General features: G+C 68.9%; 38 protein-coding genes, 1 tRNA gene and 1 pseudogene. 11 read left to right on the top strand and 29 right to left on the bottom strand.

Annotated elements, in window-relative coordinates; genetic code table 11:
- A pseudogene (locus tag AB0F10_RS19625) lies at positions 1–608 on the bottom strand (hypothetical protein); the annotation flags it as partial.
- 185 nt (positions 609–793) lie between these two features.
- Here AB0F10_RS19625 and AB0F10_RS19620 point away from each other — a divergent pair.
- On the top strand, positions 794–1,150 hold the full coding sequence (locus AB0F10_RS19620; protein WP_360626553.1) for a hypothetical protein: 357 nt from the start codon (positions 794–796) through the stop codon (positions 1,148–1,150).
- Between the two features lie 44 nt (positions 1,151–1,194).
- On the opposite strand, the gene AB0F10_RS19615 is transcribed toward AB0F10_RS19620, so the two are convergent.
- From AB0F10_RS19615 to AB0F10_RS19590, 6 genes are all read right to left on the bottom strand, one after another.
- Positions 1,195–1,533: a MarR family transcriptional regulator gene (locus AB0F10_RS19615; protein ID WP_360626550.1), complete on the bottom strand. Its 339-nt coding sequence runs from the start codon at positions 1,531–1,533 to the stop codon at positions 1,195–1,197.
- A 176-nt stretch (positions 1,534–1,709) separates the two neighbouring features.
- Positions 1,710–2,384, bottom strand: a complete 675-nt coding sequence (locus AB0F10_RS19610; RefSeq protein ID WP_360626547.1) for a hypothetical protein — start codon at positions 2,382–2,384, stop codon at positions 1,710–1,712.
- Positions 2,381–2,995, bottom strand: a complete 615-nt coding sequence (locus tag AB0F10_RS19605) for a hypothetical protein (protein WP_360626544.1) — start codon at positions 2,993–2,995, stop codon at positions 2,381–2,383. Before AB0F10_RS19605 ends, AB0F10_RS19610 begins: the two co-directional genes overlap by 4 nt.
- 256 nt (positions 2,996–3,251) lie before the next feature.
- On the bottom strand, positions 3,252–3,479 hold the full coding sequence (locus AB0F10_RS19600; RefSeq protein WP_360626541.1) for a hypothetical protein: 228 nt from the start codon (positions 3,477–3,479) through the stop codon (positions 3,252–3,254).
- 83 nt (positions 3,480–3,562) lie between these two features.
- Entirely contained in the window at positions 3,563–3,898 is a 336-nt protein-coding gene (locus AB0F10_RS19595; protein ID WP_360626538.1) for a hypothetical protein, read from the bottom strand.
- Between the two features lie 619 nt (positions 3,899–4,517).
- A complete protein-coding gene (locus AB0F10_RS19590) occupies positions 4,518–4,733 on the bottom strand; it encodes a helix-turn-helix domain-containing protein (protein ID WP_360626562.1) in 216 nt (71 codons plus the stop codon).
- Between the two features lie 323 nt (positions 4,734–5,056).
- Between AB0F10_RS19590 and AB0F10_RS19585 the strand changes: the two genes are divergently transcribed.
- On the top strand, positions 5,057–5,410 hold the full coding sequence (locus AB0F10_RS19585; protein ID WP_360626535.1) for a hypothetical protein: 354 nt from the start codon (positions 5,057–5,059) through the stop codon (positions 5,408–5,410).
- A gap of 14 nt (positions 5,411–5,424) precedes the next feature.
- Here AB0F10_RS19585 and AB0F10_RS19580 read toward each other — a convergent pair whose 3' ends face one another.
- Complete coding sequence (locus tag AB0F10_RS19580; RefSeq protein WP_360626532.1) at positions 5,425–6,897, bottom strand: site-specific integrase; 1,473 nt, start codon at positions 6,895–6,897, stop codon at positions 5,425–5,427.
- A gap of 118 nt (positions 6,898–7,015) precedes the next feature.
- Here AB0F10_RS19580 and AB0F10_RS19575 point away from each other — a divergent pair.
- Positions 7,016–7,078, top strand: a tRNA-Ile gene (locus AB0F10_RS19575).
- Here AB0F10_RS19575 and AB0F10_RS19570 read toward each other — a convergent pair.
- A complete protein-coding gene (locus AB0F10_RS19570) occupies positions 7,038–8,066 on the bottom strand; it encodes a recombinase zinc beta ribbon domain-containing protein (RefSeq protein ID WP_360626559.1) in 1,029 nt (342 codons plus the stop codon). The genes AB0F10_RS19575 and AB0F10_RS19570 overlap by 41 nt on opposite strands.
- A gap of 59 nt (positions 8,067–8,125) precedes the next feature.
- Here AB0F10_RS19570 and AB0F10_RS19565 point away from each other — a divergent pair, with 59 nt between their 5' ends.
- The 4 genes from AB0F10_RS19565 (at position 8,126) to AB0F10_RS19550 (ending at position 10,807) form a co-directional block, all read left to right on the top strand.
- Entirely contained in the window at positions 8,126–8,527 is a 402-nt protein-coding gene (locus AB0F10_RS19565; RefSeq protein WP_360626529.1) for a hypothetical protein, read from the top strand.
- 133 nt (positions 8,528–8,660) lie between these two features.
- Entirely contained in the window at positions 8,661–9,230 is a 570-nt protein-coding gene (locus AB0F10_RS19560; RefSeq protein WP_360626526.1) for a hypothetical protein, read from the top strand.
- Between the two features lie 177 nt (positions 9,231–9,407).
- A complete protein-coding gene (locus AB0F10_RS19555) occupies positions 9,408–9,563 on the top strand; it encodes a hypothetical protein (protein ID WP_360626556.1) in 156 nt (51 codons plus the stop codon).
- A 68-nt stretch (positions 9,564–9,631) separates the two neighbouring features.
- Positions 9,632–10,807, top strand: a complete 1,176-nt coding sequence (locus AB0F10_RS19550) for a hypothetical protein (RefSeq protein WP_360626523.1) — start codon at positions 9,632–9,634, stop codon at positions 10,805–10,807.
- A gap of 312 nt (positions 10,808–11,119) precedes the next feature.
- Here AB0F10_RS19550 and AB0F10_RS19545 read toward each other — a convergent pair whose 3' ends face one another.
- The 7 genes from AB0F10_RS19545 to AB0F10_RS19515 all read right to left on the bottom strand — a co-directional run bounded on the left by AB0F10_RS19545 (position 11,120) and on the right by AB0F10_RS19515 (position 23,583).
- A complete protein-coding gene (locus AB0F10_RS19545; protein WP_360626520.1) occupies positions 11,120–12,175 on the bottom strand; it encodes a hypothetical protein in 1,056 nt (351 codons plus the stop codon).
- Between the two features lie 269 nt (positions 12,176–12,444).
- A complete protein-coding gene (locus AB0F10_RS19540; RefSeq protein ID WP_360626517.1) occupies positions 12,445–13,578 on the bottom strand; it encodes a 5-methylcytosine restriction system specificity protein McrC in 1,134 nt (377 codons plus the stop codon).
- A gap of 1 nt (position 13,579) precedes the next feature.
- Positions 13,580–15,037, bottom strand: a complete 1,458-nt coding sequence (locus tag AB0F10_RS19535) for an AAA family ATPase (RefSeq protein ID WP_360626514.1) — start codon at positions 15,035–15,037, stop codon at positions 13,580–13,582.
- 449 nt (positions 15,038–15,486) lie between these two features.
- Entirely contained in the window at positions 15,487–16,701 is a 1,215-nt protein-coding gene (locus AB0F10_RS19530) for a TIGR02679 family protein (RefSeq protein ID WP_360626511.1), read from the bottom strand.
- Positions 16,694–20,698 carry a TIGR02680 family protein gene (locus AB0F10_RS19525; RefSeq protein WP_360626508.1) on the bottom strand — a complete coding sequence of 1,335 codons (4,005 nt, stop codon included), beginning with the start codon at positions 20,696–20,698 and terminating at the stop codon, positions 16,694–16,696. The genes AB0F10_RS19530 and AB0F10_RS19525 overlap by 8 nt, the downstream gene beginning before the upstream one ends.
- Positions 20,699–20,713: 15 nt before the next feature.
- On the bottom strand, positions 20,714–22,039 hold the full coding sequence (locus tag AB0F10_RS19520; RefSeq protein WP_360626505.1) for a DUF2398 family protein: 1,326 nt from the start codon (positions 22,037–22,039) through the stop codon (positions 20,714–20,716).
- Positions 22,036–23,583 (bottom strand): TIGR02677 family protein, encoded by a 1,548-nt coding sequence (locus tag AB0F10_RS19515; RefSeq protein WP_360626502.1) that lies wholly within the window; start codon positions 23,581–23,583, stop codon positions 22,036–22,038. Before AB0F10_RS19515 ends, AB0F10_RS19520 begins: the two co-directional genes overlap by 4 nt.
- A gap of 215 nt (positions 23,584–23,798) precedes the next feature.
- Here AB0F10_RS19515 and AB0F10_RS19510 point away from each other — a divergent pair, with 215 nt between their 5' ends.
- Positions 23,799–24,062, top strand: a complete 264-nt coding sequence (locus AB0F10_RS19510) for a hypothetical protein (RefSeq protein ID WP_360626499.1) — start codon at positions 23,799–23,801, stop codon at positions 24,060–24,062.
- Between the two features lie 36 nt (positions 24,063–24,098).
- On the opposite strand, the gene AB0F10_RS19505 is transcribed toward AB0F10_RS19510, so the two are convergent.
- The 13 genes from AB0F10_RS19505 to AB0F10_RS19445 form a co-directional block, all read right to left on the bottom strand.
- Entirely contained in the window at positions 24,099–24,674 is a 576-nt protein-coding gene (locus AB0F10_RS19505) for a TetR/AcrR family transcriptional regulator (protein WP_360626496.1), read from the bottom strand.
- Entirely contained in the window at positions 24,671–25,237 is a 567-nt protein-coding gene (locus AB0F10_RS19500; RefSeq protein WP_360626494.1) for a helix-turn-helix domain-containing protein, read from the bottom strand. Before AB0F10_RS19500 ends, AB0F10_RS19505 begins: the two co-directional genes overlap by 4 nt.
- Positions 25,237–26,991, bottom strand: a complete 1,755-nt coding sequence (locus AB0F10_RS19495) for a hypothetical protein (protein ID WP_360626491.1) — start codon at positions 26,989–26,991, stop codon at positions 25,237–25,239. The genes AB0F10_RS19500 and AB0F10_RS19495 overlap by 1 nt, the downstream gene beginning before the upstream one ends.
- A 6-nt stretch (positions 26,992–26,997) precedes the next feature.
- Entirely contained in the window at positions 26,998–27,681 is a 684-nt protein-coding gene (locus tag AB0F10_RS19490; protein WP_360626488.1) for an ATP-binding cassette domain-containing protein, read from the bottom strand.
- Between the two features lies 1 nt (position 27,682).
- Entirely contained in the window at positions 27,683–28,483 is an 801-nt protein-coding gene (urtD, locus tag AB0F10_RS19485; RefSeq protein WP_360626485.1) for an urea ABC transporter ATP-binding protein UrtD, read from the bottom strand.
- Positions 28,480–29,574 (bottom strand): urea ABC transporter permease subunit UrtC, encoded by a 1,095-nt coding sequence (gene urtC / locus AB0F10_RS19480; protein WP_360626481.1) that lies wholly within the window; start codon positions 29,572–29,574, stop codon positions 28,480–28,482. The genes urtD and urtC overlap by 4 nt, the downstream gene beginning before the upstream one ends.
- A complete protein-coding gene (urtB, locus tag AB0F10_RS19475) occupies positions 29,571–30,455 on the bottom strand; it encodes an urea ABC transporter permease subunit UrtB (RefSeq protein WP_360626478.1) in 885 nt (294 codons plus the stop codon). Before urtB ends, urtC begins: the two co-directional genes overlap by 4 nt.
- Positions 30,456–30,550: 95 nt before the next feature.
- Entirely contained in the window at positions 30,551–31,849 is a 1,299-nt protein-coding gene (gene urtA, locus AB0F10_RS19470; protein ID WP_360626475.1) for an urea ABC transporter substrate-binding protein, read from the bottom strand.
- Between the two features lie 657 nt (positions 31,850–32,506).
- A complete protein-coding gene (locus AB0F10_RS19465) occupies positions 32,507–32,995 on the bottom strand; it encodes a MarR family transcriptional regulator (RefSeq protein ID WP_360626472.1) in 489 nt (162 codons plus the stop codon).
- 8 nt (positions 32,996–33,003) lie between these two features.
- Positions 33,004–34,251, bottom strand: a complete 1,248-nt coding sequence (locus tag AB0F10_RS19460; protein ID WP_360626469.1) for an FAD-dependent monooxygenase — start codon at positions 34,249–34,251, stop codon at positions 33,004–33,006.
- Positions 34,252–34,291: 40 nt separating this feature from the next.
- Complete coding sequence (locus AB0F10_RS19455; protein WP_360626466.1) at positions 34,292–36,280, bottom strand: ABC transporter permease subunit; 1,989 nt, start codon at positions 36,278–36,280, stop codon at positions 34,292–34,294.
- A gap of 26 nt (positions 36,281–36,306) precedes the next feature.
- Positions 36,307–37,683 (bottom strand): extracellular solute-binding protein, encoded by a 1,377-nt coding sequence (locus tag AB0F10_RS19450; protein ID WP_360626463.1) that lies wholly within the window; start codon positions 37,681–37,683, stop codon positions 36,307–36,309.
- Positions 37,684–38,073: 390 nt separating this feature from the next.
- The gene (locus tag AB0F10_RS19445) at positions 38,074–38,892 is read right to left on the bottom strand and encodes an IclR family transcriptional regulator (protein ID WP_360626460.1); all 819 of its coding nucleotides are present in this window, start codon (positions 38,890–38,892) and stop codon (positions 38,074–38,076) included.
- A 127-nt stretch (positions 38,893–39,019) separates the two neighbouring features.
- Here AB0F10_RS19445 and AB0F10_RS19440 point away from each other — a divergent pair, with 127 nt between their 5' ends.
- The 3 genes from AB0F10_RS19440 to AB0F10_RS19430 form a co-directional block, all read left to right on the top strand.
- Positions 39,020–39,889 (top strand): fumarylacetoacetate hydrolase family protein, encoded by an 870-nt coding sequence (locus AB0F10_RS19440; protein WP_360626457.1) that lies wholly within the window; start codon positions 39,020–39,022, stop codon positions 39,887–39,889.
- Complete coding sequence (locus AB0F10_RS19435) at positions 39,886–41,256, top strand: aldehyde dehydrogenase family protein (protein ID WP_360626454.1); 1,371 nt, start codon at positions 39,886–39,888, stop codon at positions 41,254–41,256. Before AB0F10_RS19440 ends, AB0F10_RS19435 begins: the two co-directional genes overlap by 4 nt.
- Positions 41,257–41,806: 550 nt before the next feature.
- Positions 41,807–43,354: endo-1,4-beta-xylanase (locus AB0F10_RS19430; RefSeq protein WP_360626451.1), on the top strand; the 1,548-nt coding region annotated here is incomplete at its 3' end.

Raw genomic sequence — 43,354 nt, 5'->3', positions numbered from 1 at the left:
CGCCCCCCGGATGTCGCCCCCCCCGAGGCTCTGGACCTACCCCCGGCGGCCCCGCCTGGCGGACTACCGGTGTCCGCCGGGCGGACCGCTGCGGTACCGCCTGGCGGACGGCTGGAGGTGTCCGCCAAGCGGACGGGTTCGCCTGGCGGACTACCAAATGCGGGCAAGCCGCCCATGTCTGAGCTGTCCGCCTGGAGGACAGGTGCGCCTGGCGGACTACCAAAGGTGGATGTTTGCCCCGTGTCGCCGTCGGCGACTGGTCCGTCGCGCGGACGGCTGGAGGAGGTGCGGCGCGAGGCCCGCTGAGGCTTGGGCACGTGCGCGGAGCCGATCAGCAGGGTGTAGCCAGTGCGTTCGTCTCGGCTGCCCCTGGGTGGACGGTCACGCTTGATCCATCCCGCGGTCTCCAGGACGTCGAGCCACTCGGCGATAGTCGACTTCGACAACCCGGTCATGCTGACCAGCAGCGACAGCGAAGGGCTGTGCTCGCGCGGGATGACGCCGGTTTCCCAGTCGGCCTTGATGGCCAGGGTGAGCATGATGTGCCGGCCGGTGGAGGGCATCGCGGAGTTGCAGACGGCTCGCTGCAGCTCCAGAACGAACCTCACGATGCACCCCCGTCGCGGTCGCTGACTGGTGCGGGCGGTCGCCCACCGAGCATGCGGTAACGTACACGAAAACGTAATGAAAAACGTAACGGGAAACGTACACGCCAGCGACTGTGGGGGTGGAGGCGGCAATGAGCGTGATGGCGGCGCCGAGGAGGCCCGTGAGCGGCCGCTATCCTCCTGGCATGGCGACGACGCGAGAGCTGATGGGCATCGGCGCCGCGCGGGCGGCCCTGCGCACACGCGTCGACCTCGCCCGCAACGAGACCGACGCGGTCCACACCGTTCTGGTAGTCGACCTCCAGCCGCGCGGCGTGCTGGTCTCGATGACCTGGCGGCGGGCCGCCGCGACCGCTCTGGAAGAACCGCTGGACCTCGCCGCCGTACCGATCGTGGGGATCACCTCGCTGCGCGACCGCCTGGGTTCCTACGTCGGCCAGCACGCCATCGCCGCGAAGCACCAGGAAGCTGTCGCCGCCCTGGTGCCGTGGGACTGGTACCTGCGGGGCGCGAAGGCCCTCGGCGAGACCGTCGACATCTGATGCGCGATCAGAATCCGCCGGCTCACCCGGGGGCCGGCGGCGTCTCACGGCGTCCCGCCGGAGATTAGAGCCAGCCCGCCGCCGTCACTGGCCGCCGTCGCGTACCCGGTGACGTGCAGACCGCGGACCTGATCCGCGTCACGGCGCAACGCGCCTTTGGCTTCCAGCCTGCCGAGCTGGTAGCTGACGGAGGAGACGGAGGCCAGGCCGACCACGTCGCCGATCTGCCGCACGGTGGGCGCACACCCGTGGACGGCGACGTGCCTCCGGACGTAGGCGAGGATCGCGTACTGACGTGGCGTCAACCGCGGAAGGTCGATGGGCGCGGCGCTGCCCCAGTGCGCACGGCCGTCACGGACCTCGGCGAGTCGGAATTCGGCCATGGCAGTCGGCTCCTGTTCACGGGGCGCCGGGATGGATCGTGCGGCGCAGCTACGGCGGGGGTGTCAGGGCGAGCAGGCCGGGGCGAGGCAGCGGGCGCGGCAGGTCGTGATGTCGGCGCACGGCGAGCGCCGCCGTGCCTCGGCGAGGGTCGGTGCGTCGGCCGGTTGTCCGCCGCTCACGGCAGGCCCGCGGCGGATCGAGCGAGGTCCTCGTGCACCGCGGCGAACACCTGGCGAGCCTCAGGGCTGGTGAGCTGGTGTTCGCGCAGCCACCGGCTGACCTGTTCGGGGGTGTGCGGCAGGGTGGCGAGCAGCATCCGGATGGTGCTCTGCGCGTGCAGTCGCCACCGGTCGTGGTCGACGTGCGGGGAACCCGCGTCCCAGTGCACGGCGGCGGCCGGCTCGTCGTCGGCCCGGGAGAACAGGTAGAGGGTCTTCGCCAGGTCAGCGGGCAAGGTATTGGTCAGAGCCTGGCGGTCGCGAGACAGCCAGTTCAGTTCATTGAGGATCCGTCCGCTTCGCCGGTCCTGCGGAGTCCAGATCGCTGCGTCCGCGCCGGCCTCTCGGAGCCGGTGCAACCACACCAACTGCTCGGGCTCGGCGCGGCCGCCATCGGACTTCAACTCCCGGAACACCACGCCGCGCGGGCCGACGATCACACTGTCGGGAAACCCGCGCTCGGAGCGCTCCGAGCGGTGGGTGTGGTAGTGCAGCAGGTCACGGGCCTTGCACTCGCGGCGCACGAACGCCTGCAGCGGCGCTTCCAACTCGTCTCGTGCGCCGAACGGCGTGGTGATCCCGCGGCGACGCCGAGAGATCGGAAAACCCCCACCGCCGGTGCGGCGGCTCATGCCGGCGCCTTCAGCCCGGCGACGCGGCGGGCCCGGCCCGCTGCCTGACGCCATACCCGAGCGGCGACGGCTTCGTCGCCGGCCAACGCGACCACGGCCCGCCGCTCCAGGTCATCGGCGGCGCGGTCACAGATCCAAGCGATCTCGGCCATGGCCTGCCTGCCGTGATCGCAGTACCAGCCCGGCAGCAGCCCCACCCCGATCAGGACGTGCAGCGCCTCGTTCAGCGAAGCGACCGGGTACGACCTCGGATACGTGGGCCACCGCCCGCCTGGCCCGCGCCACCACAGCGCGAGAGCTCCCGGCTCGACAGAGACCGCTACGCCCTGGCGCTGGTGGACCCAGCCAAGGCGGTGACCGCTGCGCCAGCCGTGGGCACGGGCCTCCCGGCATACCGTGGCCAGCAGGTAGCGGTCCTCACCGGTCAGCGGCGGCACCGACCGGTCGATGTCGCCGCGGCCTTCGTCGGCACGTTCCGAATACAGGAGCATTTCGTCATCGCCTTCGTCGTGGGGGGCGCGGCACGTGTCGCAGCGGGATCCGAGCGCCGCCGCGTATGCGTCGCTCGCGGCGGCGGTGGTCTTCGCGGTGCGGGGCGAGCGAATGGTCATGACGCGGGCTCGCGGCGTCGGCCTGGCTCCCCGGCACGGCAACGCCGCGGTCGGCGAGCATCGAACTCAGTCGAGAGGCGACGGCCCCTCGCTGCCACGCGATGCGCTTCCACTGGGCAGCACGCACCCGTTCGAGCACGCCCCACCCGACACCGACCGTCGCGACCAGCACGGCCAGCGCGAGGCAGACGATGATGGCCCGATCGGCGTCAACCGGCGCAGCCATCAGGCGTCCTCGAGGCCCTCGCGGATTCGGTCACAGCACACGGTGCGAGACAGCAACTCCCGCACCCGGCAGCAGGTGAAGATCCTGGTCCTTGCGTTCTGTGAGGCGCCGTTCGATGGTGTGCGCGCTCGCGGTACGACGTCGGATGGTGCGCCGCGGTGCGCTGTCGCGATGGCGGCGTGCCCACAGGGCTACGGCGGCCGCGACGCTGCCCTCGTCGGTGAAGTACGCGGTGAATGCTCGTCCGATGATGTTCACGGGGAGTCCCTTCCGGACTGCTCTTGGGCGTGCCGAACCGGCCCCGGTCCACGACGGGCGCGGGCCGGGGCTGACCGGTGTTGTCAGCGGTCTTGGGATGCCGGCGCTAGTGAGGCGTTCTCGCCGGAGGTGAACTGCGGAGTGCGCCAGCCGGCGGCTGGTTGGTGTCGCGGTCTGCGCGCCCGCCAGACGATCGAGCCAGTCGTGGTGGGCGCCACCCGCCCATCCGGGCGCAACGTCACCAGGAAACGCTTCTCCAGGTCGTAGATCTCGGCATCGATCTCATCGGTGCGACCCTGAGCCCGATACCTGTACGCATCGTCTCGGGCCACCTTGCCGTCGACGATCAGCCCGAGGACCGTCAACAGGTGCAGCGAGAGCTCCGGCTGGTCATGCCGGTCGACGCCAGCGCCGCTCACCGTGGACCCCGTGACACGACCGCAGCCAGGCTCGCGTTCGCGCAGGGCGTGGCTGGGGCGAGCACCGCAGCAATCCCCAGCGCGACGGATGGGGCGGTGGTGCAGGCGACCGGGGGGCGCCTGCACCACCTTGGCCGTCAGCGGACCGATCCTCGGCATCACTCCCGCGGGGACGCCGAAGGGCGCTGACGGAGAACATCGCGGGGAACAGGACAGCGCGGGTTGACGACGTTGATGACAGGTCTGATTTCCAGGATCAAGGGAGACGGGGCAGCCCACAACGAGCCGGACCCTGCGGTCTGCCTGCTCGCTCATCGCCCGCTCCGGCCTGTCGCACCACGCAGGGCCTGACTCGAGCGTCCCCTGCTGGCCAGCCGATCACGGACCCTCTGGAGCGGATCCGCCCCCGGCCGGGCGCCGGCCGAAACGGTGCTCGCCGCATGGAATGCCGCGAGTTGCTCAGGGGTGAAATACCACTTCGTCCCCAGCCTCACCCGCTCGACTCGCAACGCCCGTACCTGGTCCTTGAGCGCGCGGACCTCGATGCCATAGGACTTGGCGACATCCTCGAACCGATGCAACGTCGGGATCTCAACCGCGGAGGCGGTCTGCGTGCCCCTCATCGCTGCGTCCCCGCACCAGCCCCAGCCTGGGGCTCAGCGTGGGTGCCGGAGTTGACCCATTCCTGGAACGACTCCTCGGGGATGCGCCACTGCCCGCAGGAACCTCCCCGACCTGTCCTGACCTTGACTGCCTCGAGGTGCTTGTTCTTGATAGCTCGCTGGACCGTCCAGCGAGAGACCTTCAACCGTTGGCAGATGTTGTTGACCGTCATAAACCGTTCGTCCTGCATGTCGTATCCCCCGATGGACTGAGGCTACTAGCGCTGTGAGCGCCGGGGACCGACGGTATCGGTGGTGATCAACGACCGCAAGACCGTAAAGAACCGTAAATGAACGATGAAGCAAGGCGGCGATGAGGGATATAAAGATACGTTTTTGACCAGATTGATCGCCCGTAATGTTCGGTCTCAGTTCCCAATCGACGGTTTGCCGTGCTACAACGGGCTACGTGTCGCACTCAAACGAGGGAGTTGCCTACCCGCTTTGGCTCCGAATCAAGGAGTTATGCGGTGAACTCGGGCTAACCATGACAAGCGTGTTAAACGAGGCGCAGGTGAGGCCCGCCACATTCAGCCAATGGCAGACGACCACCCGCGCTCCCCAGCCGCGCCTCGTCAACGCCCTCGCCGACGCCATCAACCGTGCGGCGAAGGCGGCCGGCCGCGACCTCTACCTCGACCCCGAGGAAGCCCGTCGCCTGGCCGGGTTCGTACCGGGGCCGCCTCCCGTCACTGCCGTTGATGTACGGCGGGTCATCCAGCAGAACGAGAACTTCACGAAGTCCCAGAAGGACGCCCTTCTGCAGATCATCGACGGCTTCGAGGCTCAGAACACCCAGGCCGCTGAACAACAGCAGCCTGAGCGCTCCTCACCGCCTCCGCCCGACTAGCGAGTCCTTCGCGCCTACGCCGCCCGCATGACAGGTTGACGACACGCCACCGAACGCCGGACACGCCGCCGGGCCAGCGATGCGTGTGCCCGTGCCGGATTAGGCCGGTGCGGCCCCACCTCCGTGCGACGCGATGCCTTCTTCTCAGCCCTTTCTCGCCTGCCGAGCGCACTTGAGATCGCCTTCACTGCCGCTTCCTCTGCCTCCGGCATCAGGCCACCGTAGATCTCGCTGGTGGTCTGCAGATTTGCGTGGCCGAGGCGCCTCGATATTGCCAAGGGGGCAACGTTGGGATCCGCGAACAACCAAGATGCGTGCGTGTGCCGAAGGTCATGTGGAGTGGGCCGAACGTGTAGCACCTCGGCACAGTCGCATGTTGATACTGCATCGCGCGCAGGCCCGCTGTGGCTGCGGCAACGAGTGAAGCCAGGCACGACCTTTGCTCCGCAGGGCTTGCCGTTGGACCTGCGTCCACCGAAGCCGGAGCAGAGTCCAGTCGCGCTGTCCAGCGGCTTTCCCTCGGGTGCCGGCGGGTGTACCTTGCAGCGCTGAGCGCGTGTTATCGCAGGAAGCCATCGGCGATGATAGAAGTTCCCATAGACGACATGGCCCCCTTGCGGGGCGGTGAGGATGAACGCGTCCTGCGGGCGTCCCGCGACGGTCTTTACTAGTTTCTGATACAGGCCGTAGCTAACTCCTACAGTGCGTCGCTGTCGTCCTTTGGTTGAACCGAGATACCAGCGGTTGTTTTCGTCCTGCTTCCAAGCGCGCCAGATACGAATGCGTGGCCCGCGGCTTTTGCTGGGAGCGACTAGATGCTGGACGCCCAGCGCGGTGCTTTCTGACCAACGACACCCGGTTTCTGCGAGGACTTCCACGACCAGTCGAGCGTCTTTGTCGAATTCCTTCAATGTCAGCTGAAACTCTTCGGGAGTCAGATACACGCGATGCTCGATTCCGGTATCGTCATCCGCGATCTGATCGCGCACGAAGTCGGTGCCATCGCACGGGTTTTCCTGGATCAGGCCTTCTTTGATCGCCGCTTCTAAGGCGCCGTGGAGCACGGAGTAGTACCGGGTCAAAGTTGCGTTGCTCAGCCCATCGGCCCGCAGGTCATTAAGGAATTTGCCGATATCTGTTGGCGTAATTTGGTCGATTAGAAGATCGCCAAGAGCGGGAAGGATTCGCAACTCTAACTGCCGGCCGTACCTGCGTCGCGTCCCCGGTGTGATGCGGGTCTTCGCTGGCAGCCACCTTGCACACCACACCCGGAGGGTCGGAGCGGTGGATTCGTCCTGTCGTGGATCCGAGCCCAAAATTGCGGTTTCGACATCTTGCTTCGTGATTTTGCCGCCGAAGGCTTGCACGATCTGCAAGGCCTGCTTGGCGATTTCCTCCTCAGGCCACGGCACTGTGTGCTGCTTCTGGCCGTTGAACCGCCAAACCACCCGCCAGCCGCTGTTCTTCGGCTCGATGCTTCCTGCCATGATCGCCAGCCTACCTGTCCCCCGGGGGACAGATCCGGAGCAAATCGGGGCTAATCGACGTCACTATGCGTACAACATGCACCCAAGGAACCAGGTCAAATAGGTGTATTACCTGCTAGGAGTGCGGGTGTATAAGGGACTCATAATCCCTCGGTCGCGGGTTCGAGTCCCGCCCGCCCCACAACCCGAACCTGTGTGCGAAATTCGTCCACCGGTATCCGGTAGACCGGGATCAGTCGGTCGCCGTCGAACCGAATTTCGGCGATATGGGCCTCCATGACCGCTTTGCGCTGGCCGGGGGTGCCGGTGCGCAGGATGTCGGCTAGGTGTCGATGGACCTGTTCGATGGTGGCGGGGCCGACTGGTTGCGGCGGGGTGGCGATCAGGTCGGTGAGCTGGGTGCGGCGGTCGGCGAGCTGGTCGAGTTGGGTGGTCAGTGCGGCGATGCGGGTGCCGCAGGTGGCGTCGTCGAGGGTGCCCGTTTCGAAGGCGGCGAGGTATCGGTCGATGGCGGCCTGGGTGGCGGTGATGCGGCCGGTGATGGTGTCGAGTTCGGCGGTGTGCTGGGCGGTGTCGTCGGCGCGGCGGGTGTGTTCGTTGGCGATGGCCGTGCTGATCAGCTCGGTGCGGACGTAGAACGCGATCAGGGCTTCGGCGGCGGCGGGGTCGAGCAGGTCGGCGTCGATGCGGGGGGCGGTGCATCCGGCGGTGCCGTAGCGGGTGCGGGAGAAGCAGGTGTAGTAGCGGTAGCGGCGTAGTTTGCCGGTGGCTGAGGTGCCGACGTACTTGCAGCTGCACTGTGGGCAGCTGATCAGGCCGGAGAGGTAGTAGCCGGAGTTCGACGCTGCCCGTGAGGAGCCGGGTTCGCCGCGGGCGTTGAGGATGCGCTGGCATTGGTCGAAGGTGGCGGGGTCGGTGAGGGGTTCGTGGGCCTCGGTGGTGACGACGTCGCGGAATGAGGTTTCGCCGAGGTAGAGCCGGTTGTTGACCATGGCATGCACGGTCCAGCCGGAGAACGGCCGTCCGGCTTTGGTGGGGTGCAGTGCGGCCCAAGGGGCAGTAAGATGATCTTGGCATGAGTTTCCGCAGACAGGGGGCCTGCTGGGCCCCTGCCCTTGTGCGAGGCACTTTTGAGAGACGCGCTGAGCTCCGTCGACACTGCCTGTCACCTGTTCTCTCCCCCCGATGTTGACCGTCTTGCGGGCGTGCCCGGCACAAGGAGGCCGAAGTGATCACCGCTTTGCCCTCCGTCGTCCACACGGGCGGAGCCGACCTGTCGCGGTTGGCCGATTCGGACGCCGGTCCCGGCGCGACGTACATCGGCCTCGTCCTCATGTCCGGTTTGTGTCTGGCCCCCATGGTCATGTTCGGGCTGGGGATTCTCTGCGCCGCGGGCGGCCGCCGTGGCCGCCGGATCGGCACGGCTGTCACCGTCGTGATCGTTGTGTGCTACGCGTTGTCACTGATCGGCAGTGACTTCTCGTGGCCCGAACTGGAGTACCAAGCAGAAGCCGCGGACACCCTAGGATTCCTCCTGCTCGCCGTCAGCGGTTTCTTGATGCTGCCTTGGCTCGTAGCGTTCGGCGGCACCAAAGTAGTCAACCGCGGTTCCGGAACCACGGCCCAGTAATCGCACGACGTGCCGCCGAGGCGTCATGACGAACAGTATCGCCGTCGCTACCACTGGTATGGCTATCTGGGCCGCCCGACGGGCGAGACCGCCTATTCAACCGCGCCCATCATTGATCCCCTACGTTGGACGGATGCCTGTGACTATCGAAAGACTGGCCGGATACGGCGAGCGTGATTTCGACGCCGACCTGGCCCGATGGTTTCCTGACCGCGCCTTGGTCACGCTGAGCAACCAGATCCGCCCGGTCGCGCCATTCCTGGAAAGACTGCCGGGAGGTGCGGCGGCAGCGTTGGAAGGCTTCGACCGCAAGGTCCGGTCGGGCACCCTGCCAAGCGTTCTCGATGTCAGCGACGACTCGTACGGCTTCGAATTCGCCGCGAACGGATGCGAAATTCTCGACAGCGACTACGAGACTGCCCTCACCGACGACGACGTGTGGTCAATCGGTTTTGACGGAGGCGGCAACTATTACGTGGTGCTGACCAATGGTCAGGTCGCGGTCTGGTTCCACGAGGAGCAGGTCATCGAGGCGGACACCAGGTTCGACAACCTGGACGTGTTCCTCTACGCGATCGTGCGATACCAGGCGGTCCGGGCGGGCGTTCTGAACCGTGCCGACGTCGAGGCCGACCTGCGTGCACTCGGCCAACCGGGCATCGACCACCCGGACATCGGGCTGCTGGCCTACCTGCCGCAGTAGTCGACACCGTCCACGAACAGCCCGGCGACCCGGATGGTGTGCTCAACGTGCGCCAAGGACGCGGGCGAGGGCGTTGGCTTCGGCCTGGGTCAGCTGGATGGCGATCACTGCCGTGCCGCTGGTCAACCGCTCCCGGACCGTCGGGTTGCTGAACATTCGCACCCGGTCGTCGGCGAGATCGACCTGAACTTCGAGACCATACAGCTATCCGCTGACCCGGGCCTGTCCATGACCCTGCTCAGCGCCCCGGCCGGCTCCGCCGCCGACGACGCCCTGCGCCTTGCGGGTTGGTTCGCGGCTCGTCTTCTGCCGGTGTGGCCTTTCGGAAGATGAATCCCTAAACGAGCGAAGCTCAGTGGATCAACGGGTGGTGGCTGTGTGGTTGTGATGGTGTCTGCTGTGTGCTGAAAGAGATCATGTTCAAGGTCGGGGCGTCGGTACTCCTGCTGGCGGTGGCTACCGGGCCGGCTGCGGCGCAGCGGCCGGCCGATCCGGTTCCGCAGGTGACCTCCGGGAACTTCCACACGTGTGGGATCAGCGGCGCCAAGACCTACTGCTGGGGCTCCGGCGAGGAAGGTCAGCTGGGCAACGGCGACTCCGCGGACCAGAACACACCGGTGCAGGTGCGGGCCCCGGGAGGGGCGGTCTTCACTCAGCTCGCCGCCGGTGGCTACCACACGTGTGGGATCAGCGGCGCCAAGACCTACTGCTGGGGCTCCGCCGGTGACGGTCAGCTGGGCAACGGCGGCACCGCGAACCAGAACACACCGGTGCAGGTGCGGGCCCCGCGTGGGGTGGTCTTCACCCAGCTCGCCGCCGGCAGCGCGCACACGTGCGGAATCAGCGGCACCAATGCCTACTGCTGGGGCGTCAACTTTGCCGTGGGTGACGGCGGCACCGCGAACCAGCTGACACCGGTGCAGGTACGGGCCCCGGGCGGGGTGGTCTTCACCCGGCTCGCCGCCGGTGGCTACCACACGTGTGGGATCAGCGGCGCCAAGACGTACTGCTGGGGCTACGGCCTTGACGGCGCGTTGGGCGACGGCGGCACCGCGAGCCGGCTGACACCGGTGCAGGTGCGGGCCCCGGGTGGGGTGGTCTTCACCCGGCTCGCCGCCGGTGGTTCCCACACGTGTGGGATCAGCGGCACCAGGACCTACTGCTGGGGCCTGGGTAACGACGGCCGGTTGGGCAACGGCGGCACCGCGAGCCAGAACACACCGGTGCAGGTGCGGGCCCCGGGTGGGGTGGTCTTCACCCAGATCACCGCCGGTGGCGCCCAGACGTGTGGGATCAGCGGCACCAGGACCTACTGCTGGGGCGACGGCACCTACGGAGGCTTGGGCGACGGCGCCACCGCGAGCCGGACCACGCCGGCGCGGGTGCGGGCCCCGGGTGGGGTGGTCTTCACCCAGATCACCGCCGGTACCGCCCACGCCTGCGGGATCAGCGGCACCAGGACCTACTGCTGGGGCTACGGCGACAACGGTCAGTTGGGCAACGGCGGCAATGTGGACCGGTGGACACCGGTGCAGGTGCGGGCCTCTGAGGGTCTTCACGCAGCTCACCGCCGATAGCGCCCATGTGCGGGATTGCATCGACGCCCTCACCACCGAACTCGTGGGCGAACCCATCGACGCCACCGCAGCAGGACAGCACCTGGCGACACTCATCCACCGCGAAACCCAGCCAGCAGCCGCATGATCTTGTCCTTACTCATGGAGATCACGCGCCGCCTCGCTGCACCTCCCCGGACGGCCTGGCCGCGCCGGCGGAGGCCACGGTCGGTCAGACCCTCGGACTCAACGCCATTTCGTCCGTTGACGCAATCATCTGGCCGATGAGAGTGAACCCGCCGGAGGAGGGCGCTATCACGGCGAACCACGCGGTCAGAAGATGTAGAAGCTATAGCTGTAGGGACGGCCTCGGTCGTAGATGGCACGCAAACCTGGCTGCCTGACCTCGGGCAGTCGGGCCAGAACACTGAGGAAGATCTGGCCGTCCGGCTCGAATCGGTAACCCGGGAGCAGTGCCGGTAGGGTCTCCGGCGGGATCGGGACCGACCGCCCGACCGGCTTCGGGGCTCGGTGGAACGCAAGGTGCCGCCAGGCGTCCCAGGCCAGCGGGACCGGCTTCACCGGCGGGGTCACCGGCCAGAGTTCGCCGGTCTGCGGATGTTCCGGGATGAGGGCGAAGTCGCCGTCGGCGTCCGGAAGGCCGGGCCCGGCCAGAACCAGGGTGCGCTCCGGCCCCGTGCCGACCGGGCCGACGAGACGGTCGAGAGTGGGCCGGAAGACCTCGGCGACCTGGTAATCCGGGATCACTATCGGGTCGCCGCCCGAGGCGGCCAGCAAGTGTGCCAGTGCCGAGGCGGCGGCAGCCGCCCACATCGGGTGCCAGCCGCCGCCCGGCTCGGACGGCGGGATACCGGGCCGCTGGTCGATCAGGTCCGCCCAGTCGAGCACCGGGTGCGGGCCGGGACCGTCCTCGATCACGCGGGTGGTCAGCGGGTCCAGCCAAATCGCCTGTCGCAGGCCACAGTCGTCGATCCGGATCGCCACCGGCGTGCCGCAGGTGACGCAGACCATGTTGGGCTCGCCACCATCGAGGCCACAGCACGCGGAGTCGCCGACCAGCGCCGGGACGATGACGGCGCCGCGGACGTCCCCCGGGGCGATCAACACCTGGCCGACCGGCCCGGCGGAGATGCTGAACCTCGGCGCGTACCAGCCGAGCGCCTCGGCCTCACCGGCTTCGAGTTCGGCCCACCGGCGCCATGGCGGACCGGAGGGCAGCGGATTCACCGCGAACGTGCCGGGCTCCAGTGCCGGCGCGAGCGATCCCGGCCCGTTCCCGTACTTCTGGCCCGCGTGGACGGGCAGCGCCACCCTCGACACCGGAACCGTCAGAGTGGCGTCGCAGCTCCGGCAGCCGAAAACCGTCATGTATCCCCCGCGCGTCGACTGAGGTCAATCTAGATCATCGCCCGAGCCCGCCGGCCGCGCTGCGGCCCCGTGCCGCGCGGACCTCGTGCGGCATTTCTGTATCGGCAGGTCGCGCGCACTGCAATGCCTGGCAACGAATTCCGGTGGAGCGTCCTCATCTGCCGCCGATAATGAGCGCAGCGCTGGATCGCGGGCGGCGCGTACGTGTTCCTGGCTGGGTCGCCCACGGGGCTCGGCGGTGAGCGTTCCAGGCTGATGCGGTTCGCGGATCATTGCTTGTCGAGGGCCTCGATCGGGACGGCCCAGCACTCGATGGTCACTGGTCCGACCGTTGTCGTGGTGTGGTGGCTGTCGGCTGCGGGATAGACAAGAGCCGCGTTGGAGACGCCGAGCCGTTGGGCGTAGGTGAAGAGTTGGTAGATCTCGTCGGTGCTGGGCGAGGATCGCCATGGCCGGTACTTAGCGTCGTACACCGCGATGGGGTGGCCGCCCAGATGCAGGACGAAGTCGGCGATGCCGACGCTTGCGTGCCCGGTGTCTGTCAGGGGGATCGGGTGCTTGGCAGCCACGGTTACATCTGGGAACCGGCGACGTAGCCAGGCCCCTACATAGTTCTCCCAAATGCCTGTCATGTTGAACATGGCGCTCACCCCGGCCACGCCTGCGTCGGTGGGCAGGGTGTTGCGGTCGTCGAGGATCAGCCGGGCGAGCCGCCCGATTTCCCGGTAGCGGGCGGGCAAGATCCCGAGCGCAGCTGGGCGGCCGGGCAGGCTCGTGATGCCGCGGAAGACCGGGTGCAGGGCCCGCACCCGCGCGCTAAGACGTGCGTTCGGATAGGGCACGGCGCTCAGCCGGCGGTGTGCGCTCGCGATCAACTGATTCAGCGGTACGTCGGGGGTGAGTCGGTTCGCGGAGGTCGCCAATCGGTCAGGGCGCCCTGCGTGAGCCTTCAGATGCAAGGTTGCCGACGGTACGCCCGGATACGGCGGACGGGTGAACGAGCGCCGCTGGTACGTCTTGGCCAGGCCCTGACCGGCGAGCTGCTCCGCTTCCCGGACAAATGCGAGCGCGATCAGATCGACCAGGCTGTGCCCGGCGCTGCCCGGCGTGACCGCTTCTTCGAGCAGGGTGGCGCGGCGGCCGAGGCCCAGCAGCGTTGCCAGGTCCTGGAACGGGAACCGGCCGGCGACCTCGACCACCTGGCCGCTGAGTAGCTGGAACCGGCCGACGTATGGGCCTGGCTGGAGGTCGTAGCAGCCGAGGGTGGCTGTCGGCGTCAATCGCTCGATCACCCGGGGCCGTCCGTCGCCGTTCTGTGTCCCGACGGTCATGCGGGCCAGCTCGGCGGCCTCGGCCGGGCTGAGCTGCACCGTCTTGGTCTGGTACTCGACCAGGCGCAGCACTTCAGGCGAGTTCCGCGATCAGGGCCCGCACGTCGGCATCCAGCCGGCCGAGTTCGGCCGGCCGCTCGAACCAGTATTCGGCGAGGTAGGGGCGCAGCTGGTAGTCCCAGATCCGTTCGGCGGTGGCCGCGTCTAGGGCTTCGGTCATCCAGTAGGAGTGTCCGGGGCTGACCGGTGCGTCGGGGCCGACCCGGTCGCGGATCAGTCGGAACACGCCGAGGGCGAGTTCGGCGTTGCCGTCCGGGCGGCCCGCGGTCCAGCGTTCGAGCACGCCCTCGTCGGGCGGTAGCGGGAAGGCGTGGAATCTGCGTCGCAGAGCGAAGTCGAGCATGGCGAGGCTGCGGTCGGCGGTGTTCATCGTGCCGAGCAGGAAGACATTCTGCGGTACGGAGAGTCGGCGCTGTGAGTACGGCAGGGTCACCTCCGTATCGCGGTATTCCAGTAGGTAGAGCAGTTCGCCGAAGACAGCTGCGAGGTCGGCCCGGTTCATCTCGTCGATGATCATGACGAAGGTTTCGTTCGGGGCGTGCCGGGCCCGTTCGCAGAGCCGTGCGAAGATTCCGGGCCGTACCTCGTAGCGCAGTCCGCCGTCGCTGGTTTCCGGGCGGAGCCCTTCGATGAAGTCCTCATAGGAGTACGCCGGGTGGAACTGGGTGAGTTCCACGTGGGCGGGGGAGGTGGCCAGATGCTGCGCGAGTAGCCGGGCAACGTGGGTTTTGCCGGTGCCGGGTGGGCCGTGGAAGACGCCCTGCCGCATGCCGGTGCTCAAGGCCTGGACCCACTGATCCACCTGCTCGACGTCGAGGAAGCAGCCCTCGGCAACCTCTTCGACCCCCACCTTGGCCGGCAGTTCCTGCTCGGTGGATGGCTGGTTGGCGCGCATGATGTGGGTCAGGATCGCGTCGGCTTCCTGCGGGGCCACCCCGTACTGCTGGCGCCAGGCGCGGAGGTCGGCACAGAATTTCTCGTAGGCCGGGCCACTCTTGGCGTTGTATGCGGAGCCGGTTTCATGGGCCAGTCCGAGCATCGTGGCGTTGATGCAGATGCCGAACTGGTCGGGATCGCGTAGGTAGAGCAGGAAGCTAGGCAGTGAGGAGCCGGCATGCGGGAAGCTCGACCGATCAGCGAAGATCTTCCCGAGCGTCGTCAGCGCGTCGGGGATGGGCTCGAGCCACAGCTGAGTCGCCATCTGGTTGAAGGTGCCGGGGTCGCTGCCGAGCTTGCTCATGATCGCGCCGGTGAAGCCCGGTGTGAACCGGTCGTAGCGTTCCCGGCTGAGCTTGCCGTGCTGGTTGATCAACCGGCCGAGGGTGACGATCTGTTCGGCGTCCATCGTCCCGAGCCGCTCGCTGAGAAACGTTCGCACCTGCTCCTCAGCGGTGACCCGGGCCAGGACGAAGTCCGGGCCGAACTGTGCGCGGACGGCGGCGATGACCTCGGCGGTGGTAGTGGCGGACATCAGCCAGTTCTAGCAGGTCGGCCGGGCCGAGGCCGGGGATGCGTCGTCGTTGCGCTGAAGAAGTCCGATCCTTCGAGTCCGTCTACGGCGCCATCGCAGACTCGGCGGCGCCCTCACGGGACTTGCCCAGAGCGCAGCGAGCGCCTTGTCCTGGGGTCCCGCGGGTTCGCGCACCGTTTGATAGGCGGAGTGCTGGATCCGGCGCTGGCGGGGGATTCGTGTGGTCGTCCACCGTTGGTGGCGAGGGCGGCGCCCGCTGGCGCGAGGATGACGGAGGCGCGTCTTGGGCAGGAGTTATACGCGTCAGCGGTTGATTGACCGGGCCGTCTGTACCGGTAGTGAATCACCGGGCACGCTCAGAACAATTTCGCATCCTGTTGGTCTGGGCCCACTCCATGCCTGGCCTGCGCGTTCATGCCGGCCGGATGTGGCATTGCGCGAATCGCAGGTCAGAGTCCGCTCTCGCCTGCAGGAACCGGCGGCGTTGCGATGCCCCGGAGGAGGTCGTCCAGCAGTGTGTCGATGAGGCGCTCCTCCATCAGCGATCGGCCGGTACCGGTCATCGCCTCCGCCAAGGAATGATCCCAGGGGCTGGCGGCCGGAGCGCCGGTCAAGGGCAGACCGATCGTGTCGGCGTCGAGGTAGTCGGCACCGGACATACGCCACGGCACGGCGTCCGGGTAGCGGGCGAGCGCGGCGGCGGTCAGCCGGATACCGGTCCAGTCGAAGTCGTTGCGCCATCGGATCACGGTGCCCGCTGCCCGGCTTGCCAGAAGCGTGTGAACTGCGGCGGACGGCACCCCTTCGGTACAGATCAGCGGGGCGGTAGCGTGTCCCGCCGCGGCTCGCAGTACGGCCGGGTTCTCGCACACGTAGATCGCGGGGACCGGCAGGGACAGCGGGGTGAGTCTTAGCTGGTGCAGGGTCACGCGGAACGGCACATGAGCCCTCGTGGCAGAGGACAGCCAGTCGCCGAGAAGACCGCCGGTGGCGGGGAGGTTGAGAACCAGGACCTGGCTGGCGAGGTCGTCGGGTACCAGCCCAGCCATCTCCCAGAGTGCCCGTTCCTGTTCTGCTCCGGTCGGTGGCTTGACCTGGTGCCAGGCGGCCAGCGCCCGGAGCACGAGCCCGCGCATCGGCCCCTCCGCAAGGGCCTTGGTGTTGCCGAGGACCCGTTCGGCGAAGACAGGTATCGGTTCAGCACTGACCGGCAATGCGTCAAGTGTTGTCAGCACTCGGGAGAAGGTCAGTTCGCTGCGAGTTATCCGGGTGAGTGTCCCGTCGCGGCGTAGGCTACCGATCCATTCCTCGAACCAGGGCCCGCCGGCGTGGCGGCTCGCAGCGGCCAGGGTGAGCATCGCCTCCCGCGCTTCGGCGAGGGTGGCACGCTCAGCGGGGCGGTCCCGGAACGGGCCCACCGCCGACGGCAGATCGATGCTGTGGGCGTTCCGCAGGAAGGTATCGATCTCGGACAGGCGGACGGTGACGCGGCTGACGCCGGCGGGCCTGTGCACGCCGGTCACTCCGATGACGACATGCCGTTCCGGTTCGTCCGGCGCGGTCAGGGAGATCGATCCGGCAAGACTTCCGCCGGTGCGCTCCAGGCTGCGCCGGGCGGCGGCCAGCAGCCGCCGCCAGCCCGGATCGGTGGTGAGGTCAGGCATGCGAGCCAACGGTACGGGTCGACGGCGAGCCCAGCGCCGCAGCGAGCGTCCCGTCGAAATCGGCCACATTCACGGCGCCGTCCCACACCAGCAGGACCGTCGACACGGCGTGCTCGACGGTGGAGTGCGACAGGTCGTAGTGCGCGCATCCGGTCACCGCCGGATGGGTGGCCCACAGGTCGTACCCGGTCATGAACAGGTCCAGGTCGAACTGTTTGGCAAGGGACATCAGCTCTCCGCGCCCGTTGTCGTCGACGCCGGCGAACGCCTCGTCGAGCCCGAGCAGCCGGGGTGCGTGCGGGCGGGCCGACCCGAACAGCGCGTTGGCGGCCGCGAACAGCGGCAGGTGCAGCGACACCGACTGCTCACCACCGGAGAGCTGGCTGTGCCGGGCCCTGGTGAGCGGCTCACTGACACCGCCGGGGCGATGCAGGGTGAACGCGAAGACCCGCCACTGCCGGTAGTCCAGCACCTCGGCCAGCAGTTCCCGGTAGGGCTTCTCCGGGGCCTGAGCCCGGGCCGACTTGATCCGGGCCGCGAAGTGGCGGCGCAGGGTGGTCAGCTGGCCCGGCCCGAGTCGTGCCGGGTCCCGTTCCAGCAGTTTGCAGACCTCACGCTGCTCCGGGTCGAGGTCGTCGGAGAGCCGCCAGCCCACGCCGACGGTCAGGCCGGACGACATCCGCCGGGCACGCATCTGCTGATCCATCGCATCGACCAGGTCGCGGGCCTCGATCGTACGGCGGTGGATCTGCCCGGCGAGCTGGCCGAGCAGCGCGTCCTCGAAGACTCGCTGTTCCGCGTCGGTGAGCAGTTGTTCCTGGTCGCGGCGTTCCCCGGCGATCCGCTCGGCGAAGTGCGCCACCGGCGTCAGACCCTGTTCGTCGGCGACCCGCACGACGATGACGCCCTCGTCGGTGTCCCACTCCGGCCGGTGGTCGAGCCCGGCGGCCGGCAGCTGGGCCTGCAGATCGGTGAGGGCGCCGGTCAGGCGGGTCGCGCTCTGCTTCAGTGAGGTCTCGGTCGGGCTCAGCTCGCGGGTGGCGGTCAGGATCGCCTCGTGCAGCGTCACGATCGCCGGATCGAGGTCGTCCTCCGAGGTGTCAGCGGCCGGCCACCGCAGGTGCGGCGGGCAGCGCATCAAACCCAGAAGATCACTCTGGGCGTACGGGCGGAGCCGCAACGCCTCACGCCGCGCCTCGCTGATCGCCTCTGCCACGGACCGCTCGCCGACCTCGACCCGCGCCACCGCGCCGGCCCGGCTCTGCAACGCCGCACTGTGCGCTGCCCTGGCCTGTTCCAGAGCCTGCTCCGCCTCGGTGACCGCGCCCTCGGTCTCGGCCACCTCGGCCAGCACCCGGGTCGCCTCGGCCCCGATGGCCGCCGAGAGGGTGCGCAGTTCCTCGTCCTTCTCGCTGTGCCGGGTGTGCGCTGCCCGGGCCGCCTGGCCGGCTGCCTCGGACCGTTCCTCCGCCTCGGCATGCCGCTCGGCGGCCTCCCCGGCCAGCACGTCGGCGCCGTCCGCGCTGTCGTGGGTGTGCCGCAGTTCCACCCCGAGCCGGTCGAACCGATCCAGCGCCGCGGCGGTCGAGTCGAGTCGTTCCACGGGCAACGACCGGTCGGTGGCGGCCCGGCGCAGCTTGGCGGTGGCAGCGGCCTGACCGGCAACGGCCGCGTCGAGTTGGCCCGCGGCGTCGAGGGCAGCCTCACGGCGTACCCGTAGAAGGGTCGCGGCCCGGTCCAGATCGCGTTCGGCTTGCGTGATCGCGGTACGCGGCGGCAGTGCTGTGCCCGCCCGGTCCACTGCGCTCAGGATCTCCCGCCGGGCCTCGCGGCCGGCCTCGACCTCGTCGATCTCCCGAGCGAGGGCGGCGATCCGGCGGTCGCAGTCGGCGATTCGCGCGGCCCGGCGGGCCGCGCGGGCGGTCGCCCCGATGTATTCGCAATGATCCTTGGTGAACCGGCCGACACCGGAGCCCTGGGCCCAGCGGCCGTCGCCGGTCACTCCGGACGGGCCGGTGATGTCGCCGAGCGCGATGCCGCGGAGCACGGCCGTGATCCGTTCGGCCGGCACGAAGTCCTGGTCTTCGGGCACGAGCACGTCGGCCAGCGTCGCACCGCTCTGCTCGCCGGAGCGCAGGTAGGCGTCCTGTTCGTCGTCGTCGGCGGTCGGGTGCACGAGTGCGTCGAGCAGACCGGCCGCATGCAGGGCGGCCTCGATGCCGGCCGCCTCCGCCTCCGGTGTCCCGTCGGCGAATCGGACGAGACGCCACAACGGCGCGCCGACTCGGTTCTCCCGCGAGGCCGGCCGGGTCGGCGACGGCGGCGGCGAGTCGTCGTGCTCGGCCGCGATCAGCGCCCGCTCGTCCACCACCTTCCGGCGTTCGGCGCCCAGGCTGTCGGATCGGGAGCCGAGCGAGGCCACCTCGTCCCGGATCGCGCCGGTCGGGACGGCCATCCGGTCGTGGAAGAGAGTGCGCAGCGAAGGGCTGGTCACCGCCTCGGCGAGAGTGTCCGGTAGATCGGCGACGTGCAGAGTGGTGAACAGCCCGGCGTGCCCGGATCCCCAGACTCGTACCGCCTCGGCGGTCTGCTCCCGGACCACCTCGAGGGCGTCGCCGGCCTGCTCCTCCGCGGCGGTGGCGTCCTCCGCCGCGGCGCGGGCCGCGCGGTCGGCCTCCGCGGCCCGCACATGTTCGCGTTCCGCCTCCGCCAGACGGTTCGTCAGTTCACGGATCGCTCGCACGTCCGCCCGGCGCGCCGCCGACCGGGAGGCCAGCCGTGTCGCGAGCCTGTCGGCGTCCGCGTCCCCGGCCCGCCATTCGATGCCGCCGCTTTCCGCCTCCGACGCCAGTTCGGCTGTCACCCGGCCGACCTTGGCGCGAGCGTCGTGCAGCGCCGCGGCGGCTCGCTCGGACTCCGCCCGCCGCCTGGCGGCGACGTCGCGCTCGGTCTCTACCTGCCGGTCGGCGCGGCGGGCGGCGTCCGCCAGGTCGTGCACATGCCGTTCCAGGTCGGCAAGTTGTTCGTGCGAGCGGTAGGCCGCCGAGCTCTTCAACCGGTCCAGATGCGCGCGCAGCCTGCCGGGCTCACCTTCGACCGCGCGTAGTCTCCGCTCCGCCTCCGCCGCCTGCTCGAGTGCCGCCTCGGCCTCGTCACGTGCCGAGGCCAGCGCCTCCCGGCGTACATTCGCGCTGTCCCGGCGTGCGGTGAGCGCGTCGGCCGCGGCTCGCGCGTGGGTCCGCAGGTAGGTGGCGTAGACACCGAGGAAGGAACCGGTCGCGGCATCGGCCGCGACCAGACCTTCGAGGGTACGGGCGACCGCTTCCATGTCGTCGAACGAATGTGCCGCCTCCACCAGCAGGTGGTCCTCCACCGGGCGCAGGCCGCGTTGCAGGGTGCGGGACAGCTCCACCGGGTTCAGATCCTTCGCCAGCTGTGGCTTGCGCAGTGTCAGGACGAGATCGAGCAGCTGCTCGTAGCGGGCCGGACCCAACCCGAACAGCTTCGCGTCCACCAGGTGCCGGTACTCCTCGGCCGAGTCGCGTACCGCCTCCGCGCCGAGCCGGTCGATCAGATCCCTGCGGGACACCGGTCGATCCTCGTCGTCCAGCAGTGACAGGTCCACCCCGACCCGGCCGTCGGCGACGAAGTGCCAGCGGGTCACCCGGTCGTTGTGCCGGTGGGCCCGCAACCCGATCCCGATCGTCACGTACCGGTCTCCGTCGGAGAATTCCATCCAGACGTACGCGTACGCCGTCTCCTGCCCCCGGTAGAGCAGGTTGGACTTCATCGTCCGGTCCTCGCCGGCGAACGGGTTCAGTCGGCGCGGCTCGATCCGCCCGTCCAGCACGAACGGGAACAGAACTTCGAGAGCCTTCGTCTTGCCGGAGCCGTTCGGGCCGCGCAGCACGAGCCACCCGTCAACGAACAGGAACTCCTCGTCGCGGTAGTCCCAGAGGTTGATGATGCCGGCGCGAGTGGGGGTGAAACGAGCCAAGACGAATCCTCGATCTTAGAAGAGGGTACGTTGTCTGACCTGGGCCACGGTGCTGCGATAGCGGCCGATCAGCGGGCGGGCCAGCACACCGCCGGGCACGGGGAGCACCGCACCGAACCGGGTGAGCAGCCCGACCGCCTCGGTGCGCAGCCGGTCGGGATCGGCGTGCCAGGCGGCGCCGAAAGCCGACCCGTACCGGTGCAGGATCTCCGCTGTAGCCTCCCGCAGGAAACTGTCGGTGATCAGTGGCAGCCGCCGCTCCGGGTTCTCCTCTTCCACCGGCTCGTCCACCGTCGTCTCACCGGAGTCGAGGCCCAGCGGGACACTCGACGGCAACCCAGCGTCTATCTGGCCGATCAGCTTCTCTCGGACCTCCGCCGGATCGGGCACCGGCATCCGCCGCGTCCTGCGGCCGTCCGGGTCGGACACCCGTTCGGCGATCGCCACCGTCAGCAGCACTGCCGCCTGCGCCACCGAGCCGGTACCGGGGAACCGCTCCGCCGACCAGCCGGCCGTGTCGACCAGCAGCACACCCTCGGCCCGCCGCTCCAGACGCAGCCCGGTGAGCCGGAACAGGTCGGCGGACAGCGCCTGACCCCGCAGATGGTTGCCGACCTCGGCGGAGACGTCGTCGTAGTAGACGACCGGCCGTTCGAGCACCGCACGCCGGGCGGCCTGCGCGGCGGCCCGGCGCTCGGCGTTGCCGCTGCTGCTCAGCGAGCGGTCCAGCAGGGCGGTCACCGAGTCGATGTGCTGCAGCACCCGGGGCGGCCGGAACAGCGCCAGCACGGCGTCACGCGCGACGTCGTACAGCGCCTCACCCGCGCCGGGATCGCTCACCCACGCCGAGCTGGAACCGTCGGCCAGCCGCAGCACACCCCGCTCCTCCAGCCAGGCGACCGCGTCGACGAACGCCCGCCGGTCCGCGCCGGAGTCCGGGTCCAGCCCCAGCCCGGTGATCCGGCCGGCGTCGGCGGCCACCGCCTCGGCCAGCTCGCTCAGCGTGATCTGAATACCGGCCCGGCCCAGCGTCGACAGGCACAACGACAGATAGGCGTAGCGCTGCCGGTCGAACGGGCGACCGGTCCGCGAGACCGCCGGCCGGTCCGTCTCCAGCCGGTCAGCGGTGCGGACCAGCCGCGCGGTGGCGCCGTGCAACTCCAGCCGGTACCCGAACGCCTCGGACAGGTCACCACGCAGTTCGGCGGCGAACCGGCGGATCCGCGACAGCGCCTTCTCGTCCGGCCAGGTCGCGGTGATCAGCGGATGCCGTAGCAGGAGCCGGACCGCGCGCTGGTAGTCGGCGAGTTCCAGATCGGAGACCTCAGCAGCGAATCTCACACGGCCACCGCCTCTGTCCGGCGCGTGGCGGTATGCGCGGCCGTGGTCACGGACAGCTCGAAGCCGTCGATGTGCAACCGGCCCGATTCGGTGTGCACCGTGGTGTGCCGGCCGGGGCAGGGGGTGAGCGTTAGGCGTACCCCGAAAGCGGCGGCCGCGAGAGGAGTCTCCCGCCGGCCCGCCTGCCGCGTCGCCAAGGCGATGTCGAGAAGCCGGCGCAGCGCACCGGCCTGCGCGTCGGTGAGCGTCTCCGCGCCGATGAGGCTGGCGGCCGCCTCCGCCTGTCGGAGTTCCTCGGCGACCTGTCGCTCCCGCAGCGCTCGGCGGGAGGACTCCGACCGTTCGATCCGGGCGATCCGGCCGTTGCCCTGCCCCGGCATCCGGCCGCTCTGCACCAGCGTCCGGGACAACTCCACTGCCGGCGCCTCCCACCAGGACAGCCGTCCCGGGATCGCGTCCGGATCGGAATACGCCACCCCGAGGTGCCGTGGCGCGCCCAACCCGAACACTACGTCGAAGACGGCATGCGCGGCCTCGTCGGAGCCGGCACCGGTGAACCAGGCCGCCAGATGCCGCAACTGCGACTCCCGGCTCACCCCACCCCGGCGGGCCTCGGTGACCCGCCGCAGCAGGGCGAGCACGTCCCCGATCGCCGCCATCGTCGCACCGGAGAGCCGATCGGCCTCACTGGGCCGGTCGGTCTCCGGCGCCAGCCAGGAACGCAGCCCGCCCCAGCGGCGGCGCCAGTCCTCGATCCGCTCGACCGGCGTCGCGAAGAGCCGCTCGTCAGCCTCGGCCGCCGCCTCGATCATCCGCTCCAGACCGGTCGCCTCGACCTCGTGCACGGCCTCCCGCAGGCGCGGCGTGTACCGCTGCAACTCGTCGTGGAAGTCCCGCAGGTGGGCGAGGAGTGCGTCCTTGTGGGTGAGGAAGACCTCCGGGCGTACGTCATGGGTCCGGCTCAGATCGCCGAGCATGTGATAGAAGCGGGCGGCGCGCTCCGCGACGTCGGCCAGAGCACGGTCGAGGCGGTTGAGTTTGCGGTAGACCTCCTCGGCGTCGCCGTCGGAGTTCGCTGTGGCGAGGGCCTTGAGGTCGGCGAGCAGGTCGGCGAAGACCAGCCGGGACAGGGTGCTGTCGTCCAGACCGGCCGCGAGGACGGACTCGACAGCGCGGTGGGCGCGGTAGCCGGCCTCGGTGAACTGGTAGACCGAATGCCGGTTGCGGTATTCGGCGAGCGTGGCGGCCCTGGTGCCGTCCTGGCCGCGGTCCAGCACACCCCAGTCGACGAGGGCGTCCAGCAGTCGGGGCAGATCGAGCCCGGCAGGGTCGGGGCAGTCGTGGTGGATCCCGGCGAGACCGGCCAGGGCGGCCTGCACGTCCGAGGTGTGCAGGACGACGTGGTAACTGGAACGGGCGGCATCGAAGGCACGCAGGAGCCACAGGTATGCGAGCCGGTTGTCGGCATTGACGTAGCTGAACAGCCGAAGGCGATCGTCGACCCCGAAGTCGTCCAGCCCGAACGAGGTCCGTGGTTCCGGCATGCGGCCACGATACCGGTCGGTACCCGACCGCCCTCGGACACGGTGTGCGGGTGGCCGCCTGCGCGGGGTGAGCCCGCCCGGTGCTCGCGGGAGCGGCAGCGGGTTACCGAGGCCGGCCGCGGCGTGAGCTGGTCAAATGTCCTGGTAGCGGGTTACCGGGGACAGCCGTGGTGTGGTTCGCATGGTGCAACGTCCGGCCCACAAAGATCTTGCACATGCGCAAGATCAACGATTACCCGCTCTCGGAGTGGTCCGCTGCTCGCACGGTGGTGGTAAGCCCAGCTTCCCGGATCGATGATCACAGCATTGGCGTCGGCCTCGGGATCCCCGGCCTTGTCACCACAGCGGAGACGCTCGATGCCGCTGGGATCCCCATCCTCATCCAGGATCTCCAAGCACGGCTGGCCTGCCATGAACACGCATCAAGACCAGTTCCGCCCGAACTGTCCGGAACCGATCGAGCAACACCGGCCAACTAGACGTCTACGCCCGCGAGCTGAGCTTGTGCGCCCCCGCTATGGGGCGACGCGGTCGCGGATGCTGTCGAGCACCGCCTCCGCCGCCCACCCAGCGGCGTCGGCGATGTCTCGCTGGTCCATACCGAACTCGCGGCGGAACGTCACCCAGGTCCCGACGGAGTCGAGGTGCGACAGCGCCGCGATGACCGCCCTGTGCTGCGCCGCGTCGAGGGATGGCACCTCGGCATCCAGCAGCCGCTCGAGCTGCGCCCGGCCCGGCGACGGCGCTGCGCCGTTCACGCCACGCATCGCCGTCTCGGCGACGACGTGTGCGAGCTCCGGCCGCGCGTCGTACCGCTGCATCGCGTCTCGGATCGCGAGGGGGATGTCGAAGATCGAGTGTGACTCCTCGCGGGCGAACAGCGTCGCCTCGATCCAGGCTGCGGTCGCCAGCAGCAGGTCGACGCGCGTGGGGTAGTTGCGGAACACCGTGCGCTCGGCGATGCCGGCCCGCCGCGCGATGACCCGGTACGAGACATCGTCGCTGCCGAGCTCCTCGATCAGGTCGGTGTAGGCGGCGAGGATCGCTCGTTGCGTGCCGCTCAGCGCCGGGACTGCCGTCGGCCCGGTCACCGCTCCGCCCACGTCGCGTCGGGCAGCCTCGCGAGCATGGTGCCCACAGCGCGGTCGAACGCGTCGCAGATCTCGCCGGCATCCAGGTCGAAGCCCGTGCGCAGCCGGGCCCAGAACATCGCCGACGAGAAGTAGCGCAGGGATGCCGCGACCCGCCGCCGGTCCCGTCGGTTGAGCGTCGGCGCGGCCACGTCGAGCATCGCCTCGATCGCACGCGTGATGTAGGCCGGCTCGGTGTCGAGCGTCGGCGAGATCGCGGACGCTCGCGCGCCGACGTACGCGTACGCGGGCGACGCGTCGAAGGCGCGGAAGCGCTCATGCACGGCGGCGCAGAAATCGGAAACGGTCACGAACGGCGGCAGCGGGAAGCAGGTCTGCTCGATCCAGTTCGAGAGTGCGGCGAGCAGGTGTGCGCGCGTGGGGTACTGGCGGTAGATCGTGCGCTCCGAGATGCCGACCTCGTCGGCGAGGGCGCGATAGGAGATGTCGTCGAACGCGCGCTCGCGCAGCAGCACCGCCGCGCTCGCGAGAATTGCGGTCGGGGTGTCGACCGGCTCCTCCATCACGTCTCCCTCTTTCGGGCGGCCGCCCGGCGCGGGGGCCCGATGACTTCCGGCGGGAGCACGTAGTGATCGGAATCGTCGAGCGTGAGCGCCAGCGACGAGACGTACTGCTGTTCGCCGTGCGGTCCTTTCTCGGCCGAGGCCAGCATATCCGGCCGCTCGAACGTATAGCCGGTGACATGGCAGCGGAGCCGCTCGCCCGAGGGGTTGCCGTTGTCGTCGAACCGGGGGGAGTCGATGCCGTCGGAGCGGCGGCGCAGGTAGTAGCGCCCTCGCGTGGCGAGAGCCATGACCGGAGTGGTCACGACCGCGACGCCGATCGCGACGAGCACCGAGAACGGCCTGACGGTGGCGCCGAACACCCCGGCGAACGCGAGCAGCGACAGCACCGAGGCGAGCCCTACCGACACGAGCCCGACCGGGTTCCAGTCGTGCAGCATGCCGCGGCGGAACTCGGGGAAACGGGGCGAGATGCGCAGCACCCACTTGTTGATCGCGATATCGGCGGCGATCGTCACGAGCCATGCCATGACGACGTTCGCGTAGAGGCTCAGCACGAAGGAGATGAGGGTGAAGACGTCCAGCATCATGAGCACGTATGCGATCACGAGGTTGAACAGAACGAAGACCGTGCGACCCGGGTAATGCTTCGCCACCCGGGTGAAGACATTCGACCATGCGAGCGAGCCCGAGTACGCGTTCGTCACGTTGATCTTCACCTGTGCGACGACGATGAGCACCAGGGCAAGACTGATCGCGAGCCAGTCGGGGAGGAGGGTCTGGTACATCACGACGAATTGCTTGACCGGTTCGGTCGCCTGGCGCCCGAGAGTGGGTTCGACCTTCACGAGGAGGTAGACGGCGAGAAACACCCCGATCACCTGCTTGGTGCCGCTGAAGATGACCCATCCCGGGCCGGCGAACGCGAACGACGTCCACCACGAGCGGGCGTTCGACGGCGTGCGCGGCGGCATGGCGCGGATGTAGTCGATCTGCTCGGCCAGCTGCGGGGTGAGGGCGAAGCACACTGCCGCACTCGAGACCACGGCGCCGAAGCTGATCGAGCCGTCGGAGTTGCCGGTGAACGACGTGAAGGCGCGTACCGCCTCGGGGTCGGAGACGACGATCCACAGCAGCGGCAGCAGGGCGAGGGCGAGCCACAGAGGCGTGGTCCAGAACTGTAGGCGCTCCAGCGCACGCATGCCGTAGATGACGATCGGGATCACGACGACGGTCGAGACGAGATAGCCGAGCCACAGCGGCGTCTCCGTCGCCAGTTGCAGCCCCTGCGCCATGATGGCGCCCTCCAGGGCGAAGAAGATGCAGGTGAAGCCCGCGAAGACCACGGTCGTGATGATGGAGCCGTAGTAGCCGAATCCGGAGCCACGGGCGATGAGGTCGAGGTCGAGGTTGTAGCGGGCGGCGTAGTAGGCGACGGGCACACCGACGATGAGGATGATGACCGACGCGAACAGGATGCCGAGCACGGCGTTGGCGGTGCCGTGGTCGATGCCGATGCTGGCGCCGATCGAGAAGTCGGCGAGGAACGCGATGGATCCGAGGGCGGTCGCTCCGACGGAGGCCGCGCTCCAGCGCCGGAAGGTGCGCGGCACATAGCGGAAGGCGTAGTCCTCCAGGCTGTCCTCTGCTGCCGCGCGCGCGTTGTCCGTCGACACAGTGACATCCCCTAAGGCACCTTGCGTTGGGGCATCGTCGCTGTCCGGTGTTACGACGGCATTGCGGGCGTGGGTCATGTGGGCTCAGATCGTCATGGCGGCTCGCACGGAGGAGGTGGCTGCCTTGCCACCCGCTCCGGTCTGTGTGACGAAGCCCGAGGCGAGCACGACATAGCGCTCGGCGGCCTCGAGGGCGAAGCCGATGTGCTGCTCGACGAGCAGCACGTTGATGCCTTCTTCGGCCAGCTGCATGATGGTCAGCTCGATCTCGGCGACGATCGTGGGCTGGATGCCCTCGGTCGGCTCGTCGAGGATGAGCAGCTTCGGCTCGGTGATGAGGGCGCGGGCGATCGCGAGCTGCTGGCGCTGCCCGCCGGAGAGCAGGCCTGCCTTCCGGGCGGCGAACTGCTCCAGTGCGGGGAAGCGAGCCATCTGCGCGTCGATGAGGGCCTTGCCGCCCCGGCGTCCGTCGGCGACGAGCTGCAGATTCTCCAGCGTCGTGAGCTGGCCGAACGACTGCTGACCCTGCGGCACGTACGCCATGCCGCGAGCAACGCGCTGGTTGGGGGCGAGCGACGTGATGTCCTCGCCGTCGAACACCACGCGGCCCTTCGACGGCTTGATGAGGCCGATCGCGAGACGCAGCAGGGTCGACTTGCCGGCGCCGTTGTGGCCGAGCACGGCCACAACCGTGCCGGACGGCACCGTCACGCCGTGCAGCACCCGGGTGCGCCCGTAGCCGGCCTCGATGTCGGTGAGTTCCAGCATGTCAGTCCTCCCGCTTCTGCGTTCCGGCCACCGGTTCGGGCACGACCGACATGGCGGCCGTGGTGGCGGCGCCCGCGGTGCCGAGGTAGACCTCCTGCACCTTGGGATCGGCCTGAACCTCGGCCACCGTGCCCTGCGAGAGCACCTTGCCCTGATGCAGCACTGTCACGCGCGTGGCGAAGCGGCGCATGAAGTCCATGTCGTGCTCGACCACGAGCACGATCCGCTTTGCCGCGATGCGCTGCAGAAGCTCGCCGGTCGCGGTGCGCTCGTCCTGGCTCATGCCGGCGACGGGCTCGTCGAGCAGCAGCACCTTCGCGTCCTGCACGAGCAGCATCGCGATCTCCAGCCACTGCTTCTGGCCGTGCGACAGGATGCCGGCCGGCGTGGCGAGCTCGCCGGCGAGTCGGGTCTCCTCCAGCGCCTGCGTGATCGACGCGTCGGTGCCACGCCGGGCCCGCAGCAGCGAGGCCCGGGGACGGTGGCGTCCGGCGGCGATGTCGAGGTTCTGCAACACGGTGAGCTCGTCGAAGACGCTCGCGGTCTGGAACGTGCGACCGACCCCGAGGCGGACGATCTTGTGCACTGGCCTGCCGAGCAGCTCTTTCTCGTCGAGTCTCGCCGACCCGGTGGCCCCGGTCAGCCCCGTGATGGCGTCGATGCACGTGGTCTTGCCGGCGCCGTTCGGGCCGATGAGGAACCGGACCTCGCCGGGGTACGCGTCGAAGGAGACGCCGCCGACCGCGACGAAGCCCGAGAACTCGACGTGCAGGTCCGTGACAACGAGCGAAGCGTCGGTCATGACCGCACCTCTTCGAGCTCTGCGGTAACGATCGTCGGGGCGAGCTGTCGGTCGGTGCTCCGGCGCGCTGCGGTGAATCTGGCCGACAGCGACGACAGCCCGTTCGGCAGGAAGAGGATCACGACGATGAACAGCAGACCGAGGATGTAGGTCCAGCCGTCGGGCCAGGCCGAGCCGAGGCTCGACTGCCCCCATCCGACCGCCATCGCGCCGAGCGCGGGGCCTAGGAGCGATGCGCGGCCGCCGAAGGCAACGCCCGCGATCATGAGGATCGAGGCGGCGGCGCCGATCTCGGCCGGAGTGATGATGCCGACGATGGGGACGAACATCGCTCCGCCGATGCTCGCCATCAGCGCGGAGACGACGAAGGCGACGAGCTTGACGTTGGCCGGGTCGTAGCCGAGGAAGCGCACACGCTCCTCGGCGTCCCGAGCGGCGACGAGGAGCTCACCGAAGCGGCTGCGGTAGAGCTGCCACACCGCGAGCAGGCACACGATGAGAAGCACGGCCGCGATGAGATACACCATGCGCTTGTTCGCCGGGTCGTTCAGTACGAAGCCGAAGAAGTACTTGAAATCGCTGAGCCCGGTGTCGCCCCCGGTCTCGCGGATCGTGGAGCTGATCAGGGTGGCCAGCGCGACGGCGAGCGCCTGCGTCAGGATCGCGAAGTACGCGCCCTTCACGCGGCGCTTGAACAGCGCGTAGCCGAGGACGCCGGCCATGATCACTGGGAGCAGCACGATCGCCAGCAGGGTGAACCCCGCGCTGCGGAACGGCTCCCAGAACACCGGAAGCGGCGCGAGCGGGTCGTAGAGCACCATGAACCCCGGGATCCGGTCACCGGCGGTCTCCAGCGTGAGGTGCATGGCCATCGCGTACGCGCCGAGGGCGAAGAACACCCCCTGCCCCATCACGAGCATCCCGCCTCGCCCCCACGCCAGGCCGATGCCGACGGCGGCGATGGCCCAGCAGCAGTACTTGCCGAGGTTGTTGAGCCAGTGCTCGGTGAGCACGAGCGGAGCGACCGCGAGGAGCAGGACGGCGAACACGCCGATGCCGCTGAGGGAGATCCATGGCTTCAACTTGGTCATACCAGACTCCTGGTTCGCACCGTGAACAGGCCCTGCGGGCGGAGCTGCAGGAAGACGATCACGAGGATGAAGGCGAGCACCTGCGCCAAGCTGCCGGTCGTCCAGTAGGCGAAGTACGAGAGGGCGACGCCCACCGCCCACGCGGCGATGATGGTGCCCTTGAGCTGGCCGATGCCACCGGCGGCGACGACGAGAAAGGCCGGGATGATGTACTGCGCGCCCATCTGGGAGTTCGTGCCGCCGATGAGCGACGCGGCCACGCCGGCGACCCCGGCCAGGCCCGACCCGGTGAAGAAGGTGAGGCGGTCGACGGTGCGTGTGGAGATCCCCGAGGTCTCGGCCAGGTCCCGGTTGTGCACCGTCGCCCGGATGCGGCGGCCGAACGAGGTGTACTTGAGCCAGGCTGCCAGTGCGGCGACGCAGACGGCCGCGAGCAGGATGGTGAACAGCTGCCGAAGGGGCCATTCGTAGCCGAGGATGTTCAGCTGCCCGTCGAGCCAGCCGGGCTTCTCCACCGGGACACCCTGGGACGGGAAGATGTGCAGCGCCGCCTGCTGCAGGATCAAGCTGACACCGACCGTGACGAGCAGGGTATCCAGGGGCCTGCGGTACATCCATTGGATGATGGTGACCTCCAGCAGGAGGCCGAACAGGCCCGCGACGACGAACGCGACCGGCAGCGCGACCGGGATCGACAGGTCGCTGGCGGCGATGACCTGCTGGACGAGGTAGGCGGCGAAGGCGCCGATCATGAGGAACTCGCCGTGGGCCATATTGATCACGCCCATCTGGCCGAAGGTGAGCGAGAGGCCCAGCGCGGCGAGCAGGAGCAGCGCACCTTGTGCGCTGCCGTTCAGCAGCGGTGCGATCAATGCGTCCACGTGCTCTCGCTTTCCATGGCGGGGAGGGGTCCGGGTGCGCGGGGTCGCATGCCGCAGGCGACACGCAACCCCGCGTCCGCGTGGGGGTCGGGCGATCAGCCCGCTGCGTCCACGAGCTGCTTGCGGATGTCGGCCGGGAACCAGTCGTAGCCCTCGAGGTACGGGTCGGGCTCGATGAACTTGTCGGAGGCCCAGGCGATGTCGAACTGGTTGTTGGAGTTGATCTGGCCGATGTGGCCCGGCTTGGAGATGTGGTGGTTGTCGCCGTCGAGCGTGACCTTGCCCTCCGGTGCGTCGAACGTGATGGTGTTCTTCTTCGCTGCGGCGTTCACCGCGTCGACGTCGAACGAGCCGGCCGCCTCGACGAGGGCCTTGTACAGGTACAGCGAGATGTAGGCGGCCTCCATCGGGTCGGAGGTGACACCGCTGCTGTTGGGGTAGGCCTTCCAGCTCTCGATGAACTTCGGGTTGGTGTCGGTCTTGAGCGACTGGAAGTAGTTCCAGGACGCGTAGTGGCCGGTAACCTCGTGGCCCATCGCCGGCGCCTCCTCCTCGGCGATCGACACCGAGATGATCGGCGTCGTCTTGGCGGTGAGGCCGGCGTCGTAGTACGCCTTGATGAAGCCGACGTTCGACGAGCCGTTGATGGTGTTGAAGATGAAGTCGGGCTTGGCCGCCACGATCTTCGCCACCTGGCTGGTCCAGTCGTCCTTGTCGAGGGGTACGTACTCCTCACCGACGATCTTGATGCCGAGCTTGGCCGCATACAGCTTGATGATCGCGTTCGCGGTGCGCGGGAAGACGTAGTCGCTGCCGGCGAGGAACAGCTTCTTCACCCCCCGGGCGGCGAGGAAGTCCATCGCCGGGATGATCTGCTGGTTGGTGGTCGCCCCGGTGTAGTAGATGTTCGGCGACGACTCGAGGCCCTCGTACTGCACCGGGTAGAAGAAGAGGCCGTTGTTCTTCTCGACGACCGGCTTGACGGCCTTGCGAGAGGACGAGGTCCAGCCGCCGAATACTGCGGCGACGCAGTCCTGGGTGAGTAGCTTCTCGGTCTTCTCCGCGAAGGTGGGCCAGTCGGTGGCGCCGTCCTCCTGGACGTACGCGATCTTCTTGCCGAGGATGCCGCCGCTGGCGTTGATCTCGTCGGCGGCCATGTGCAGCACATTGGAGACGGTCTTCTCAGAGATCGCCATGCCGCCGGTGAGGGAGTTGAGGAAGCCGAGCTTGATGGTGTCGCCGGAGGTGTCGACGCAGCTGGGGGCCGCGGATGTCCCGCTGCCGGCCGCTTCGTCGCCGGCTCGGGCGCCACAGCCGGCGAGCACGAGGGCCAGGGTCGTCCCGATGGCGCCCATAGCCGTAAGCGTGCGCAGCCGCTTGCTGTTGGTGGACATATATGAGAACTCCGTTCCTGGTGAAGGGGGTGTGACGCCGGGTCGCGGCACCGCGGATCGTGCGGATGTGGATGTCCAGGGCGAGCCGCCGGCGTCCCGAGCTCCCCGCCCCGTGCCGCCGGCAAGGTTCAGCCGACTGCTGCAGGTGAGAGAAGATTGACCGGAAGTCATTACTCTGACATTTCTTGAATGTTCCAACTCTGTAGCTCTCGGATTGGCCGAGGCGCGAGAGCCCAGGAAAGACGCGCAGCGCCGTGGAAAAGCTATGTCAAACTTCTGCCACGATCCCGCTGGGGCGCTACGCAGGTGGCACACTCCTGACATACATGAGGAGGGTGAAAGCCTCCCGCCAGGCCACCACGAGCGCAGCCGGCGGAACGTCACGGTCGGGGGCTGGCACACGGGGTGCACCTTCAGAACGGGTTTGCATCCCGTGGGTTCGGGTCCAGGTTGATCTTGCTTGCGAACCACTGCCCGGTGGCCGGGCCGGGAGGCTCCCGCGTTGTCGCGGCTTCTCAGGCTCCCTGGGAAGGCTCGGGCGGCTCGGTTCGGCGTCCAGGCGAGTCCAGCTGGACACGGCCGCCACGCGGTGCGGCTGTCTCGCCGGCCGCTATGTCGGCGACGTCTTCGCCGAACTACGTCGCAGCCTCAACGGTCTCAGGCGGACTGCTGCGCGGTGTCGCCGCTGCGGAGGCGGTCCAACTCGGCGAGATACATCGCCTGCATGCGGCCGAAATGCCGGACCAGCAGCCTGAGCTCCTCGACGCTGTAGCCCTCGATGAGCCGCTCCGCCTGCTCGGCGAAGTGCTCGTACGGCTGCTTCAGCTCGGCGGTCCGCTCCGGCCGCAGGGTGACGATCACCCGGCGCCGGTCCGCCGGATCGCGCTCGGCCGTGACGTAGCCGGCCTGCTGGAGCCGGCGGAGCATGCTGGTCACCGCCCCCGTGGTGAGGTTGGTCCGTTCGGCGACCTGGCCCGCGGTGGCGGGTCCGACGTCCGCCAGGAAGTCCAGGCATTCCAGGTCGCTCACGGTGAGGCCCAGCCGGTCCGCGATGGCGTAGCGGAACACCACGGACAGCCGTGAGTTCTCCCGCCCGGCGCGCATGAGGTCGGCGATCGCGGACGCACGGGCGGGCTCGTGGGACATGCCCGCAATCATGCCTCCGGCACGGTGACCCGGTGCAGCCGAGGTAGCACGCGGGTCAGGACCCAGTGCGGTGCGGCCGCGTCTCCGGTGAGGCGGCGCATCAGCCCGGCGGCGGTGTCGACGGCGCGGAACGCGTAGGGCACCATCTCCTCCTGGTAGCCGGCGATCGCCTCCTCCACCGGCATGCCGCTTGCCCGGGCCTCGACGAGCCGGCGGCCGAGCAGGGCGGCGTCGCGGAGCGCGGTGTTGCCGCCGTGTGCGCCGAACGGCGGCATGACGTGCACGGCGTCGCCCATCATCGTCGCCCGGGGTACCGCCCACCGGCGTGGGCGCCGGCCGGTGGCGAAGGGGTTGAGCACCGTGGCGTCGAGCTCGGCCGTGTCGACCAGCCGCCGGATGAGCGGGTGGTAGTCCGCACTCATCCGGGTGGCCAGTCTCCCCAGCGCCAGCAGGTCTCCGTGGATGCCGACGGGCACCTCCTCCTGCCGGAGCAGCAGTCCCCACATGACGTAGTCGTCGCCGGTGGGTGCGTAGCCGCCCGGGGCCAGGCGCGCGAACGCCTCCCGCGGGTTCTCGCCGAACCGCATGGAGGTGAAGAAGAAGGCGCGGCCCGGCTGGTTGGCGATGGCCAGGACGCCACTGGTACGCAGCGCGTCCGGAATGACGCTCTCGCCGCCCAGCCGCAGGGGCGACCGGCCGTAGATGCCTGCCATCGGGGTCTGCGCCGGCTCGGCGTCCGGCATGAGCTGCGCGCGCAGCGCCGAGCCGACGCCGTCCGCGCCCACGACGACGGTGGCCGCGGCGGCCCCGCCGTCGGAGAACCGCAGCCTCAGCCGGGTCGGGCCGCCGCTGTCCACCGCAACGGCAGCCTTGCCGTAGTGGATGCGCTCGTCCAGCCCGGACTTCAGGATCGACCGCAGGGTCAGCCGGTCGACCTGGCGGGTCGCGTGCGGCTCGTCCTTGAAGGTGATGGTGAACGCGTCCCGCAGCCGGCTGTCGGTGAAGCGCAGGTGCCCGCCGGGCTCGTCGCCGGTGGCCAGCGCCAGGCGGTACAGCGGGCGGGGCAGGCTCTCGCGCAGCGCCTCCAGCCCGTACCGGTCGAGAATGATCCGGTAGCCCTGCCGCCGGACGAAGGCGCCCTGATCTCGCTCGTAGACGTGCACGTCGATGCCGGCGCGCATCAGGTACTGGGCGAGGCAGAGGCCGGAAAGGCCGGCGCCGGCGATCGCCACAGAGAAGTCAGTCGATGTACCCATGCGATTATCTTAATGACTAAGATGATTTGGGCAAGGCCGGTCAGCCCTTTACCGCGCCCGCGGTGAGCCCTTCGGTCAGGAAGCGCTGCCCGAAGGCGTACATGATCACCACGGGAATGCTGACGAGCAGCGACGCCGCGGCGAGCTGTCCCTGCGGCACGACGTCCCCGGCGATCATCGACTGCATTCCGACGGGCAGCGTCTTGTACCCGTCCTTCGTGATGAACACGAAGGCGAAGAGGAACTCGTTCCAGGCGTTGGTCAGGGTGAACAGCGCCACCGCCAGCAGTCCCGGCTTGGCCAGGGGCAGCAGCACCCGGCGGAACGCCTGGACGCGGGTGGCGCCGTCGACCAGCGCGGCCTCCTCCAGGTCGATGGGGATCGACGCGAAATACCCCGTCAGCAGCCAGGTGGCGAACGGAATCGTGAAGGTCGGGTACGTCAGCACCAGCGACCACAACGAGTCGGTGAGCCGCACCCCGATGAGCAGCTGGTACAGCGGGATGAACAGCAGCGCACCCGGCATCACATAGGTGAGCAGCACCGTGACGGTGAAGCCCTGCGCCCCGCGGAACCTCAGCCGGGCCAGCGCGTAGCCGGCCAGGGCGGCGCAGACCAGTGCCACCGTGGTGGACGCCGCGGACACCAGCAGGGTGTTGAGATACCAGCGGCCGAACGGCTGGTTGCTGAAAAGCGCGGTGAACTGCTCCAAGGTCCACGGCGTCGGCCACAGGTCGTTGTCGCGCATGACGACCTGGCCCTCGGACTTGAAGGCCGTGACGCCGATCCAGTACAGCGGGCCCAGCGTGAACACGAGCAACCCGGTCAGCGCGACACCGGACCCCACGCTCGTCACGAGAGACGATACGCGTCGACTCCCGTTCGCCTCGAGCGCCGAGACCACCCGGCCGACCGCCGCCACGATCAGCAGGATCACCGCGAGCACCACCACCGCTTTCCAGAAGATCTGTGGCGACGCCCAGGCCAGCAGGCCGGTGACCAGCGCGGCGACGGCCCACGGGAGCACCTTGCGCGCCGTACCGGACCACGGCGCGCTCCGGGTCCGCCCGGGTAGGTTGACGCCGGTGTCCTGGCGCAACAATCGGACCAGGACGAACACCAGCCCACCGATGACCGGCAGCATGATGAGCGTGACCGCTGCCCCCGCGCCGTACTGCAGCTGAAGGATCGCCTTCGAGTACGCGACGAGCACGTACGGCGCGGTCACGTCGCCCGGGCCGCCCTGCGTCAGCAGCCAGATGAGGTCGAAGTTGTTGAACGTCCAGATCGACGACAGGGTCACCGTCACGGTGATCACGTGACGCAGTCCGGGCAGTGTCACGTGGACGAATCTCCGCCATGACGAGGCGCCGTCGATGGCCGCCGCCTCGTACTGATCCGCCGGGATGGCCTTCAGGCCCGCGAGGAAACAGACGGCGAAGAACGGCAGGCCCTTCCACACGTTGACCAGGATCACCGACGGCATGGCCAGCGACGGGTCGGACAACCAGCCGGCGGGCCAGCTGTCGACCAGATGCAGCGTGGCCAGCAACGGCCCGATCCCCGTGGCGGTGAGCACGGTGTTGACGCTGCCGAAGATCGGGTCGAGCAGCGAGCGCCAGCTGAACGCCGTCACCACCGTCGGCACCACCCACGGCACCAGGAGAAGCCCGGTCAGCAGGGCCCGCCCCCGGCGCAGGCGGTGCAGCAGCAGGGCCGCGGCCAGCCCCAGCACGACCTTGAAGATCTCGGCGTACGCGGTGAAGACGAAGGAGTTCACCACGCCCGTACGGAACTGCTCGTCGCCGGCGAGGGCGAGGTAGTTGTCCAGGCCGACGAACACGTTGTCCTGGCCGTGCCGTTCCGTGGTGCTGGTGACGATCGACCGGGCGATCGGCACTAGCACGAGCGCGCTGACCAGCACGGCCGTCGGTGCCAGGAACAGTGCCGCCAGCCGCCAGTCACGACCCAGCCGCCGCTGGGTCGTGGTGAGGGAGCCGGGCCCCGGCGGCGAGGATGTCTGCGCCACCGGGGCCGGTGCTGGACGGACCGAGGTCACTGCGGCAGCCCCTGCTGGGCGAAGATCTGCACCATCTTCGCGTGGGCGGCCGTCACGGCCTGCGCCGGCGCCGATCCCTGTACGACCTGCTGCATCATGTCGGTGAGCACGTAGGCCGCGCCGACGGCCTGCTGGCCCGCGCTGGCCTGCTGCGGGAAGTCCAGGCCGTTCTTGGTGGACAGCGGCAGTGACTGCTCGGTGATCTTGCGCAGCATGGGAAACGCCGGGTCGCCGCTGGTGAAGAACGGGTCGGCGTCCCAGACCTTCTCCCAGGCGGGCATCACCAGGCCGGGCGCCTCCTTCGCCACCCCGAGCAGCGCGGGCGCGCTGACCAGGTACTGCGCCAGGAGCTTGGCGAGCGCGGGGTTCTTGGCGCCCTTGAAGACGACGAAGCCCTGAGACTGGCCGAGCAGCAGGGGCTTGTCGGTCGCCGGCCCGATGCAGTCGGAGAAGACGTAGGTGTTTTCATGGACGGGATTCTTCTTGGTCCTGGAGTCCGCGTAGACGCTGAACTGGTTGCGGGTGTAGCCGAGGATCCCGGCGAGCCAGTTCTCGTTGTTGCTGGTGTCGGTCCAGCTGGCCACCCCCGGCGGGAGCATCGGCTTGTATTTGGGGTTGGTGTAGATATCACCCAGGAAGGTCACCGCCTGCACCGTCTCGGGTGAGTTGAACGTGACCTTCTTGCCGTCATTCGAGGCGATCGACCCGCCGTACGAATTGATCAGTGCCTCGATCATGCCGTTTCCGTCACCGGACCGGTTCACGGTCATGCCCCAGCCGAACCGGCGCTTGCCCGGATCGGAGATCGCCAGGCACAGGTCCCGAAGCTCCTCCCAGGAGTAGACGTCCTTGGGGGCGATGCCCTTGTCCTGCATCCAGTCCTTGCGCAGGAACGACCCGATCCCGATGAAGTGGTAGGGGATCGCGTACCACTTGCCGTCGAAGACGCAGAAGTTCTTGGCCTCCACGGTGGGCTCGCCGTACTTGGCCGTCAGCGTCTTGACGATGTCCGTCACGTCCTCCAGGTCGCCCAGCGCCTGGAACTGCGCGACGAATCGCGAGTCGGTCATGAACGCCAGGTCCCGCGCGACGCCACCCTTGACCTCGGCGTCGATCTTGGCCACCACATCACCGGCGTCGGCCTGGACCAGACTGTTCTCGATCGTCGTCCCGGTGGCGTCGGCGAACTTCTTGACCGAGCTGTCGAGCGCCTCGTTGGCCGCTGTCGAGTACAGCTTCTGCGACAGCAACCCCATCGAGGAGCCCTTCAACGACGCCGCACCGTCGATCAGCTCCTGCGGAACCTCCGGCGGCACCCTGGTCGGCGACTCGGAGGTGTCCCCGCACGCGGCCAGGCCGGCTGCGCCGAGCACCCCCACTCCCATCCCCAGAAAGCCGCGCCGAGACCATATCGGCCTGTCCTGCATGGACATTCGCCTCCCTCATCTCCCCGCGCCGCCGCACGCCGACGGCGTACGTGGCGAACACCGCGTTCTCCTGTGCTCCAGCTGTGTCCTGATGTCGGCGACCGCAGCGCGTCGCCCCCGTCGATCAACGCGTACGCGTACTCGTCGTGGGCCGTCTCCGGCCAGGAATCGATGGCGCGGAGGTCGATGGGGCTGCCACGGTAGGCTCACGGACCACCACCGTTCGAGATTTCGAACTGAGTTCGAGATATCGTATCGAGTGGACGCGACGCTAGAGGAACACCATGAGAGGTGTCAATGTTTCGACGCGGGTTCCGGCCAGGCCCGGCAGGCGGGCTATCGAGGCGGGGCCAGGTACCCCATGCGGGCGGACAGCGTGGCCGCGCCGTCGCGAACCAGTCCGGTCCACTCCACCTGTGCCTGCGGGGTCCAGCGAATGATCGGCGCGGAGACGCTCATCGCGGCGATGGTTGCGCCGGAATGGTCCCGGACCGCGGCGGCGACGCAGCGCATGGCGCTGTCGGACTCGCCGATGTCGACCGCGACGTTCTCGGCACGGACGCAATCGAGATGTGCCCGCAGGCGATCCGGGTCGGTGATGCTCTCCGGCGTCATGCCCCGCAGGGTGCCCTTCGTCAGAACCGCGTCCAGGCCCGCCTGGTCAAGGTCCGACAGCAGGATCTTGCCGACCGCCGTGCAGTGGGCCGGCAACCGCCGCCCCACCGCGGAGACCATCCGGACGGGGTGCGTGCTGTCGACCTTGACGAGGTAGATGACATCGGCGCCGTCGAGCACCGCCACATGGACCGCCTCGTCGCACGCGGCGGCCACGTCCCGCGCGACGCCTTGCGCCTCGCGAACCAGGTCAAGCCGACCGGCGAACGCCGCGCCGAGCTGGAACAGGGGCATGCCGAGCCGGTACCGCACCGGCTGGCCGGGGACGGAGATCAGGTACGAGCGAGCCTCGAGCGTGACGAGCAGCTCGTGGACGGTGGTGCGGGGTAGGTCAAGCCGCTCCATCACCTCGCGGGCCGACAGCTGGGGACGGTCCAGAAACAGTTCGAGGATGTCGAGTGCTCGGATGACCGCCGGAACCACACGGGGCATGTCGATAGTCCCTTCCCAATGCCGGATTCGTGTCAGCGATCTCCCCACGCACCGGCACCTGAAGAGAGTAACCGCGTCGGCCCCGGTGCCAGGTTCAGGACTCGTCGTCGACGGAAGAGGTCTGGGCACCACCAGAACGGCCGTATTTCCGCATTCCGCACACTTAGGATGGCCAATGCCGATCTCCCTGCACCATCTGCGCGCCGGCGACGCCTCACGCTGGGCGGTGCGCCAGGACGGCAAATGGGGCGAACTCGACGCTACTCTCGCCGACCTGCTCGCCTTACCGCTCGACCAGGCTCGGGCCGTGGTCGACGCCGCCGCCCGCGCGGCCCGCGGCGACATGCCAGGCGACAAGGCGCTTCCCCCCATCGACCGGCAGGAGGTGTGGGCGGCCGGGGTGACGTACCTGCGCAGCCGCGACGGACGAAGGGAGGAGTCCGGAAACGGTTTCCTCTACGACCATGTCTACAACAGCGACCGCCCCGAACTCTTCTACAAGTCCAGTCCATGGCGTGTCGTCGGCGACGGCGACGCGGTCGGGATCCGCGCCGACTCCGGCTGGGATGTCCCTGAGGCCGAGGTCGGCCTGGTGCTCAACGCGACCGGGGACGTGTTCGGCTACACGCTGGGCAACGACATGAGCAGCCGATCGATCGAGGGTGACAACCCGCTCTACCTGCCGCAGGCGAAAATCTACGACCGCTCCTGTGCGCTGGGCCCGGCCATCGTGCCGAGCTGGACGGTCGGCCCGGGTCCGTTCCCGATCGGGTTGCGGGTGCTGCGTGAGGGCCGCGAGGCATACGCCGGAACGACCTCGACGTCGGCGATGGCCCGCGGCTTCGAGGACCTGGCCTGCTGGTTGTTCCGGGCGCTGAGCTTTCCGGCCGGTGTCGTGCTGCTGACCGGCACCGGCGTTGTACCGGGGGTCGATTTCACCACGCGACCCGGTGACACGATCGAGATAACGTCCGAGACACTCGGGACGCTGACCAACCTCGTGGTTGCGGTTGGCGACGTTTCCCACGGGAAGGGCCAGCCATGACATCGATCGAGAGTCGCTCCCCCCAAGCGCCGTCAGACCTCGTCGTGCGCGTTCCCGACACGGCGCCGGAGAAGGTGGCGGCGGCGGCCGGCGGCGCCCGGGACGCGGCCGCGGGTTGGGCGCGTGAGCCGGCGCACGCGCGGGCGGCCGCCCTGCATGCCTGCGCCGAGGCTGTCGCGGCCGCAACCGGTGAACTGACCGACCTGGTGGTCCGGGAGGTCGGTAAGCCGCTCGGCGAGGCCGGCGCCGAGATCGGCCGCGGCGTGGCGATCCTGCGCTACTTCGCGCAGCAGGCCCTGCATCCCGAGGGTGAGGTGTACCCGCCGGCCGACGGGGTGTCGCTCCTGCACACCCGGCGCCGTCCGCACGGCGTCGTCGGGCTGATCACCCCCTGGAACTTCCCGGTCGCGATACCGCTCTGGAAGGCCGCGCCGGCCCTCGCCTTCGGCAATGCTGTCCTCCTCAAGCCCGCACCACAGTCGTCCGCGGTGGCGCTGCGGCTGGCCGAACTGTTCGCCGGGGCGCTCCCGCCCGGCGTGCTGACGGTGCTGACCGGCCTCGCCGGGACCGGCGAAGCGATGGTCGATGCGGCCGATGCCATCTCGTTCACGGGCTCGGTGGCAGCCGGGCGGGCGGTTGCCGTACGGGCGGTCACGCGCGGCATCCCGGTGCAATGCGAGATGGGGGGACAGAACGCCGCCATCGTGCTGCCGGATGCCGACCAGGACGCGGCCGCGGCCGCGATCGCCGCGGCGGCGATGGGGTACGCCGGACAGAAGTGCACCGCCACCAGCCGGGTGATCGTGGTCGGCGATCCCGCGCCGTTCGCCGAGCGGCTGGCCGCGGCCGTCGAGGCGCTGCCGGTGGGTGATCCAGCGGATCCGGCGACGGTGGTCGGTCCGCTGATCGAGTCGCGACCGCGCGAGGCGATCCGGGCTGCGGTGCGGCGCGCCGGTGCCGGTGGTGCCCGTGTGCTGACCGGTGTGCGGCAGCCCGACGGCGACGGGTGGTTCCAGGCGCCGACGTTGCTGGCAGACGTGCCCCCTGGTGACGACCTGCTGAGCGAGGAGCATTTCGGCCCCGTGTGCGTGGTGCTGCCCGCGGAGTCCGCCGACGCCGCGGCGCAGGCGGCCAACGATGTGCGGCACGGGCTGGTCGCTGCCGTGTACACGCGGAATCTCGGGGCGGCGCTGACGCTGACGAACCAGCTGGACGTGGGCATGGTGAAGGTCAACGCCCCGACCACCGGCGTGGACTTCCATGCTCCGTTCGGCGGCGAGAAGGAGTCGAGCTACGGCCCGCGCGAGCAGGGCACCGTGGCCCGCCACTTCTATACGCGGACCGTCACGGTGACGCTCACTCCGTAGCGGACTACCCGCGCGGCGCCGCCTGACGGCTACCTCGTGCTCCTGAAAGTTCCGCGACTTACCGATAGTTTCTGTCATAACGGTTTTCAGCCATGGATCTCAATCAATGCATAGATCGATTGGCCATCGTCCATGAACGATGGGTGTTTGCGCAGGTACAGCGCCACATCCCTTCCAGGGCACCAAAATAAGCCGAATTCCAAACGGCGCAGGGACATTGACCGGCAGCGTTCTTCGGGGTAGCGTTCGCCGAAAGTTGCCGGAACATTACCGGAAGATTGCAGATTCTATCCGCGTAATCCCAGACGCCCGCGGTCGGCTCGCCACCCCCTGTCGCAACCTCGCGAAGGCGATCCGACGACGTCGGCGCACAGGGCGGTCGTTCGCCGCTCCGAGAGCGCCATTGACGCCGGCGACTGGAACGCCACAAACCCAGCACAGCAGTGCCGCCAGCCCCCGCGGTGTTGCCGCACCCGGACCCGTGAGCGGCTCGCGTGTAGCGGATGGCGTGGATCGGCCGTCCCGAGCACGAGGTCAAGAGGGAGTGTCAATGAATCGGTTGAAGAGACCCATCCGGTACCGAGTGGTGCTGGCCGCCGCGACAGGTCTGCTGGCTGCGGCCGGAACGGCGGTCCTCGTCCCGACCGCGAACGCGGCGGCCAGTACGTTGGGCGCCGCCGCGGCCCAATCGGGCCGCTATTTCGGCACCGCGATCGCGGCGGGCCGGTTGGGTGATTCGACGTACACCACGGTCGCCGGGCGTGAGTTCAACATGATCACGGCCGAGAACGAGATGAAGCCCGACGCGACCGAGCCCCAGCGCGGCCAGTTCAACTTCAGCTCCGGTGACCAGATCTACAACTGGGCGATCCAGCGCGGCATGAAGGTCCGCGGCCACACCCTCGCCTGGCACGCCCAGCAGCCGAGCTGGTGGGGAAGCATCAGCGGCAGCACCCTGCGCCAGGCGATGATCGACCACATCAACGGTGTGATGGCCCACTACAAGGGCAAACTCGCCTACTGGGACGTCGTCAACGAGGCGTTCGCCGAGAACGGCAGCCGCCGGAGCTCCAACCTGCAGTCCACCGGCAACGACTGGATCGAGGTCGCCTTCCGCACCGCCCGTGCCGCCGACCCGTCGGTGAAGCTCTGCTACAACGACTACAACATCGAGAACTGGTCCTACGCCAAGACACAGGGCGTCTACAACATGATCCGGGACTTCAAGTCCCGTGGCGTGCCGATCGACTGCGTCGGCCTGCAGACCCACTTCACCGGCGGCAGCTCGCTGCCGAGCAACTTCCAGCAGACTCTCTCGAGCTTCGCCGCCCTGGATGTGGACGTGGCCCTGACCGAGGCCGACGTCACCAACGCGTCCACCTCGCAGTACGCCGGCCTGACCCAGGCCTGCGTCAACGTGCCGCGCTGCGTCGGCATCACCGTCTGGGGCGTGCGCGACAGCGACTCCTGGCGCTCCGGCGAGAGCCCGCTGCTGTTCGACGGTGGTGGCAACAAGAAGGCCGCCTACTCGTCGGTCCTCACCGCGCTGAACGCCGCCACCCCCACCCCCACCGACCCGACGCCCCCCGGCTCGACGCCGCCCTCGACGGGCTCCGGCGTCGACGAGATCAGGGGCACGCAGTCGGGTCGGTGCATCGACGTGCCGAACGCCTCGCAGAACAACGGCACGCGGGTAACGCTGTATGACTGCAACCGCCAACCCAACCAGCAATGGACCTACACCACCACCAAACAACTCACGGTGTACGGCACCAAGTGCCTGGACGCCGCCGGCACCGGCAACGGCACCGCCGTGCAGATCTACTCCTGCAACGGGCAGTCGAACCAGCAGTGGAACGTCAACGCCGACGGCACCATCAGCGGCGTGCAGTCCGGGCGGTGCCTGGACGTCTGGGGCACCGGCAACGGTCAGCAGGTCCAGCTGTACGACTGCCACGGACAGGCGAACCAGCAGTTCCGGCTCGTCCTGATCGAGGGCGGCACCACGCCGCCGACGAGCCCCCCGCCGACCGGTGACACCTGTGCTCTGCCGTCCAGTTACCGCTGGACGTCGACCGGAGCGCTGGCCAGCCCGAAG

The sequence above is a fragment of the Actinoplanes sp. NPDC026623 genome (assembly GCF_040638275.1).
Taxonomy (GTDB): domain Bacteria; phylum Actinomycetota; class Actinomycetes; order Mycobacteriales; family Micromonosporaceae; genus Actinoplanes.
The sequence above is the reverse complement of the archived record's forward strand: the minus strand, read 5'-3'. Positions and strand labels throughout refer to the sequence as shown.

What these genes read in the sequence shown, in the direction of transcription:
- AB0F10_RS19490 (WP_360626488.1), bottom strand. Translation starts at nt 27,681, where the DNA reads ATGCTGGAACTCACCGACATCGAGGCCGGCTACGGGCGCACCCGGGTG.
- AB0F10_RS19580 (WP_360626532.1), bottom strand. Translation starts at nt 6,897, where the DNA reads ATGGCAGGAAGCATCGAGCCGAAGAACAGCGGCTGGCGGGTGGTTTGG.
- AB0F10_RS19515 (WP_360626502.1), bottom strand. Translation starts at nt 23,583, where the DNA reads ATGCCGGAACCACGGACCTCGTTCGGGCTGGACGACTTCGGGGTCGAC.
- AB0F10_RS19560 (WP_360626526.1), top strand. Translation starts at nt 8,661, where the DNA reads ATGCCTGTGACTATCGAAAGACTGGCCGGATACGGCGAGCGTGATTTC.
- AB0F10_RS19545 (WP_360626520.1), bottom strand. Translation starts at nt 12,175, where the DNA reads ATGACGGTTTTCGGCTGCCGGAGCTGCGACGCCACTCTGACGGTTCCG.
- AB0F10_RS19610 (WP_360626547.1), bottom strand. Translation starts at nt 2,384, where the DNA reads ATGAGCCGCCGCACCGGCGGTGGGGGTTTTCCGATCTCTCGGCGTCGC.
- AB0F10_RS19460 (WP_360626469.1), bottom strand. Translation starts at nt 34,251, where the DNA reads ATGGGTACATCGACTGACTTCTCTGTGGCGATCGCCGGCGCCGGCCTT.
- AB0F10_RS19440 (WP_360626457.1), top strand. Translation starts at nt 39,020, where the DNA reads ATGCCGATCTCCCTGCACCATCTGCGCGCCGGCGACGCCTCACGCTGG.
- AB0F10_RS19605 (WP_360626544.1), bottom strand. Translation starts at nt 2,995, where the DNA reads ATGACCATTCGCTCGCCCCGCACCGCGAAGACCACCGCCGCCGCGAGC.
- urtC (WP_360626481.1), bottom strand. Translation starts at nt 29,574, where the DNA reads ATGACCAAGTTGAAGCCATGGATCTCCCTCAGCGGCATCGGCGTGTTC.
- AB0F10_RS19590 (WP_360626562.1), bottom strand. Translation starts at nt 4,733, where the DNA reads ATGACGGTCAACAACATCTGCCAACGGTTGAAGGTCTCTCGCTGGACG.
- urtA (WP_360626475.1), bottom strand. Translation starts at nt 31,849, where the DNA reads ATGTCCACCAACAGCAAGCGGCTGCGCACGCTTACGGCTATGGGCGCC.
- AB0F10_RS19535 (WP_360626514.1), bottom strand. Translation starts at nt 15,037, where the DNA reads ATGTCCGCCACTACCACCGCCGAGGTCATCGCCGCCGTCCGCGCACAG.
- AB0F10_RS19530 (WP_360626511.1), bottom strand. Translation starts at nt 16,701, where the DNA reads ATGCCTGACCTCACCACCGATCCGGGCTGGCGGCGGCTGCTGGCCGCC.
- AB0F10_RS19620 (WP_360626553.1), top strand. Translation starts at nt 794, where the DNA reads ATGGCGACGACGCGAGAGCTGATGGGCATCGGCGCCGCGCGGGCGGCC.
- AB0F10_RS19495 (WP_360626491.1), bottom strand. Translation starts at nt 26,991, where the DNA reads ATGACCCACGCCCGCAATGCCGTCGTAACACCGGACAGCGACGATGCC.
- AB0F10_RS19435 (WP_360626454.1), top strand. Translation starts at nt 39,886, where the DNA reads ATGACATCGATCGAGAGTCGCTCCCCCCAAGCGCCGTCAGACCTCGTC.
- urtD (WP_360626485.1), bottom strand. Translation starts at nt 28,483, where the DNA reads ATGACCGACGCTTCGCTCGTTGTCACGGACCTGCACGTCGAGTTCTCG.
- AB0F10_RS19500 (WP_360626494.1), bottom strand. Translation starts at nt 25,237, where the DNA reads ATGGAGGAGCCGGTCGACACCCCGACCGCAATTCTCGCGAGCGCGGCG.
- AB0F10_RS19465 (WP_360626472.1), bottom strand. Translation starts at nt 32,995, where the DNA reads ATGTCCCACGAGCCCGCCCGTGCGTCCGCGATCGCCGACCTCATGCGC.
- AB0F10_RS19615 (WP_360626550.1), bottom strand. Translation starts at nt 1,533, where the DNA reads ATGGCCGAATTCCGACTCGCCGAGGTCCGTGACGGCCGTGCGCACTGG.
- AB0F10_RS19510 (WP_360626499.1), top strand. Translation starts at nt 23,799, where the DNA reads ATGCGCAAGATCAACGATTACCCGCTCTCGGAGTGGTCCGCTGCTCGC.